Source organism: Nonomuraea sp. B19D2, from assembly GCF_040137845.1.
In the GTDB taxonomy this organism is placed as follows: domain Bacteria; phylum Actinomycetota; class Actinomycetes; order Streptosporangiales; family Streptosporangiaceae; genus Nonomuraea.
In genome coordinates this window covers 1-53,115 of the sequence record NZ_JBEFAK010000020.1, presented here as the reverse complement: position 1 = coordinate 53,115, position 53,115 = coordinate 1, and the positions used below count along the sequence as shown (strand labels likewise).

General features: G+C 69.6%; 64 protein-coding genes, 2 tRNA genes and 1 pseudogene (1 of these 67 only partly in view). 39 read left to right on the top strand and 28 right to left on the bottom strand.

Annotated elements, in window-relative coordinates:
* Positions 1-1,370 carry the 3' portion of an FAD-dependent monooxygenase gene (locus ABN273_RS32035; protein ID WP_349452805.1) on the top strand. It extends 58 nt beyond the left edge of the window, so 1,370 of the gene's 1,428 nt are visible here — the last part of the coding sequence; the start codon falls outside the window, past its left edge; the stop codon is at positions 1,368-1,370.
* Positions 1,371-1,426: 56 nt separating this feature from the next.
* Here the strand turns inward: ABN273_RS32035 and ABN273_RS32030 are convergent, their stop codons facing one another.
* A complete protein-coding gene (locus ABN273_RS32030) occupies positions 1,427-1,981 on the bottom strand; it encodes a DM13 domain-containing protein (protein ID WP_349452804.1) in 555 nt (184 codons plus the stop codon).
* Between the two features lie 150 nt (positions 1,982-2,131).
* A complete protein-coding gene (locus ABN273_RS32025) occupies positions 2,132-3,313 on the bottom strand; it encodes a cytochrome P450 (protein ID WP_349452803.1) in 1,182 nt (393 codons plus the stop codon).
* A gap of 95 nt (positions 3,314-3,408) precedes the next feature.
* On the opposite strand from ABN273_RS32025, the gene ABN273_RS32020 reads away from it, so the two are divergent.
* Complete coding sequence (locus tag ABN273_RS32020; protein WP_349452802.1) at positions 3,409-4,020, top strand: TetR/AcrR family transcriptional regulator; 612 nt, start codon at positions 3,409-3,411, stop codon at positions 4,018-4,020.
* A gap of 352 nt (positions 4,021-4,372) precedes the next feature.
* On the opposite strand, the gene ABN273_RS32015 is transcribed toward ABN273_RS32020, so the two are convergent.
* From ABN273_RS32015 to ABN273_RS32000, 4 genes are all read right to left on the bottom strand, one after another.
* Positions 4,373-5,422: a TerC family protein gene (locus tag ABN273_RS32015; protein ID WP_349452801.1), complete on the bottom strand. Its 1,050-nt coding sequence runs from the start codon at positions 5,420-5,422 to the stop codon at positions 4,373-4,375.
* Positions 5,423-5,653: 231 nt separating this feature from the next.
* Positions 5,654-5,875 carry a hypothetical protein gene (locus ABN273_RS32010; protein ID WP_349452800.1) on the bottom strand — a complete coding sequence of 74 codons (222 nt, stop codon included), beginning with the start codon at positions 5,873-5,875 and terminating at the stop codon, positions 5,654-5,656.
* 104 nt (positions 5,876-5,979) lie between these two features.
* A complete protein-coding gene (locus tag ABN273_RS32005; RefSeq protein WP_349452799.1) occupies positions 5,980-6,402 on the bottom strand; it encodes a YybH family protein in 423 nt (140 codons plus the stop codon).
* 176 nt (positions 6,403-6,578) lie between these two features.
* Positions 6,579-7,466, bottom strand: a complete 888-nt coding sequence (locus ABN273_RS32000; protein ID WP_349452798.1) for a LysR family transcriptional regulator — start codon at positions 7,464-7,466, stop codon at positions 6,579-6,581.
* 106 nt (positions 7,467-7,572) lie between these two features.
* Between ABN273_RS32000 and ABN273_RS31995 the strand changes: the two genes are divergently transcribed.
* Both ABN273_RS31995 and ABN273_RS31990 read left to right on the top strand, forming a co-directional pair.
* The gene (locus tag ABN273_RS31995) at positions 7,573-7,980 is read left to right on the top strand and encodes a hypothetical protein (protein WP_349452797.1); all 408 of its coding nucleotides are present in this window, start codon (positions 7,573-7,575) and stop codon (positions 7,978-7,980) included.
* A complete protein-coding gene (locus ABN273_RS31990; protein ID WP_349452796.1) occupies positions 7,973-9,562 on the top strand; it encodes a multicopper oxidase family protein in 1,590 nt (529 codons plus the stop codon). Before ABN273_RS31995 ends, ABN273_RS31990 begins: the two co-directional genes overlap by 8 nt.
* 186 nt (positions 9,563-9,748) lie before the next feature.
* On the opposite strand, the gene ABN273_RS31985 is transcribed toward ABN273_RS31990, so the two are convergent.
* Complete coding sequence (locus ABN273_RS31985) at positions 9,749-10,366, bottom strand: TetR/AcrR family transcriptional regulator (protein ID WP_349452795.1); 618 nt, start codon at positions 10,364-10,366, stop codon at positions 9,749-9,751.
* A gap of 83 nt (positions 10,367-10,449) precedes the next feature.
* Between ABN273_RS31985 and ABN273_RS31980 the strand changes: the two genes are divergently transcribed.
* From ABN273_RS31980 to ABN273_RS31970, 3 genes are read left to right on the top strand one after another with little or no spacing between them, the layout of a single operon-like run.
* The gene (locus ABN273_RS31980; protein ID WP_349452794.1) at positions 10,450-10,890 is read left to right on the top strand and encodes a VOC family protein; all 441 of its coding nucleotides are present in this window, start codon (positions 10,450-10,452) and stop codon (positions 10,888-10,890) included.
* Complete coding sequence (locus ABN273_RS31975) at positions 10,880-11,467, top strand: sugar O-acetyltransferase (RefSeq protein ID WP_349452793.1); 588 nt, start codon at positions 10,880-10,882, stop codon at positions 11,465-11,467. The genes ABN273_RS31980 and ABN273_RS31975 overlap by 11 nt, the downstream gene beginning before the upstream one ends.
* On the top strand, positions 11,464-12,039 hold the full coding sequence (locus tag ABN273_RS31970; RefSeq protein WP_349452792.1) for a TetR/AcrR family transcriptional regulator: 576 nt from the start codon (positions 11,464-11,466) through the stop codon (positions 12,037-12,039). Before ABN273_RS31975 ends, ABN273_RS31970 begins: the two co-directional genes overlap by 4 nt.
* A gap of 78 nt (positions 12,040-12,117) precedes the next feature.
* Here ABN273_RS31970 and ABN273_RS31965 read toward each other — a convergent pair whose 3' ends face one another.
* The 6 genes from ABN273_RS31965 to ABN273_RS31940 form a co-directional block, all read right to left on the bottom strand.
* A complete protein-coding gene (locus tag ABN273_RS31965; protein WP_349452791.1) occupies positions 12,118-13,311 on the bottom strand; it encodes a cytochrome P450 in 1,194 nt (397 codons plus the stop codon).
* Between the two features lie 151 nt (positions 13,312-13,462).
* On the bottom strand, positions 13,463-14,032 hold the full coding sequence (locus tag ABN273_RS31960; protein WP_349452790.1) for a serine hydrolase domain-containing protein: 570 nt from the start codon (positions 14,030-14,032) through the stop codon (positions 13,463-13,465).
* Positions 14,033-14,124: 92 nt separating this feature from the next.
* Positions 14,125-14,745, bottom strand: coding sequence for a hypothetical protein (locus ABN273_RS31955; RefSeq protein WP_349452789.1), 621 nt, complete (start codon positions 14,743-14,745; stop codon positions 14,125-14,127).
* A gap of 115 nt (positions 14,746-14,860) precedes the next feature.
* Positions 14,861-15,295 (bottom strand): VOC family protein, encoded by a 435-nt coding sequence (locus ABN273_RS31950; protein WP_349452788.1) that lies wholly within the window; start codon positions 15,293-15,295, stop codon positions 14,861-14,863.
* A gap of 119 nt (positions 15,296-15,414) precedes the next feature.
* On the bottom strand, positions 15,415-15,969 hold the full coding sequence (locus tag ABN273_RS31945; protein WP_349452787.1) for a YciI family protein: 555 nt from the start codon (positions 15,967-15,969) through the stop codon (positions 15,415-15,417).
* Positions 15,970-16,022: 53 nt separating this feature from the next.
* Positions 16,023-16,268 (bottom strand): MarR family winged helix-turn-helix transcriptional regulator, encoded by a 246-nt coding sequence (locus ABN273_RS31940; protein WP_349452786.1) that lies wholly within the window; start codon positions 16,266-16,268, stop codon positions 16,023-16,025.
* A 95-nt stretch (positions 16,269-16,363) separates the two neighbouring features.
* Between ABN273_RS31940 and ABN273_RS31935 the strand changes: the two genes are divergently transcribed.
* The gene (locus ABN273_RS31935; protein WP_349452785.1) at positions 16,364-16,942 is read left to right on the top strand and encodes a TetR/AcrR family transcriptional regulator; all 579 of its coding nucleotides are present in this window, start codon (positions 16,364-16,366) and stop codon (positions 16,940-16,942) included.
* Positions 16,943-17,038: 96 nt separating this feature from the next.
* Here ABN273_RS31935 and ABN273_RS31930 read toward each other — a convergent pair whose 3' ends face one another.
* On the bottom strand, positions 17,039-17,635 hold the full coding sequence (locus tag ABN273_RS31930) for a helix-turn-helix domain-containing protein (RefSeq protein ID WP_349452784.1): 597 nt from the start codon (positions 17,633-17,635) through the stop codon (positions 17,039-17,041).
* 93 nt (positions 17,636-17,728) lie between these two features.
* Here ABN273_RS31930 and ABN273_RS31925 point away from each other — a divergent pair, with 93 nt between their 5' ends.
* From ABN273_RS31925 to ABN273_RS31910, 4 genes are read left to right on the top strand one after another with little or no spacing between them, the layout of a single operon-like run.
* Positions 17,729-18,706, top strand: coding sequence for an NAD(P)/FAD-dependent oxidoreductase (locus tag ABN273_RS31925; protein WP_502911167.1), 978 nt, complete (start codon positions 17,729-17,731; stop codon positions 18,704-18,706).
* Between the two features lie 43 nt (positions 18,707-18,749).
* Entirely contained in the window at positions 18,750-18,908 is a 159-nt protein-coding gene (locus ABN273_RS31920) for a thioredoxin domain-containing protein (protein WP_349452782.1), read from the top strand.
* Entirely contained in the window at positions 18,905-19,177 is a 273-nt protein-coding gene (locus tag ABN273_RS31915) for a hypothetical protein (RefSeq protein WP_349452781.1), read from the top strand. The genes ABN273_RS31920 and ABN273_RS31915 overlap by 4 nt, the downstream gene beginning before the upstream one ends.
* Entirely contained in the window at positions 19,120-19,737 is a 618-nt protein-coding gene (locus ABN273_RS31910) for an MFS transporter (protein ID WP_502911166.1), read from the top strand. Before ABN273_RS31915 ends, ABN273_RS31910 begins: the two co-directional genes overlap by 58 nt.
* 19 nt (positions 19,738-19,756) lie before the next feature.
* Here ABN273_RS31910 and ABN273_RS31905 read toward each other — a convergent pair whose 3' ends face one another.
* From ABN273_RS31905 to ABN273_RS31890, 4 genes are all read right to left on the bottom strand, one after another.
* On the bottom strand, positions 19,757-19,912 hold the full coding sequence (locus ABN273_RS31905; protein ID WP_349452779.1) for a hypothetical protein: 156 nt from the start codon (positions 19,910-19,912) through the stop codon (positions 19,757-19,759).
* A gap of 204 nt (positions 19,913-20,116) precedes the next feature.
* Positions 20,117-21,499: a WD40 repeat domain-containing protein gene (locus ABN273_RS31900; RefSeq protein ID WP_349452778.1), complete on the bottom strand. Its 1,383-nt coding sequence runs from the start codon at positions 21,497-21,499 to the stop codon at positions 20,117-20,119.
* A gap of 115 nt (positions 21,500-21,614) precedes the next feature.
* Complete coding sequence (locus ABN273_RS31895) at positions 21,615-22,070, bottom strand: nuclear transport factor 2 family protein (RefSeq protein WP_349452777.1); 456 nt, start codon at positions 22,068-22,070, stop codon at positions 21,615-21,617.
* On the bottom strand, positions 22,067-22,261 hold the full coding sequence (locus tag ABN273_RS31890) for a nuclear transport factor 2 family protein (RefSeq protein WP_349452776.1): 195 nt from the start codon (positions 22,259-22,261) through the stop codon (positions 22,067-22,069). The genes ABN273_RS31895 and ABN273_RS31890 overlap by 4 nt, the downstream gene beginning before the upstream one ends.
* Positions 22,262-22,486: 225 nt before the next feature.
* Between ABN273_RS31890 and ABN273_RS31885 the strand changes: the two genes are divergently transcribed.
* Positions 22,487-24,004, top strand: a complete 1,518-nt coding sequence (locus ABN273_RS31885; protein WP_349452775.1) for an N-acyl homoserine lactonase family protein — start codon at positions 22,487-22,489, stop codon at positions 24,002-24,004.
* Positions 24,001-24,657: a TetR/AcrR family transcriptional regulator gene (locus ABN273_RS31880; RefSeq protein ID WP_349452774.1), complete on the top strand. Its 657-nt coding sequence runs from the start codon at positions 24,001-24,003 to the stop codon at positions 24,655-24,657. The genes ABN273_RS31885 and ABN273_RS31880 overlap by 4 nt, the downstream gene beginning before the upstream one ends.
* Before the next feature lie 90 nt (positions 24,658-24,747).
* Here ABN273_RS31880 and ABN273_RS31875 read toward each other — a convergent pair whose 3' ends face one another.
* On the bottom strand, positions 24,748-25,938 hold the full coding sequence (locus tag ABN273_RS31875; RefSeq protein WP_349452773.1) for an alpha/beta hydrolase family protein: 1,191 nt from the start codon (positions 25,936-25,938) through the stop codon (positions 24,748-24,750).
* 236 nt (positions 25,939-26,174) lie between these two features.
* Between ABN273_RS31875 and ABN273_RS31870 the strand changes: the two genes are divergently transcribed.
* Together ABN273_RS31870 and ABN273_RS31865 are read left to right on the top strand one after the other, a co-directional pair.
* Positions 26,175-26,657: an RICIN domain-containing protein gene (locus tag ABN273_RS31870; protein ID WP_349452772.1), complete on the top strand. Its 483-nt coding sequence runs from the start codon at positions 26,175-26,177 to the stop codon at positions 26,655-26,657.
* Positions 26,658-26,774: 117 nt separating this feature from the next.
* Positions 26,775-27,788 (top strand): ArsR/SmtB family transcription factor, encoded by a 1,014-nt coding sequence (locus tag ABN273_RS31865; RefSeq protein ID WP_349452771.1) that lies wholly within the window; start codon positions 26,775-26,777, stop codon positions 27,786-27,788.
* Positions 27,789-27,803: 15 nt separating this feature from the next.
* Here the strand turns inward: ABN273_RS31865 and ABN273_RS31860 are convergent, their stop codons facing one another.
* Positions 27,804-28,331 (bottom strand): ArsR/SmtB family transcription factor, encoded by a 528-nt coding sequence (locus tag ABN273_RS31860; RefSeq protein WP_349452770.1) that lies wholly within the window; start codon positions 28,329-28,331, stop codon positions 27,804-27,806.
* A 91-nt stretch (positions 28,332-28,422) separates the two neighbouring features.
* Between ABN273_RS31860 and ABN273_RS31855 the strand changes: the two genes are divergently transcribed.
* The gene (locus ABN273_RS31855; RefSeq protein ID WP_349452769.1) at positions 28,423-29,355 is read left to right on the top strand and encodes a DUF2218 domain-containing protein; all 933 of its coding nucleotides are present in this window, start codon (positions 28,423-28,425) and stop codon (positions 29,353-29,355) included.
* A 49-nt stretch (positions 29,356-29,404) separates the two neighbouring features.
* On the opposite strand, the gene ABN273_RS31850 is transcribed toward ABN273_RS31855, so the two are convergent.
* Both ABN273_RS31850 and ABN273_RS31845 read right to left on the bottom strand, forming a co-directional pair.
* Positions 29,405-30,337, bottom strand: a complete 933-nt coding sequence (locus ABN273_RS31850; RefSeq protein WP_349452768.1) for an aminoglycoside phosphotransferase family protein — start codon at positions 30,335-30,337, stop codon at positions 29,405-29,407.
* Between the two features lie 74 nt (positions 30,338-30,411).
* The gene (locus ABN273_RS31845) at positions 30,412-31,182 is read right to left on the bottom strand and encodes a sulfite exporter TauE/SafE family protein (RefSeq protein WP_349452767.1); all 771 of its coding nucleotides are present in this window, start codon (positions 31,180-31,182) and stop codon (positions 30,412-30,414) included.
* Positions 31,183-31,530: 348 nt separating this feature from the next.
* Between ABN273_RS31845 and ABN273_RS31840 the strand changes: the two genes are divergently transcribed.
* Both ABN273_RS31840 and ABN273_RS31835 read left to right on the top strand, forming a co-directional pair.
* Entirely contained in the window at positions 31,531-31,917 is a 387-nt protein-coding gene (locus tag ABN273_RS31840; RefSeq protein WP_349452766.1) for a hypothetical protein, read from the top strand.
* Positions 31,902-32,765 (top strand): HTTM domain-containing protein, encoded by an 864-nt coding sequence (locus ABN273_RS31835; RefSeq protein ID WP_349452765.1) that lies wholly within the window; start codon positions 31,902-31,904, stop codon positions 32,763-32,765. The genes ABN273_RS31840 and ABN273_RS31835 overlap by 16 nt, the downstream gene beginning before the upstream one ends.
* Here ABN273_RS31835 and ABN273_RS31830 read toward each other — a convergent pair.
* A complete protein-coding gene (locus ABN273_RS31830; RefSeq protein ID WP_349452764.1) occupies positions 32,661-33,044 on the bottom strand; it encodes a thiol-disulfide oxidoreductase DCC family protein in 384 nt (127 codons plus the stop codon). The two genes, ABN273_RS31835 and ABN273_RS31830, sit on opposite strands and share 105 nt — an antisense overlap.
* Before the next feature lie 173 nt (positions 33,045-33,217).
* Here ABN273_RS31830 and lepB point away from each other — a divergent pair, with 173 nt between their 5' ends.
* From lepB to ABN273_RS31800, 6 genes are all read left to right on the top strand, one after another.
* Entirely contained in the window at positions 33,218-33,673 is a 456-nt protein-coding gene (lepB, locus tag ABN273_RS31825) for a signal peptidase I (protein ID WP_349452763.1), read from the top strand.
* Between the two features lie 10 nt (positions 33,674-33,683).
* Positions 33,684-36,569, top strand: coding sequence for an AfsR/SARP family transcriptional regulator (locus ABN273_RS31820; RefSeq protein WP_349452762.1), 2,886 nt, complete (start codon positions 33,684-33,686; stop codon positions 36,567-36,569).
* Positions 36,570-36,643: 74 nt separating this feature from the next.
* Positions 36,644-36,838: a hypothetical protein gene (locus ABN273_RS31815; protein ID WP_349452761.1), complete on the top strand. Its 195-nt coding sequence runs from the start codon at positions 36,644-36,646 to the stop codon at positions 36,836-36,838.
* A gap of 67 nt (positions 36,839-36,905) precedes the next feature.
* Complete coding sequence (locus ABN273_RS31810; RefSeq protein ID WP_349452760.1) at positions 36,906-37,427, top strand: MauE/DoxX family redox-associated membrane protein; 522 nt, start codon at positions 36,906-36,908, stop codon at positions 37,425-37,427.
* Between the two features lie 14 nt (positions 37,428-37,441).
* On the top strand, positions 37,442-37,942 hold the full coding sequence (locus ABN273_RS31805) for a hypothetical protein (protein WP_349452759.1): 501 nt from the start codon (positions 37,442-37,444) through the stop codon (positions 37,940-37,942).
* Positions 37,939-39,852 (top strand): ABC transporter ATP-binding protein, encoded by a 1,914-nt coding sequence (locus ABN273_RS31800; RefSeq protein WP_349452758.1) that lies wholly within the window; start codon positions 37,939-37,941, stop codon positions 39,850-39,852. Before ABN273_RS31805 ends, ABN273_RS31800 begins: the two co-directional genes overlap by 4 nt.
* Here the strand turns inward: ABN273_RS31800 and ABN273_RS31795 are convergent.
* The 3 genes from ABN273_RS31795 to ABN273_RS31785 are packed head-to-tail and all read right to left on the bottom strand — an operon-like array spanning position 39,849 to position 42,030.
* Positions 39,849-40,352 (bottom strand): NUDIX hydrolase, encoded by a 504-nt coding sequence (locus ABN273_RS31795; RefSeq protein ID WP_349452757.1) that lies wholly within the window; start codon positions 40,350-40,352, stop codon positions 39,849-39,851. The two genes, ABN273_RS31800 and ABN273_RS31795, sit on opposite strands and share 4 nt — an antisense overlap.
* Positions 40,353-40,364: 12 nt before the next feature.
* The gene (locus tag ABN273_RS31790; protein ID WP_349452756.1) at positions 40,365-41,108 is read right to left on the bottom strand and encodes an ABC transporter permease; all 744 of its coding nucleotides are present in this window, start codon (positions 41,106-41,108) and stop codon (positions 40,365-40,367) included.
* Positions 41,089-42,030 carry an ATP-binding cassette domain-containing protein gene (locus tag ABN273_RS31785; RefSeq protein WP_349452755.1) on the bottom strand — a complete coding sequence of 314 codons (942 nt, stop codon included), beginning with the start codon at positions 42,028-42,030 and terminating at the stop codon, positions 41,089-41,091. Before ABN273_RS31785 ends, ABN273_RS31790 begins: the two co-directional genes overlap by 20 nt.
* Positions 42,031-42,048: 18 nt before the next feature.
* Between ABN273_RS31785 and ABN273_RS31780 the strand changes: the two genes are divergently transcribed.
* The 13 genes from ABN273_RS31780 (at position 42,049) to ABN273_RS31720 (ending at position 49,649) form a co-directional block, all read left to right on the top strand.
* Entirely contained in the window at positions 42,049-42,255 is a 207-nt protein-coding gene (locus ABN273_RS31780) for a hypothetical protein (protein ID WP_349452754.1), read from the top strand.
* A 14-nt stretch (positions 42,256-42,269) separates the two neighbouring features.
* The gene (locus ABN273_RS31775) at positions 42,270-42,812 is read left to right on the top strand and encodes a P-loop nucleotide/nucleoside kinase family protein (protein WP_349452753.1); all 543 of its coding nucleotides are present in this window, start codon (positions 42,270-42,272) and stop codon (positions 42,810-42,812) included.
* Positions 42,813-42,862: 50 nt separating this feature from the next.
* Positions 42,863-43,825 (top strand): GH25 family lysozyme, encoded by a 963-nt coding sequence (locus ABN273_RS31770; RefSeq protein ID WP_349452752.1) that lies wholly within the window; start codon positions 42,863-42,865, stop codon positions 43,823-43,825.
* 75 nt (positions 43,826-43,900) lie between these two features.
* A complete protein-coding gene (locus ABN273_RS31765; RefSeq protein WP_349452751.1) occupies positions 43,901-44,428 on the top strand; it encodes a C40 family peptidase in 528 nt (175 codons plus the stop codon).
* A gap of 72 nt (positions 44,429-44,500) precedes the next feature.
* Positions 44,501-44,731 (top strand): transposase, encoded by a 231-nt coding sequence (locus ABN273_RS31760; protein ID WP_349452750.1) that lies wholly within the window; start codon positions 44,501-44,503, stop codon positions 44,729-44,731.
* A gap of 39 nt (positions 44,732-44,770) precedes the next feature.
* Positions 44,771-44,843 (top strand) — tRNA-Thr (locus ABN273_RS31755).
* A 393-nt stretch (positions 44,844-45,236) separates the two neighbouring features.
* A tRNA-Met gene (locus ABN273_RS31750) sits at positions 45,237-45,310 on the top strand.
* 71 nt (positions 45,311-45,381) lie between these two features.
* Positions 45,382-45,546, top strand: a complete 165-nt coding sequence (gene rpmG / locus ABN273_RS31745; protein ID WP_019632658.1) for a 50S ribosomal protein L33 — start codon at positions 45,382-45,384, stop codon at positions 45,544-45,546.
* Between the two features lie 243 nt (positions 45,547-45,789).
* A complete protein-coding gene (locus tag ABN273_RS31740) occupies positions 45,790-46,239 on the top strand; it encodes a MaoC family dehydratase N-terminal domain-containing protein (RefSeq protein WP_349452749.1) in 450 nt (149 codons plus the stop codon).
* A 1-nt stretch (position 46,240) separates the two neighbouring features.
* Entirely contained in the window at positions 46,241-46,669 is a 429-nt protein-coding gene (locus tag ABN273_RS31735) for a MaoC family dehydratase (protein ID WP_349452748.1), read from the top strand.
* A 100-nt stretch (positions 46,670-46,769) separates the two neighbouring features.
* Positions 46,770-47,810, top strand: coding sequence for a hypothetical protein (locus ABN273_RS31730; protein ID WP_349452747.1), 1,041 nt, complete (start codon positions 46,770-46,772; stop codon positions 47,808-47,810).
* 11 nt (positions 47,811-47,821) lie between these two features.
* A complete protein-coding gene (locus ABN273_RS31725) occupies positions 47,822-48,859 on the top strand; it encodes a UDP-N-acetylmuramate dehydrogenase (protein ID WP_349452746.1) in 1,038 nt (345 codons plus the stop codon).
* Positions 48,860-49,082: 223 nt separating this feature from the next.
* Complete coding sequence (locus tag ABN273_RS31720) at positions 49,083-49,649, top strand: TMEM165/GDT1 family protein (protein ID WP_349452745.1); 567 nt, start codon at positions 49,083-49,085, stop codon at positions 49,647-49,649.
* A 27-nt stretch (positions 49,650-49,676) separates the two neighbouring features.
* Here the strand turns inward: ABN273_RS31720 and ABN273_RS31715 are convergent, their stop codons facing one another.
* Together ABN273_RS31715 and ABN273_RS31710 are read right to left on the bottom strand one after the other, a co-directional pair.
* Positions 49,677-52,529, bottom strand: coding sequence for an ATP-binding protein (locus ABN273_RS31715; protein WP_349452744.1), 2,853 nt, complete (start codon positions 52,527-52,529; stop codon positions 49,677-49,679).
* A gap of 115 nt (positions 52,530-52,644) precedes the next feature.
* Positions 52,645-52,791, bottom strand: a complete 147-nt coding sequence (locus ABN273_RS31710) for a hypothetical protein (RefSeq protein WP_349452743.1) — start codon at positions 52,789-52,791, stop codon at positions 52,645-52,647.
* A gap of 186 nt (positions 52,792-52,977) precedes the next feature.
* Between ABN273_RS31710 and ABN273_RS31705 the strand changes: the two are divergent.
* Positions 52,978-53,115, top strand: a pseudogene (locus ABN273_RS31705) (deoxyribose-phosphate aldolase); the annotation flags it as partial.

Genomic DNA, 53,115 nt, shown 5'->3' with positions numbered 1-53,115 from the left:
TGGCCGAGGCCGGGATCGCGGTCACCGTGCTGGAGCGCCGTGACGACAGGATCTCCAACCTCTCCCGCGCGTTCGGCGTGCACGCCCGCACCCTGGAACAACTGGACGCTCGCGGCCTGGCCGACCAGCTCGTGCCCATGGGCGCCGCGCTGCGCCGCGTGCGGCTGTTCGAGCGGGTGGAGGTCGATCTGGGCGCGCTGCCCAGCCGTTACCCGTACCTGCTGATCATCCCGCAGTACAACGTGGAGCATCTGCTCCTGGAGCGGGCGCTGAAGGCGGGCGTCGAGATCGTCTACGACGCCGAGGTGCTGGAGGTGGGCCAGGACGCCATCGGGGTCACGGTCACGACCGCGCACGGCGCCCACCGCGCCGCCTACGCCGTGGGCGCCGACGGCTTCCACAGCGCGGTACGGCGCGCCCTCGGCCAGCCCTTCCCCGGCAAGTCGGTGCTGAAGTCCATCATGCTCGCCGACGTGCGGGTCGCCGAGCAGCCCGCCGAGCTGCTGACCGTCAACGGGGTGGGCGACGCGTTCGCGTTCATCGCGCCCTTCGGCGACGGCTACCACCGGGTCTTCGCCTGGGACCGCCTCCATTCCGTCCCCGACGACGCGCCCCTAACCCTGGACGAGGTCCGCGACGTCGCCAGGCGCGCCCTGGGCACCGACTTCGGCATGCACGACGCCCGCTGGCTGTCGCGCTTCCACAGCGACGAGCGGCAGGTGCCCCACTACCGGGTCGGCCGGGTCTTCCTGGCCGGGGACGCCGCCCACGTCCACTCTCCCGCGGGCGGCCAGGGCATGAACACCGGGATCCAGGACGCTGCCAACCTGGCCTGGAAGCTCGCCGCCGTGCTGCGCGGCGCGCCCGACGCCCTGCTCGACACCTACCACACCGAGCGTCATCCGGTCGGCCGCTCGGTGCTGCGCAGCAGCGGCGCCATCATCCGGGCGGCCATGATCGAGTCGGCCGCCGGGCGGGCCGTCCGCGGCTTCGCCGCCCGCCGGGCGCTGTCCGTCCCCAAGGTGCGCGAGAAGGTGACGGGGCAGCTCAGCGGCATCGGCTACCACTACCCGGCGCCGCACGGCGCGCACGAACTGACCGGCGCCCGCGCCTCCGACGTCCCTCTCGCCGGCGGCGGCCGCCTGTACGAGGCGCTCCGCGACCGGCGCTTCGTCCTCATCGGCGACGCCGACGTCACCGGCCGGCAGGACCGGGTCAACGTGGTGGCCCCCGCCGTCCCCGGCGGTCCGCTGGTGCTCGTCCGCCCCGACGGGTACGTGGGCTGGGCGGGCACCGACACCACCGGGTTGCGTCAGGCCCTCGACACGTTGCTGGGCCCCGTCGGCTCGCATCAGACGGGCCGGCCCTGAGATTGAAAGCCGGCTCGGGCGGCGCCTGCACCGCTGCCTGGGGCTGCGGATGTGAGTCAGCTCAGCGCCGCGGCACCGAATGAGACGCTGAACCGCTTGCACCAGATGGTCACGCTCTTCAGCGTGCTCAGGTCGGCTTCGGCTGGGATGGAGTAGTTGGCGTTGCCCTGGTTGCCTTTGAGATGGCCCAGCTCAAGGTGACGTCCGTCGTCGAAGGCGAACCAGTCCTGGGTGACCGGCTGGTCGCTCAGCCAGACCCGCAGGTCAGGGCCGTCCGAGGTGTTCAGGTCCGCCAAACGCAGTACCCGCGATCCGTCCGGCAGCCTCAGCACTTCCGCCATGCCCGTGGTTTTGTGCTCGTGGGAGACGAACGTGCCCCGGGCGAGCTGCTCGGTCTGCTTGGCAAGTGCACTCGTCGGCTGTACGGGTGGGGTGGCAGAGAGGGAGGCACCTGCCTGATCGTGCGGAGCTGACGAAAGCATGGGCGGGGGCTCGTTCACCACGACGGTCGTGAACAGTCGCCACGGCTGGAACAGGTACATCGCGATGGCGAACAGCACGGCGCCCAAGCCGACCACAGCCAACGTGACCGGACGTCTGAACAGCTTCATGCTTCAAGGGCACCATGTCAGCGGCCGGTCAGCTCTTACGTAGCGATTACGGTGCGCCCCATCGCCGGTCCTGCCGGCTTCACCGTCCGCCTGCGCCTGCTCGCGCAGCCGCGGTTTCCGGCTCCACCGCCACCACCCGTGCCGCCTCGGTCACCAGGTGACGGGCAGCGAGGTCAGGCCGCCGGTCAGGACGTTGGGGTTGAAGGTCAGTTCCGCCACCGCGCAGCCCAGCTTCAGGGTGGGAAAGCGGGCGGCGAGCTGGGAGAAGACCGTCTGCAGCTCGATGCGGGCCAGCGGCGCGCCGATGCAGTACCGCGCGCCGTGGCCGAAGGTCAGATGCGGCATGGCCGGCCGATTGAGATCGAAGCGGTCAGGCTCGGTATACACGGCCGGATCATGGTTGGCCGCGCCGGTGTCCAGCAGCACCAGGTCCCCGGCCCGTACGTGAACGCCGGCTATCTCCAGATCGGTGCGGGCATAGCGGGGGATGCCGCCCCCGCCCAGGCCGGGCGCGCGCAGAATCTCCTCCACCGCAGCGTCGATCCGGGACGGGTCGTCCACGAGGGCCTGCCACTGGCCGGGCGTGGCCAGCATCCACAGCGCGCCCATGCCGATCGCCATGACCGTGGTCTCGTGCCCGGCGAAAAGCAGCGTCATGCCCATCGCGGCGGCCTCGTCGTCGCTGACCCCCTCTGTGGCGGCCAGGCGGGAGATCACGTCGGCGTCAGCTTCGCCGTCGGCGCGTTTGCCGGCCACGAGCCTCTGGCCGTAGGCGAACAGCTCGGCCAGGCCCTGCTCGGAGCGGGCGCGGTCGGTGATGTCGGCGGCGGCCTGGGTCCAGGCGCGGAACTGCGTGCGGTCTTCGTACGGCACGCCGAGCAGCTCGCAGATGACCGCGATCGGCAGCGGCAGCGCCAGCGCGGCGTGCAGGTCGGCGGGCGGTCCGGCGCTGGCCAGCTCATCGAGCAGGTTCGTGGTGAGGGTTTCGATGCGGCCGCGTAGCGCACGCATCCGCTTGGGCGAGAAGTGCGGCTGCAGCAGCGAGCGCATCCGCCGGTGGTCGGCCTGTTCGGTGTCGAAGTCGCCGAGCGGGCCGCCGAACAGCGCCGACTCGCCGGTACGGGAGGCACGCTCCGGCTCGCGGTGGGCGCGGCCGAGCCGGTCGTCATCCAGCAGGCGGCGCACCTCCTCGTATCCGGTCACCAGCCAGGCCGGATCTCCGACCGCGGTGCGGATGGCGTGGACGGGTCCTCGGGCCTGCAGCGTGCGCAGCAGCGGTGCGGGACGCATCGGGCTGGCCTGCTCGAACGGCAGCCGAATGGGATCGGACACAGCTCCTCCACCAGTAGGAGTAGACGAAGGTTTGTACACTCGAACGTAAATAAAGCTACTTGTATACTTCGAGTTCTACAAGTGGAGGAGTGCGGATGAGCAACCCCGACCCGGACAGCGCCCCGCCGGAGACCGCTGCGGCTCAGCAGGCGCCGGTGCGGCGGCTACGCCGCGCCGAGCGCCGCGAGCAGATCCTCGACGCGGCCACCCGCGCCTTCGCCCGCGCCGGCTATGCCGCCACCGGCCTGGACGACGTCGCCGCGGAAGCAAGCCTGACCCGGGCCATGCTGTACCGGCACTTCGAGTCCAAAGCCGACCTCTACCGGGCGGTGCTCGACCGGGCGTGCGTGCGGCTGGCCGAGGCCACTGGCACCGACGACTTCGACGAGAACACCATCCCGGCGCTGCTACGCGCCGCGACGGCCGACCCGGACGGCTTTCGCCTGCTGTTTCGCTACGCGGCCCGCGAGCCTGACTTCCACGAGCTGATCGACTCCATCACCGCTGCGTCCCGCGAGGTCGCTCGCCTCAACCTGGCCAGGAGGATTCCCGCGGGTCCGTGGCTGGACTGGGCCGCGAACCTGATTCCCACCTTCACCATTGAGGCCGTCATCGCTTGGCTGGACGCCGGCCGGCCCGATCCCGGCCAGGCCGCCGACCGCATCACCCAAGCCGTGCACGGCGTCATGGCTGCCGCCCAACCCTGAGCTCAGCACTAATACGCTCCATGGCCCCACGCTGCTCGGCCGCCTATGAGAGCACCTGACCACGGGCAGACTTCCGCACACTCGCGCCTGAAGCCCTCGAACAAGGCCGGCGTCGCCATCGCCTCCAACGAAAGTTTCGGCAAAGCGCACATGTTCGCGCGTGCTCGCGTCGAGCAGCGCCAAGTCCTCAGGATGCGTCAGCCCATGCGCCGCGGAACGGGCCTCTTGGCGGTGCTTGTTGTCCGGCCAACTGTCGACCAGCGGCAACACCGCGCCCCCCGCTCGACTAAGGGAAGGCGCACAAGCCGTATTCGAGGCAGGCTCGCCGCCGGTCGGCGAGCCTGCCTGCTGATCAGTGGCGCGCCTGGTCGGCGGGCTCGGACACGGACGGTTCGGACATGGACTGCTCGGCGGCCTGGCGTGTGTCGCGCCTGGACTTGATCACGCTGGCCACCGTCGTGACGGTGAGTACGGTGACGATGACGGCCAGCGAGATCCAGTTGTTGATCTCTGGGGCCCAGGTGACGTGCTCGCCGCCGTTGATGAACGGCAGTTCGTTCTCGTGCAGGGCGTGCAGGACGAGTTTCACGCCGATGAAGCCCAGGATGACCGCCAGGCCGTAGGTGAGGTAGACGAGTTTCTCCACCAGTCCGCCGAGCAGGAAGTACAGCTGTCTCAGCCCCATCAGCGCGAACGCGTTGGCCGCGAAGACCAGGTAGGCGTCCTGGGTGATGCCGAAGACGGCGGGGATCGAGTCGACCGCGAAGACCAGATCCGCGCCGCCGATGGCGACGATGACGATGGACATCGGGGTCAGCAGGCGGCGGCCGTCCTGTTTGATGGTCAGCTGTGCGCCGTGGTAGGTGTCGGTGACGGGGAACAGCCTGCGGACCAGCCGTACGACGCCGCCGTTGGGGTCGTACTCCTCGTCGTCGTTGTTGTTGAAGGCGAATTTCCACGCGGTGTAGATGAGGATGCCGCCGAAGAGCCAGAACACCCAGCTGAAGCGCTGTACGGCCTGCGCGCCCACGCCGATGAAGATCCCGCGCATGACCAGCGCCATCATGATCCCGATGAGCAGCACGCGGTGCTGGTGGATCGCGGGCACGGCGAAGTTCGCCATGATGAGCATGAAGATGAACAGGTTGTCGACGCTCAGCGTGTACTCGGTGATGTAGCCGGTGATGTAGGAGGCCGCGTGGTCATCGCCGCCGAAGATCCACACGCCTGCGCCGAAGACGACGGCACAGCCGATGTAGAAGGCGATCCACCGGGCCGACTCGGCAATCGTAACCTTGTGGGGTCTCCTGTTGACGATGATCAGGTCGAGGAGAATGAGCCCGAGCAGGGCGGCGATGGTGGCCGCCCACAGCCAGGCGGGCACGGACATAGGTGGGGGCATGAGCGCTCCTCCGACTTGGCGTTGACACGTCCGTCGGAGGTCTTCTCCGCCCGCGGCGTCGCGGACCGACCGCACCGGGCCCCGAGGCGGGTCCGTGATGACGACGCGGCCGCGAAGGAGTACTCCCCTCCACTTCGCCTGCGATCATACATACCGAATGCAGACGAGGGCCGGGCCTCCTCCGGGCTGGCGTCCGTGGTGAAGATGCCTGCACGGCCGGTCCGGAGGCGTTCAGCCGACAGGGGTGCGCAGGTCGTGGAAGGGACGCAGCCCGGAGCCGACGTTGGTGCGGGTGAAGGCGCAGCGGGCCGACGTCGGCGCCGAACGGGCTGTTCGCGGTGGAATATCAGGCCATCTTGTTCCCGACCCGCCGCTCTCCCGGACACGGAGTGCTTCGAGCTGACGCTGCCAGGTGCCGGCGTCCACGACGGGCGGTAGTGCGTTTGTGCTCATGGTCCCTCACTGATCATGTGCGCAGTGTGTAGGGGTAGACCCGGCCCGGTCGTCGAATTCATCCGTGGCCGCCGCCACATGGTCAGGGACCACGCGACAGCTCGTCAGGGCTCGAGGTCGGTCACTCCTTTGCCGCTCGGCATGTCGAGCGGCACGGAAACCTGGTCGTGCGCGATCAACCAATTGCCGTCGATCTTCCGGAAGCAGAAAGTGGCCCGGACCCACATACCGCTCGTCGCCGTGCCGTTCTTCAGCGTGCCGCTGAGCCGACCGAAGCAGTGCCCGAATGCCACATCATCGCCCACGGTGAGCGTCAGGTCGCGAACCTCATAAGCCAAATCCTCGAAGAACGCGAACGCGTTCGCCCAGTTCTTCAATTTCGCCTCTACCCCCACATGCTGCAGCGGCGGCTCGATGTCGAAGGAGACGACGTCCGTTGCGTAAAGCTGCTTCAGGCCCTCGAGATCCTTGGCCCGGAGTCCTTCGACAATCTTGTCGACGTGCTGCCGAATCTCGGCTTCGTCCACCTCGCGTTGCGTAGCCATCGCTACCCATCCCTTCCATTCCAAGTGGAATCTCGGCTTCTCGCTAGTACGACGACACAACCCGCCGGAATGTCAGGGGGACGGCAGCCTGGGTGCGATATCTCGTCGGACTGGCGCACTGCTCGCCCGCGATGGCCAACGCCCGCCCCATGAGCTCATCATGGTTCGGGGGTGATCCAGTTCCAACTGGTGATCGTGGTGCGCATCAGCCGGGCGGCGGTTGACAGGTGGCTGTCGGCCCCCCAATAGAGGGTGACCGCGCGACGGCAGTCGGGGCTGTCGACGGCGATCCAGGCGGCGGCGGTGCGCATGGAGCTACGCCGGGCGAAGGCGGGGACGAGGCCGATGCCCAGCCCCGCGCTGATCAGGTCGGCGATGGCGCTGGACTCGTCGACCTCGCAGACGATCTTCGGGGTGAGGCCTCGTGCGGCGAAGAGCCGATCGAGCAGCCTGCGTTGCCAGTGCCCCTTGCGGGCGCTCACGAAGGGCTGGCCGGCGAGTTCGTCGATGCTCACAGAGGTACGGCTCGCCAGCGGATGGCCGAGCGGCGTGGCCACCCCTACCGCGTCATCGAGCAGCTGAACCGCCGTCAAGCCCTCCGCGGAAATGGGCTGGGAGGCGACACACAGGTCGACCTCCTGGGCCCGCAGGTGGCGGGCCATGTCCTCGGCCGCCATCCAGCGGAGTTCGACCTCGATGTCGGGATGAGCGCGCTTGTAGGCCGCCAGTGGCCCGGTGAGGGTGAGGAAGGTTTCCGATGCCAGCCGTACGGTGCCCACACCTTCGCTGATGGCCTCGGCGACGGCCCGGCATCCCGCGTCGAGCTCCCCCAAGGAGCGTTCGACGTAACCGAGGAAGAGCTTGCCCGCGTCGTTCAGCCGGAGCCGGCCGCTCCGATCGAACAGCGGCGTGCCCAACTCGCTCTCCAACCGGGCGATGGTACGGCTCAGCGACGGCTGGGCGACGCGAAGCTCCTCAGCTGCGCGGCTGAGGTGCTCCAGCCGCGCCACGACCACGAACTGCCGGAGCGTGTTCAGATCCATCATGCCTCCCGTTACATGACAGTATAGCAATATTGATCTTCGACAAGATAACTGCTGAGTCATAGTGTCGGGCGTTGGTGAATCGAGAAATACGACAGGAGGCTCCTTCATGGTCACCAATGCCGCACATCTGACGACACCCGTGGGGTGGACCCTGCGGACCGTCGTCAGCGCGCACGTGGTGGCGATCGTCGGTCAGCCGGTGTTCGCCGGGGTGTATCTGACCGGTGATTACGACAGTCTGCGCTGGCACGCGGTCGGCGCCGACGTGGTCACCTCCATCGGTTACCTGCAGGTGATCGTGGCGATCATCGTCTGGGTTCGACTGCGTCAGGCCTGGCCGTTCCTGGCCACGACGGCGGTGGTGGCGGCCGAGACGGTGCAGTACTTCGCCGGTTTGGACGGCGCGTTGTGGCTGCACATCCCGCTGGGCGTGATGACGGTCGCCGCGCTCGTCGTGCAGTTCGTCGCGGTCTGGCGCCAGCCCCTCCTGCGAAGGGAGGCCCGCAATGCGTGAGCGTGGCATGACCAGGCGGCGGGTGCTGGGCATCGGCGGGGCGCTCGGGCTGATGGCGGCCACCGGGCTGTCGACCGCGGCCGCGCTGGCCCGCCGGCCGTCGATCACCGGTGCCGAGCTGCGCAGCGCCGTACCGCTACCGCCGCCGTTCCAGGTGCCGCTGCCGATTCCCTCCGTGCTGAAGCCGGTCAGCACAACAGGGGGCGCCGACCGTTACGAGATCACCCAGCGCGAAGCGAGTGCGGAGATCCTGCCCGGCGTCAAGACGCCGCTGTGGACGTATGAGGGCGCCTTCCCCGGGCCGACGATCGAGTCGCGCCGCGGCCGGCCGGTCACCGTGACGCACCGCAATGAGCTGCCCGTGCCGACTGTCGTGCACCTGCACGGCGGACGGACGCCGGCGGCCTCCGACGGGTACCCGACCGACCTCGTCCTGCCCGAAGGCCGGCACGACGCCACCACGCACACGGCGCACGGGATGCACGGCATGCACGATCCGCGCGCGGTGGTCACCAAGCTGACGCGGGACTACTCCTTCCCGCTGGACCAGCGGCCGACGCTGCTGTGGTACCACGACCACCGGATGGACTTCACCGCCCCCGCGATCTGGCGGGGCCTGGCCGGGATGCACATCGTGCGCGACGACGCCGAGGACGCGCTCGGCCTGCCCGCGGGCCCGCGCGAACTGCCCCTCATGATCGCTGACCGGGCATTCGCCGCCGACGGCGCCCTCGTCTACCCCGCACTCGACCCCACGCTGCGCGTACGGCCTGGTGTGCGGGAGCCGTACCTCGCCGGAGTCCTCGGCGACGTGATCCTGGTCAACGGCGCCCCGTGGCCCGTGCACGAGGTCGACGCGGCCCGCTACCGGCTGCGCATCCTGAACGCCTCCAACGCCCGGCACTACGAGCTCGAAGCGATCACCGACGACGGACGCCGGCTCGACCTCGTCCAGATCGGCGCCGACCAGGGACTCCTGGCGACCCCGGTCACCCGCCGGTCGCTGCCGATCGCGCCGGCCGAACGCTACGACGTGGTCGTCGACTTCTCCGGCGTCCCGGTCGGCAGCCTGGTCAGGCTGGTCAACCAGCTCGGCTCGGGCCGTGCCCGCGACGTGATGGCCTTCCGCGTCGCCCGCAAAGCCACCGACGACAGCCGTGTTCCGAGTACGCTCTCCACCGATCTGCCGGCCTGGCGACGGTCGGACGCCGTCAGGGTGCGCGACTTCGCCTTCCGCGCCGGACAGATGCACGGCGGGCACGGATGGCTGATCGGCGGGCTACCGTTCGACCCCGCCCGCTCCGACGTCACCGCCCGTCTCGATGACGTCGAAGTGTGGCGAGTGGTCGCCGACGTCCACCATCCCGTCCATCTGCATCTGGTCGGCTTCCGGGTGCTCTCGCGCGGCGGCAGGCCGCCGCTGCCGCACGACGCGGGACTCAAGGACACCGTCTCCCTGCGGCCGGGCGAATCGGTGGAGATCATCACCCGCTTCGACGGCTACCGCGGCCGTTACCTCTTCCACTGCCACAACGCCGAGCACGAGGACATGGGGATGATGGCCAACCTCGAGATCATCTAGGAGAACCTAGTGCCCAGGCGGCCAGTGACCCCCAGCAGGCCCACTCGTATTCGTCCAGTTCCTGGCGGGTGCTGATGTGCCCGTGGACGGGGCTGGCACAAGGCGCACTGCTTCCCGGCGGGTGGCAAGGCGACCATCGCCGCAGCAGGCTGTTCCGGCCGGTGCGTGGAGTGCGGTGTGCGGCGATCAATCCGTTGCCGCGGCCGGGTGGGTTGGCTTGAGGCGTAGTGCCTGGAGCAGCTGTGAGAGCGCAACCCAGGTGTCGGCCAGGTCGCTGGGGTTGGCTGACCTGGCCAGCCACAGTGCCGCCTCGTTCATGGCGCCGGACAGCAGGTGGGTGAGCGGTTCGACCGGCTGCGGCGTGATGACTCCTTCCTCGATGAGGGTGGTGAGTGCTTCGGCCAGGTGGCGGGCCGAGGCGGCCTCGTCCAGCGCGCGCCAGTCGCTCCACCCCAGCACGGCGGGGCCGTCGATGAGCATGATCTGTTGGACGTCCGGGTCGGTGCTCGCAGCGAGAAAGGCCCGGCATCCCGCCTTCAGCTGCTCCCAGGGGTCGTCCTCGGCGTCGGCGGTCGTGGCCACCTTCTGGGCGACCTCCTGCTGTACCTGTTCGAGGACCGCGCGGAACAGCTCGGCCTTGCCGGCGAAGTGGTGGTACAGGGCGCCCTTGGTGACCCCGGCGGTGTGCACGATCTCCGCCAGGCCGACCGCGGCGTAGCCATGGGTGGCGAACAGCCGCCGGCCCGCGCGCAGCAGAGTGCGCTTGGTCTGCTCGCGCTGGCGGGTCCTGACCCCTTCGGCCATGGCGGTTCCCTCTCCCGTTGACATACCGATGGTACGTCAATACTGTACCTTCGCATACCGCCGGTATGCGAAAGGGAGTTTCCATGACACTGACCAGCTTCTATCCGGTCATCGCCACTTCGCGGTTGACCGAGTCCCACGACTTCTACACCCGGCTGTTCGGCTTCCAGACGACCTTCGAGGCGGCCTGGTACGTCAGCCTGCGGCGGCCGGGGCCGCCGGCGTACGAGCTCGCACTGCTCGACTACACCCACCCGACCCTGCCCGAGGGATATCGCGCGCCGGTGCAGGGGTTGCTGCTCAACTTCGAGGTGGAGGACGTCGATGCCGAGTGGGAACGGCTCGTCGCCGGTGAAGGGCTGCGACCTGAGCTCGAACTGCGCAGCGAGGACTTCGGGCAGCGGCACTTCATCGTGGCCGATCCCAATGGCGTCCTGATCGATGTCATCACGCCCATCGCACCCACTGGGACTTACGCCGACCAGTACGTCAGTGATGTGTACCCTCGTACATATGGCGCCTGACCTCGATGGTCGCTCGATGCGTGAGCGGATGCTCGCCGGCGGCCTGTACATCGCTGATGACCCGGAGCTGGCCGAGCTCAACCTGCGGGCCATGGACCTGATGGACGCGTACAACGCGACATCGGCCCGTGATCCGCAGGAGCGGCGCCGGCTGCTCACCCAGTTGCTCGGTGCGATCGGTGAGGGCACGGAGATCCGGCCTCCGCTGCGGGTCGACTACGGCAGCCACATCCGCATCGGCGCCCGGTCGTTCGCCAACTTCGGTCTCGTCGCTTTGGATGTCGCGCCGATCACCATCGGCGACGACGTGCAGATCGGGTCGTACGTGCAGCTCATGACGCCGACGCACCCGGTCGATCCGGAGCTCCGCCGGGCGAAGTGGGAGGCCGCGAAACCGATCACCATCGGCGACAACGTGTGGCTGGGCAGCGGGGCGATCGTCCTGGCCGGGGTCACGATCGGGGACAACACCGTCGTCGGCGCCGGCGCGGTGGTCACGCGCGATCTCCCGGCGAACGTGGTAGCGGTGGGCAATCCCGCCCGCGTGATCCGTACGATCGAGCCGGGTACGGCATGAGCAGCCCCACCACCCCGCGGTCACCCGCTCCACGGCGGCCTCGCCGGCACGACCCCGGGCGGCGGGACCGGCTGATCGACGCCGCGCTGACCGTCATCGCCGAGCGTGGCGTCGCCGGGACGACGCACCGGGAGATCGCCCGCGCCGCGGACGTGCCGCTGGGCTCGATGACCTACCACTTCACGTCCCTGGACGAGGTGCTCACCGAGGCGTTCACCCGGCACGCCGACTCGGTGGCGCGCGTCTTCGACGAGCGGCTGAGCGCCGCCCAGGACCGCGACGCGGCGGTCGAGGCCGTCATCACGCTGGTGTCGGACGACGTGCTCGGCTCACAGCGCGACCTCGTCCTCACTGTGGAGCTGTACGTGGCCGCGGCGCGTAACCCGGCCCTGAGAGCCGTCACACAGGCATGGATGGCGCGCAGCCGCCAGGCGCTGGAACGCCACTTCGACGCCACCACCGCCCGGGAGCTGGACGCGCTCATCGAAGGCCTCACGCTGCACAGCGCCCTGTCGGCCGACCCGATGACGCCCGAGCAGATCCGCCACGCGATCCACCGGCACCTGCGCTGATCCCGCCAATTACGCGATCGGAAAGCCGATGCCCGCAGATCAAGGCCGACCCCGCCGGCACCAACCCCAACCGGCTGGCTACCAGGTCACCGGCAACCGGTGTACGCCGTAGACCAGCATGTCCGACCGCATGGGCACTTCCTCGGCAGGCACCGCCAGGCGCAGCCCCGGCAGTCGGTCGAGCAGTGCCGGCAGGGCGATGCGCATCTCGTTGCGGGCGAGCTGCTGGCCCAGGCACTGGTGGATGCCGTGTCCGAACGTCAGGTGGCCGGTCGCGTCCCGGGTGATGTCCATGATCCCGGGATCGGCGAACCGCAGCGGGTCCCGGTTGGCGGCGGGCAGGGAGACCGTCACCGTCTCACCCGCCTTGATCGTGTGACCGTCGAGCTCCACGTCCTCCAGCGCCGTCCGTACCATGAAGTCGACCACTGTGAGATAGCGCAGCAGTTCTTCCACCGCGCCCGGCACCAGTGCGGGGTCCCGGCGCAGCGCGGCGAGCTGGTCGGGGCTGCCGAGCAGGGTGAACGTGCCCAGGGCGAGCATGTTGGCCGTCGTCTCGTGCCCGGCCACGAGCAGCAGCATGGCCACGCCGGCCAGCTCCTCCTCGGTGAGCTCCCCGCCGGACGTCAGGCCGCTGATCAGGTCGTCGCCCGGTCGGGCCCGCTTGTCGGCCACCAGAGCGCGCACGTACGCGTTCAGCTCGTTCATCGCCTGCTGCTTCTGCTCAGTGCTGACATCTAACGCCACGAGCGTCGCCGACTGCCGCCGGAAGCTCTCGCGGTCGGCGTACGGGACGCCGAGCAGCTCGCAGATCACCAGGCCGGGGATCGGCAGCGCGAAGTCGCGCACCAGCTCGGCGGGCGGGCCGGTACGCAGCATCGCGTCGAGCGTGGAGGCCGTGATCTCGGCGATCCGCGGTTCCAGCACCTTCATGCGGCGCACAGTGAACTGGCCGGTCAGCAGCCTGCGGTAGCGGGTGTGCTCGGGCGGGTCCAGGCGTACGAAGAACGCGGGCGGCCGGCGCATGGCCAGGTGCCGCCCGATCTGCGGCGTCGTCGGATGGTGGAGCTCGGGCCTGGTGCTGAAGCGGCCGTCGCCCATCACGGCACGGGCCGCCGCGTAGCCGGTCACCAGCCAGCCGAGGTGGCCGTCGGCGTACCGCAACCTGCGGACCGGGGCCTCCGCACGCCACTTCTCCAGCTCTTGCGGCGGATCGAGGGGGCGCTGACGCCGGGTAGGCATGGTGACCGGAGGGGACGCGGCATCGCTCATGTCGAACTCCTCGTGGATCGCTTCTGGTCGCTGCCACTCGTCCCACCAACATCCATCACCGGAGGCGGCCCAGCAATGGCAACGGCCAGGGGAATGCCTCTGCTCGTGCCGCCGCCTTCCGGGCTGAGCCGGGCTGCTTGAGGTGTCGTGTTCAGCTGATTGCCTGGTAGGCGGTGGTCCAGAAGTCGCGGTGCAGGCGCGGTGTGTGGGCCGAGTCCATCGCGCTCTGGGTCAGCAGGATGCCTGTGAGGTCTTCGGCCGGGTCGGCGTAGGCGGTGGTGCCCAGCCCGCCGTCCCAGCCGAACTGTCCCGGCGAGGCTAGGTCGCGGCGGTGGGTACGGACCGCCATGCCGAAGCCGTACCCGCCGTGCCGGCCGAAGTGGTCGCCGAATGCGTCCTTGTCGATCTTCTGCCCCGGTGTCAGGTGGTCCGTCGTCATGAGTTCGACCGAGGGCCGGGACAGGATCCGCTCGCTGCCCAGGGTTCCCTTGTTGAGCAGCATCCGGTAGAACGCGTGGTAGTCGTCCACGGTCGAGGTCAGCCCGTCGCCGCCTGCCTGGAACAGCGGTGGCCTGCTGTACTTCCCGCCGGTGGCCTCGTCCCATACCACCAGTTCGCCGGTCTCGGGGTGGTGCGCGTAGCTGGTCGGCAGGCGGTGGATCTGGTCGGCGGGCACGTGGAAGCCGGTGCCCTTCATGTCCCAGCTGGTGACCTTCGACATGGCCCAACATCCTTTCGCGTATGACGTTCTCGCTATGCGAACACCGTACTCATAGCGGAACGATGTGCGCAACCGTTGGACTCTTACCGTGGTCAGCGCACCAGGAGAAGGGCCAGCAACCCCACCCCGAGCACCAGGTCCAACACCCCGCACCACTCGGCGAACGACCGCGCGACAATCTTGTTCGCCCGCCAATGCATGGCATCCCACGCAGCGTGACCCAGCAGCCCGATCGCCACGAGATAACCCGCAACCGTGGCGGGAACGGAGAGCACCACCAGGCCGAACGCCATGAAGGCGAGCGCGCCCGGGGACTGCAGCGCGTACAGGCGAGGCCTGCGTAACCGGTCGTTGAGCAGGCCCACCGCGGCGAGGGCGACCACGACGACGGCCAGCGCGGGCCACGGGTCGATGTCCAGCGTGCGCAGGACCACAACCGTCGCCATTGCCGCGACCGCGACCACCCACGTGATGCGCGGTCTGTCGACCACGGCGAGAAACAGGTAGCCCGTAGCGGGCAGGACGAACAGGATCATGTACTCCAGGCCGTCGCCGACGTCGGCAAGGCTGATGGCCGCGCAGGTGAGCGCCAGCCAGGTCGGCCAGCGCCGGCCTACCGCGAGCGCCGCACGTAGCCACCAGGGCTTTCCTGCGACGTCGCCGTCGCCCGTCGGGTCTGTGGCCGCGCCCGGGGCGCGGGAAGGTGGAATCATGGCCAAACTGTGAACCCCACCCGTTCGGCACACCATCATCGCGGCGCGACAGGTCCGAAATTGTGGGATCTCGGTCCTTCAGGCCTAGGTTGGGCGATGAGCCGGCCAAAGATCGCTAGAGGCTGCCGAAATCAGGAAGGGTGATCGAACCGTCCTTGGCGAGGGGGATCCCGGGGTTGTGCGCGATCTCCCAGGCGTGGCCGTCCGGATCGACGAAGGCGCCGGCGTAGAACCCGATGACGTTGATGGTCGCGGGCTTGGTGACGGTCCCACCAGCCCGCTCCACTGCCGCGAGCAGAGCGTCAACCTCCGCATCGGACCGGACGTTGTGTGCCAGGGCGATCCCGCCGAAACCGACCGCCGGGCCGGGCTCCAGGCCGCAGTCCTTCGCCAGCTTGTCGCGGCCCCACAGGATCAGCCCCAGGCTCCCGGCCTGGAAGAAGACGGTCTCCTCGACTTCTTGCCCCTGCCAGCCCAGGGCCTCGTAAAAGCCCTTGGCGCGAGCGAGATCGGAGACCCCCAGCGTTACCAGAGTAATTCGCTGTTCCATGCGATCACGCTACTCCGGGTGGTAATGGCCGACCATGCCGCTAACCGTGGGCGTCGCGGTCCTTTCGCCGCCAGATCGAGAAGCACGTCTGCGTCTTGAGTTCTGACGTCCTCAGGTCATCACCGCCGCCCGCCGAACTCCCAGGTGTGCACCTCGATGTCGGCGTACCGGTCCGGGGTCAGGATGGCACGTGCCGTGTCCGGGTCCGGCGCCCGGAGCAGCGCCGCCGTGCCAAGCCAGGTGGCGCCGTCGTCGGACGACAGTGGCCCGTAGGCGATCAGCCCGTCCGTGTCGGGCGGCACGGCGAGGTCGGCGGCCGGCCCCGTGCCGAGGCCGAGCACCAGGTACCGGTTGCCGCCGGTCCGGCCGCCGGGGAAATCCCACATGGTGCGCCCCAGCGTGTTGCGCCATCGTCGCAGCAGCACGTCCCGGTACACGCCGGCCTGGTAGTTAGGCTCGTCGAAGGCGAACGCACGGGCGGCGACGGGATCGGGTAGGTCGACGATGTGCACGCTGCCGGTGGGTGTCTCGCCGTCGCCGGCGAAGGTCGGACCCCGGGCGATCATCTCCTTGGCGTACCGGTCCATGTAGGACCAATGCTCCTCCAACAGCTCGTCGCGCAGCGGTACGGAGCCAGGCCGGTCGCGGTGGTAGCAGAAGAACTCCATGCCCATAGTCTCCACCCACCCCACCGAGACGTAGATCAGCGAGGGTCGCCGACGCCGGCCTACAGGAGTTTGGCGAGGATCGTGCTCAGCTGGCCGCGCTCGTCGTCGGTGAGAGCGTGGAAGGTGTCCTCGAGGAAGGCTGGGATCGAGGACTGGGCCGCGGCGAGGCGTTGCCGGCCTGAGTCGGTGATGGTGACGGCGTAGGAGCGGCGGTCGTGGGGGTTGCGCTCCCTGCGGACCTGGCCTGCCCCATCGGCACCGACTTCAAGCCCGCTCCCCGCATCCCGCGGGAGGAGGTCCTGCACTGGGACCGGTGGTGAGCGCCCCGCCCTGACCCTGGGCGGAGGCCCGGCAGGCAAGTATCGATACCACCAGTAGCGCAATAGGTTAATGTGTGGGCATGACCCGAGCGACCGCCTCCGCCAGACCGCCCGGTCGCCCGCGCTCCGGCGTCAACGCCGTGGTCTTCGCCGCGACGCTGAGTACGGTCCACGAGCTCGGGTATGCGCGTGCCACCGTCGACCGCATCGCCGCCGCGGCCGGCGTCGCGAAGACGACGATCTACCGTCGCTGGCCGTCGAAGGGCGCGCTGATCGTGGACTGCCTCCTTGACGCGTTCGGTCCGGTGCCGCTGGAGGGCGCCAGTCGGGCCGAGCTCATGTCCTCGGCCATCCACTGGATCGCGGCGAAGATCGGCGAGCCCGGGGTAGGCGACGCGTTCGCAGGCGTGTTCAGTGACGCCGTCAGCGATCCGACCCTGCGCGCGGTCCTGTCCACGCGGTTGCAGGACCCGTACCGGCTCGCGCTCCAGGATGCGCTCGGCGAGCCGGAGAACCGGGTCCTGCTCTTCATCGACGTCGTCGTCGGAACCTTGCTCCACCGGATGGGCATGACCGGCGAGCCGATGGTCGACGCCGACGTCGACGCGCTGGTCGAGATGGTTGTGTCGCGCTTCGGTGACGGCGCCGGTACGACCTAGACCTGTTGTCCATCTGGCGATCAGCTCCGGCGGCCAAGCTCGCGCGGTGCAAGCGGCTCCTCAGGTTGTGGGTCGGGGGCGTGATCGGTGTCCTGGTCAGGCGGATTCCTGCCGGGCGCGGGGCTTGGCGCGCACGTGCATGCGTTCGCCCTGGCGGCCGAAGAGGTTGAGGACCTCGACGGGAGTGTCGCCCGCGGGACCGAACCAGTGCGGCAGGCGGGTGTCGAACTCGGCGGCCTCGCCCGGTCCCATGATCAGGTCGTGGTCGGCCACGATGAGCCGCACGCGTCCGGACAGGACGTACATCCACTCGTAGCCCTCGTGCGTGATCGGCTGAGGCTGGTTCTGCTCGGCAGGGATGAACGACTTCCACGCCTGCAGGGGTCCCGGCTGGGTGGTCAAGGGAAGTACGGTCCGCCCGTTGCGGACGAGGGGCTTGCAGCGGATGCGCGGGTCGCCGACCTCCGGCGCGCCGACCAGCTCGTCCAGCGGCACCTGGTGCGCCTGCGCGATCGGCAGCAGGAGCTCCAGGCTGGGGCGGCGCTGGCCTGACTCCAGCCGCGAGAGCGTGCTCTTGGAGATGCCGGTGGCCTCGGCCAGTGCCGACAGGGTCACGCCACGCTGGGTGCGTATGCGCCTGAGGCGAGTGCCGACCTGAGCCAGCGTGGCGCTTATCGAGGATGGCTGCTCCATGGGTTCCATTCCACCCCCGCTGTTCCAGAAATGGCAACAGAAGTTGTCACCGGCTTCCGGCGGGACGCACCATCGGGGCCGGAGGTGATCGTCATGATCAAGGCGATGAACAGCCATGACGCCGACGCGCGGCCTGCGGTCGACGGGAGCCACGACGTGGTGGTGGTCGGCGCGGGAGCAGCCGGTCTGAACGCCGCCCTGCTTCTGGGGCGCGCGCGGCGCAAGGTGGTCGTCATCGACGCCGGGGAGCCGCGCAACGCCCCGGCCGCGCACATGCACGGCTTCCTGTCCCGCGACGGCCTACCACCGGCCACCCTGCTGGAGCTCGGACGGGCCGAGATCGCTAGGTACGGCGTGCGCCTGGTCCGGGGCCGCGTGGCGGAGATCGACCACGGCTTCTCCGTCCGCCTGGAGGGCGGCCCGGTGCTCGGCGCCCGCCGTGTTCTGGTCGCCACCGGCCTGCGCGACGAACTGCCCGACATCCCCGGGGTACGCGAGCGGTGGGGCAAGGACGTGCTGCACTGCCCCTACTGCCACGGCTACGAGGTCGGCGACCAGCCGCTCGCCGTACTCGGCACGCATCCGGGAGCCGTGCACCAGGCCCTGCTCCTGCGCCAGTGGAGCGACGACGTGGTCTTCCTCTCGCACACCCTCGACCTGACGGCGGAGGACCGGGAGCGCCTGGAGGGGCGCGGTCTGCGCATCGTCGAGGGAGAGATCGACCACCTCGTCGTCGAGAGAGGCCGGCTGCGCGGCATCGAGCTCGCCGGCGGCCGCGTGCTTCCCCGCACCGCCGCTTTCCTCTTCCCGCGCATGGTGCCGCACGACGAGCTGCTGACCCGCCTGGGCTGCGCCAAGGACGACAGCGGCTGGATCGCCGCCGACCGCACGGGCCGTACCAGCGTCCCGGGGGTCTGGGCGGCCGGGAACGTCATAGACCCGCGTGCCCAGGTCGTCACCGCCGCCGGGATGGGATCGGCCGCCGCTTTCGCCGTCAACGCCGACCTGGTGGACGAGGACGTCCGCCACGCCGTCGAGCAGCGCCGCGCCTCAGCCGCCGCGAGCAGGTAGCCGGCCGGCAGCACACCATCTCACTCGCAAAGGAGACTCACTCATGCCCACGCACGCTCCGGGCTCGCTGGACAGCGTCGCCGAGCAGACCTTCGCCGAGCGCGTCATCCAGGGGAAACGGCCCGTTCAGAGCCGGTTCTGGGCCGCCTGGTGCCGTCCGTGTCCGACCCTCATGCCGCGTGACGGGGGTGTGGACCGGTGAGCGCCGAGGCCGCGACCAGGCAGGCACCGGTGGCCCGAGGCAGGCTGCCTCTGGGGGTCTACCTGCTGTCCTTCAGTCTGTTCTCGATGGGCAGCGCGGAGTTCCTGCTCGCCGGGGTCCTGCCGGCCGTCGCCGAAGACCTGGGGATCGCGCTGTCCTCCGCCGGAGCGCTGATCTCGGCGTTCGCCGCCGGCGTCGTCGTCGGCGGGCGCTGCCCGCCACGAGCGCGCGCGGCGAGCCGAGCGTGCGGAGCGAGCTTCACACGATAAGGCGGCCCCAGCTGTGGGTGGTCTACGCCGTCACCGTGCTGAGCACCGCCGCCTACATGATCTCGTTCAACTACCTGGCGGCGTTCCTGACCGACGTCACCCGCATACCCGGGGTCTGGGTTCCGGCGATCCTGACCCTGTTCGGCGTCGGCGCCTTCATCGGCCTGTCCATCGGAGGCAGGATCGCCGACAGGTTGCCCGCCCACGCGCTGCTGGCCGGGGCGCTCGGGATCGCGGCCTGTTCCGTCCTGCTGGCCGTACTCGCCCGGCACGCGTCGGCCGTCGTCCCACTGGTCCTGCTTCTCGGCGTCGCCGGATTCGTGCTGAACCCGGCCGTCTACGGGCGCGTGTTCGCCATCGCGTCCCAGGCGCCCACGCTCGCCGGGGCCACCACCGTCTCCGCCTTCCAGCTCGGCATCAGCCTGGTTCCCGTGCTGGCCGGCGCCGCGCTCGATGCCGGAGCAGAGATCACCGCCATCCCGTGGCTCGGTGCGGGCCTGGCCGCGGCCACGACTGTGCCCGTCCTGCTCGACTGGATGTTGTCGCGTCGGCGGGATTGAGAGCATCGAAGCAGGAAGCTCATGGGGCGGTGGCGCGGATGAACGCCTCGGCGAATGCCCGCGTGACGGCACTGCCATCGGGCCGATCATGAGCTGGATGAGGAGCGGCAGGGTTGAGCATCCGGGCGGCCGTGCCGTCGGGGCGGGTGAACAGGTCGCCGAAGACGGCGTTCATGCTGGTCGGCGAGCAGTGCGCGGCCACCGCGACGGCTTCCAGCGTGACCGTGGCGAGCCGGTCGCGGGCGAACAGCGTGGCCGCGGACTCTATGGCCCGCTCCCGGACCGGCGGGCGCCCGCCGGGGTCGATCCCGGCGTGCCGGACCGTTCGTCCAGCCGGGTCCGTGACCCGCCGAGCCTTCTGATCGCTTTCCCGGTACGGCTACTCGACCGCGAAGGGAGGCTGGCTCGGGCCCATACGGTAGACCATGAGCTGCGACCTGCCGCTGAACGACCGGCCCTCCGCGGTGGGCTCCACGGTGACCGCGAGCCACCGGCCGTCCGGTGACCAGGCCATGGCCTCGACCCAGGTCGTGAGCTGCCGGCCCATGATGATCTTCATGTCGGAGGTCCGCCACACGCAGAGCTCGTGCGGCCGTCTGTCGTCGTGGAGGCCCAGGTAGGGCAGCTTGCGGCTGAAGCTGCCGACCGCCAGATAGGCGCCCTCCGGGCTGGCGGCGAGCTGGAAGAGGCGTTTGGATGCCTTCATGACCTTGTCCACGACCTGACCGGTCGCCGGGTCGAGGACGTAGAGGTTCTCCTGCGCCCCGAGGAACAGGCGGCTGCCGTCACCCGCGAAGGACTCGCACTGGATCGGGTCCCAGCTGCCGCCCGCGACCGAGGACGGGATGGGCGGACGGCCGGGAGCGCAGATGTCGGACCCGCCGTCGCTGTTGCCGTAGTTGCCGGTCCAGTAGCCGCCGTCGCGTGAGCGTACGCGGCCGGGCTGGAACGGGGCTTCGACCTCGGCGCGGGCGTCCACGTCGTAGGCCCACTGCGTCCGGTCGTCGTCGTCCGGTTCCGAGCAGTAGTTCTTGAGAGTGATGACGGGTTCGCCGGGCACCCACGCCATCAGGGGCACGAGCCACTCCTCCTCCGTCGAGAGGTGGACGACCTGCGACCAGTCGGCGGTGTCGTACACCCAGACCCGGCCCTTGTCGCTGCACACCCCCAGGTACCGGCCGTCGTCGGAGAACTCCGCCCCGTTGACGTGGTCGTACTCGACGTCTCCGGTCGTCACGTCGAACGGGCTCACCGTGACGACCGGATCGCTGAGGTCCGGGATGTGCGGCGCGTCCTCGGCGGTCCACATGTCCGCGTTGTACGGGTACGCCGTCGTCCCCCAGGCTTCGCCCTCGCGGAACGACTCGATCCAGCGCCGGTCGGTGACGTACACGTCGTAGTCGAACTGGACCAGCAGGTCCTCGTCCTGCCAGGCGCCGCCACGCTCGTAGTAGAAGTCGTGCAGGTCCTTCCACTGCTCCGGGGCGGGGGGATGGTTGCGGGTGGCGAGACGTTCGACGCGTGAGACGAAGCGCCGGGTGTTGGCGTCGGCCCACGCGCCGTCGAGGCGCGTTTTGACGTCGATCAGGTCATGGAGGGGTCCGCGCTCCCAGAGGAGGGAGAAGAAGAAGCTGGGATCGTCCGGTTCGGGACCGTACGTCTGGCTGGCGGTGTCGTAGTAGACGACGAAGATCCGGAACCTGATCCGGAGCTCGTCGGGATCGACGGCCAGGACGCGCGCGCCATAGATATCGGTCGACATCGTTGTCTTCCTCGGGGGAGCTTGATCGGCAGAACGCGTCAGATGATCGCACAGGCCGAGGACATTTCCCCGGGAATCGGTCAGGGGCCCGCCGTCACCGCAAAGGTGATCTTGTTCATGCGTACTCCAAAGTGGCTCTGGTGATCAATCCGTCGGTGATGTCGAAGTGGTAGTTGGCGCGGAAGTCGCCCACGCCGCCGGGCTGGAAGCGGACCAGCATGGTGACCCCGCCCGCGCGAGGCGTGTGGTCCAGCAGGGTGTAGACGCCGCCGATCACCTCGCCCGCGGCCCACTGCCGGATGGCGTCCCGGCCGCGGATCTCGCGGCCGACGTCGATGACCAGGCCGTCCGGGGCGAAGGCGGCGGCCAGTGCGTCGGCGTCCTCGGCCGCCACCGCGTTCAGGTAGCGCTGGGCGGCCGGGTCCAGAGGACCGCGCGAGGCAGTCGGCGAGGGCAGGGGCTGGACGGCGTCGGTGGCGACCGCGCGCAGGAAGTCGCTGCCGCCCAGGGCGATCCCACCACCGATGACCAGTACGGCTGCCGCGGCGCCGACGATGGCGAGCGTCCTCATCGGGTGCCGTCACTCCAGACGGCGGTCAGCGCCATGCCGCTGATCCGCCTCCCGGCAGCGGTCCTGGTCAGGTCGGAGCGGTAGGCGCCGCCCAGCGTCCACAAGGTGTCGTCGGCCTTGCGGCGGTGGGTGGCCTGGAAGGAGGCGGTGCACACCGCGGTGTCACCGTCGAGGGTGTCGAATCGGTTCATACGCTCAGCATGTCCGCGCCGGCCGTGGGCGCGGGAGACGGAGAGGTTGCATACCGAGGTGCAGGAACCTGCACCCGGGGCCCACAGCCGGCCGCGCCCTTTTGCCGGAAGCGCGGCCTGGGAGCGGGTGGCGGCGATCGCCGTCACCCCCGGTCGAGCAGGCGCCTCCGCGCTCGCTCTATTATGTAAACGCATCCGTTAGCGTTTACGAAATGAGGTGGCCGGGTGCTGAAGATCCTCGGCAAGATCGGGTTACTCGTTCCCCCGCTCGCGGTGGGCGCTGCCTGGTTGGTTGTCCTGCGGTTGAAGGACGTGCCGGTGCCGCTGTTGGTGGCCTATGGGCTGCTGCTGGCCGGATCGGTGGTCGGGCTGCTGTGGCCTGGTGTGCTCGGCCGGCGAGCCACACGGCGCCGGGTGCTGGCGTTCCTCGGGGTTCCGGTCGGCCTGGGCACGCTGGGGCTCTACCTCGGGGTCGTCTACTACGTCACGGACCTGCCGGTGCTGCTCGCGCTGGCTGCCGCGGCATGCCTGGCGTGGACGGTTGCCGTCCTCCTGCGTGGACGCCGGGCGGCGGGCGGCGGTGCCTGGCAGACCAGACGAGCCTTCCTGGCGGGCGGCGCGGGCCTGGCGCTGGGCGTACTGAGCGGACTCTCCGTCGACCAGGTCGAACGGCGACGCCGCGAGGTGCTGGCGCGCGGCGAGCAGCAGCGGCAAGCGGCCGTGCGCGCTCCGGGCGGGCGGCGGCGGATCGCCGACGGCGCCGTGCGGGTGTTCCCGATCCACACCGGCGACACCGTTGTCACCTACGGCCAGTTCTACGGCGGTCTGGACGGCTGGGAAGGGCTGAACGGCTACGTACGCACCCTCGTCGGCAAGGCGCAGATCGCGGTGCCGGTCCACGCCTACCTCATCGACCACCCCCGGCACGGCCTCATGCTGGTCGACACCGGCGTCAACTGGGAACAGGCCCACGATCACGACGGGTACTACGACATGACCTCCCGCCTGCTGACCGAGCGCGACGAGTACCGGATGAGCCCTGGACAGGATCTGCGAGTCCACCTGGCCCGGCTCGGCTACGACGCCAAGGAGATCAGCACCGTGTTCCTCACCCACGTCCACGACGACCACGCGGGCGGGCTGCGCTACCTGCCCCAGGCGACTGTGGTGATGGACCGCCGCGACTGGGAGCATGGCGTGTCCTACCCGCACTCCTTCGCCCTGGTCAAGGACAATTTCTCCTTCCCGGCCTTCGACTCCGGTGCCTTCGGCGCCTTCCCTGCCAGCCAGGACCACTTCGGTGATGGCAGCGTCATCCTGCTGCCCACCCCCGGCCACTCGCCCGGCCACATGTGTGTGCTGCTGCGCCTGGACGCCGGAAGCGTGCTGTTCCTGGGCGACACCCTCTACACGCTGCCCCACCTGGCCGTCGACCAGGTACGCCAGATGACCATCGGCGGCGCCGACACGATCCACCAGATCGAGGCTGCCCGGCGCGTCCAGAACCTCCTGGCCTCCGACCCGCGCACCGTGCCGCTGTTCGCCCACGACAACACCCGCTACCATTCCGACCTGGTCGCCTCCGCGTTCGCCCAGGGGGTGCTCGGGGAGGACGGGGTGCGGGAGCTGCGTACACACATGGAGGCCGTCCTCACCCCCGACTGGCGGCTGCGGCCCGGGCACACCCCCCGCTTCGTTCCGCCTGCGTCCGGCACGAGATTGGGTTCGGTGGACTTCCGATGACCTCGACACGACGCACCCGAGGCAGACCGCGCGACCCCGAGGCCGACGAGACGATCATGAAGGCGGCGCTGGAGCTGTTCGTGGAGCGCGGCCTGGAGGGCGCGAACATCGAGCAGATCGCCAAGCGCGCCGGCGTGGCCAAGGTGACCGTCTACCGGCGCTGGTCCTCGAAGGAGGAGCTCCTCACCCAGGCGATCGAGCAGGCCCGCACCCTCGTCCCCGAGGCCGACATCTGGGCCACCACCGACGCCACGGCGCAGCCGGTCGACGAGCGGCTCATGCACTCCTGGATCGACACCCTCGGCGACGCCCGGTTCCGGGCGATCCTCGCCCAGCTCATCGGCTCCAGCGTCACCCAGCCGTCGCTGCTGGCCACCTACCGCGAGCAGTACATCCGGCCCCGACGCGAGGTGATCCACGCCGCGCTGGAACGCGCCCGCCGCGACGGCCGGCTGGCCGCCGACGCCGACCTCGACACCGTGATCGACATGGTCGTGGGCGCGGCGATGTACCGCATGCTCATCGGGCCGGCCGACCCCGCCGCCACACGCCAGTACCTGGAAGCCGTCCTCCACCAGGCCGACCGCCTGCTGCGCCCTGACGCGCACCACCGACCCGAAGACCACCAGGAAGAGGGACACGGACCCGCATGACCGGATACATCGACGTCCGGCAGCACATGATCCCCGCCGGGCTACGCGCGGATGTCAAATTAGAAGTGTGTCGAATCAGTGTGCACCTGCCTAGGGATTCTGGAAGGCCACCTCCGGATTGGCGGTGGACGGACCGTTCAGCAGCGGCTGATGCTTGCCGCGTAGGTGCTGGTCGAAGAAGGCGCCCACATAGGCCGTGGTGATCTCGCCCGATCGCTTTCCTGAGAGCGGGGCGGAGGGGTCGGTCATTCCAGCCTGTCCGCCTAGGATCGGCAGGTCGATGAAGGTGAAGTGACCGGCGTCGGCGACTGTCAGCCAGCGCTTCCAGCCGTCCAGGCGCTGCCAGGCCAGCGGCCAGCTCGCGTCGGTGGAGTCAGGCGAGTGCTGAGCCTTGGTGCCGAGCATGAGGAAGGGCCGCTTGCCGAGCCCGGACTGTGGTACCGGTGCGAAGAACGTGCCATCGAGGTTCACACCGGCACGGACGCGACGGTCGGCCGCCATGACGCCGGCGGCGGCGTTGCCGCCCAGAGAGTGGCCGGCGGCGCCGATCCGGCTCGGGTCGATCATCTTCCAGTGCTTCCAGCTGGGCGAGTGGCCGGCGGCGTGGGTCAGCTCGTCCACCACGAAGGAGATGTCGGCTCCGCGGCCGGCCGCGGCCCTGCCCATCAGTTTCTTCTCCGCCGCATCTGACGGGGCTTTCTCGATCGTGTCGCAGGCGACGCAGGTCAGCGTACGGCCGCCGGGGAAGGTGGTGCCGAACGACTCGTACGCGTGATCCACGAGTGCGACGACGTAGCCCTTCGAGGCCAGTTCCTCGGCGAGCGTCGTCAGCGTGGCGCGGTTGAGCGTGAAGCCGGGCGAGAGCACCACGAGGGGATGCTTGCCGCCGATGGGGCGGGAGCCGACGCGGGCGTTCACGCGGACGCCGGAAAGCTGCTCGGCTTTGAACCTGCTGTCGAGCTTCACCCCTTTGAGGAGGAGCCGGGCCTCGTCGACGGTCATGTATGCGGCGGCCCGGCCGCCGGTTGCCGCTGGGTAGTACATCGACACCATCAGCTCTCGCCCGCCCGCGGCCGGCACCCACGGGTCGCGGCGCGTCTTGTCGATGAGGTGCAGGGTGTCGCGCCCCACCGCGTACTGCCCGGTGGGGCGGGGGATCGAAGGCTCCTGGTCAGCGCCTTCCGCAAAGGCTGGAAGCGAGGTCGAGGCTGTCGTCGCGCCCCATAGAGGCAGTGTCAGAGCAAGAAGGGCGGCCGCGACTCCACGGCGAGATCTGGTCATGGGCAGGAGCGTAAGGAGGAGCTCACTGTGGCCGACACTCTCGAAAGACCCGTTCGCCTCCTTACTTTCGTAAGGGCCGCCCGGATCGCAACGCGATCAACGTTCAATCGACGGGGGCCGGGTCGCGTGGCTGTGAGCTGGGTGTTTCGGGTTCGGCCGAAACACGGTGACCGGCGGGAACGGCGTGTTGTGAACTGGCCTGGACTGATCGCCGACACCAAGGAAGGCATCCTTCGATGATCGAACATGGCAGGCGCATCGCCATCGCCGCGGTGGCGGCCGGACTCGCCCTGGCCGCGGGCTCCGCCACCGCCGGTGCCACTCCGTCCTCGGCAGCCGCGACCGTGAAATTCCGCAATCAGGGCAGCAACCACTGTCTCGACAGCAACTCCGGCGGAGACGTCTACTCCATCGCGTGCAACGCCGGCGACTACCAGCGATGGATCATCGAGCCTGGCATCAAACCAGGCTGGTATTTCCTGAGGAACAAGAAGACCGGCCGTTACCTGGAAAAGCGAGGTCTCGGCCCCAACGAAGTAGTGACCAGGCCCAAGAGCCCGAAGTTCGTCAACCAGAACTGGCTGATAGAAAACAATACGATTCGCAGCGCGACGAACAAGAACCCCACGCTCTACGACGAGAAGGGGACGAAGGACATTCGTGTGACCCGTGGTTCTGTGAACCCGCCGGCGTACGGGAAGTGGTCTCAAATCGGCTGACGGATCATCGGCACAGGTGGGTGGACCCGCGCGCGGAGCCACCCACCCGAACGACAAGCCAAGCACGCACAACATCGTGTTGACCTATCTGCTAACCGGCTGGGTGAGTCTGTCCCCATGGCCATGGGGACCTTGAAGATCGTGTTCACTGCCGAGGATCTCGCCCGCGTCCGGATCGCCCCCCGCCCTGACCCGATGTGGGAGATGGTGCTGAGCCTGCACCTCCTCCAAGCCCGAGGTAGCAGCACCGCGATGACCGCCTGGCGCCGGCAGGTCCGCGACAACCTCGCCGAGATCGGCCTGCTCGCCCAGGTGCGGAACGTGCTGATCCCCCTTGCCCCGTCGGGGCCCTACTTCCCGGACTTCCTCACTCCCGCCGAAGCCCAAATGGGCCTCGAGCAGGGCGTCGATGCCCTTGCCACGACTCCGCGGCGGCGGATCCGCCACGAGCTGAACCTCGTACAGACTTACTACGGCCTGCCGCCCGGGCTGGACGGCCTCGCCCGCGGCGACCCGCGCGCCATCCGCGACCTCGGCCGGTTGGCGGCCGGCTACTGCCAGGCGGCGTTCGCCCCCCACATGCAGCAAATGGAACACGCCCTGGGCCAGGAGCGCTCCGCCCTGGCCCGGTACCTCGCCGACGACGGCGTGGAGCAGATGCTCGACCATCTGCCCCCGATGATGCGCTGGAGGCCGCCGATCCTGGAGGCCGACTATCCCTCGCGGGCCGCGCAGAACTCCCGGGAGATCCACCTTCGCGGACGGGGTCTGACGCTCATCCCCTCTTACTTCTGCCGGACCACGCCTGTCGCGCTGGTCGACCAGGGGCTCCCTCCCGTCCTGGTCTATCCCGCCCGGCGATGGAGCCCGTCGCCGACCACCGTCAAAGAACCCCTGGTGGAGTTGCTCGGCCGGACCCGTGCTGAGCTGTTCCGCTGCATCGTGGCCACGCCGGACTGCACCACGACGGAACTCGCCCGGCGGACCGGGGCGTCCCTGGCCAGCGCCAGCAAGCATGCCCAGGTGCTGCGGCAGGCGGGGCTGATCGCCAGCACTCGCCAGGCCAACCTGATGCTGCATCAGGTGACCCCGCTCGGCATTGAGCTCCTTCGCGCGCAATCGTCACGTTAAGGGGGAACGGCGCGATCAGGCCCTGCCAGTGGGTTGATCGGGGAGTGTCGGGATGTCTGCCCGATACAGGCTGAGCAGCAAGCCGTACGGCATCGCCGCCGGTTGTCTCTGGGGCCGTTCCGCCAGGATCTCCTTCAGCCGCTCCACCAGCGCGCCGGCCTGATCCGGGGTGAGCCAGAGGTGGTGCAGCGAAGTGGACTCGACCTCCCCGTCGCGTGGCGGCGTCATCTCCGCCAGCGCGGCGTTCATCAGGAACTCCGGCCATTCTGTGGAGTCGGACTCCGGCTTGAAAGCGCCGCTGACCAGGCCGAAGTATTGCTGAGTGCCGCCGCGGACGTGCCGGGTGTCCACCACGCGCACCAGGCCCGCGTCCTGGAGCACCTTGACGTGGTACGCGATCGTGCCCTTGACCGCGCCCATCACCTCGGCCAGCTCCGCCAGCGTGGCCGGCCGCTGGCGCAGCACGTTGACCATCCGGTGCCTGACCGGGTGGCCGAGCGCCTTGAAATGGGCAGGGGTGCTGAGTACGAAAGCGTCTCCCACGAAGCCAAGTGTCTAGAATTTTCAACACTTTGACAAACGGCGCTGCCGTACGAGAAAGTGTCGACGCTACTCGACACTTAAGGCGGTTGGCATGGCAATCTCTGCGGCACTGGTGACGACGGCCCGCGGACCTCGCTACATCAAGCAGCTGGTCTCCCACATGGGCCACAAGGTCACGACAGAGCTGGACGACTCGGGGCGCGGGACCATCACGCTGGGCCACGGCCAGTGCGTCCTCACCCCCGAAGCCGGATATTTCACGATGACGGCCACAGCCGACACCCCGGAACAGCTCGAGCACGTACAGGACGTCGTCACCCGCCACCTGCTCCGCTTCGCCACCCAGGAGGAGCTCGAGGTGGTGTGGTCGCCCCTGGCGGACCTCGTGCACCCGGCCGTCGCCGGCTACACGCTCACCCACACCACGCCGGCTGATGCCATGCTCCGCGAGCTCGCCGCCGAGACCAACGAGGCCACCGGCGGCGCGGCCCTCATGCAGATCACCCACGACGAGGGCGCGCTGCTGACCATGCTCGCCCAGCTCACCGGCGCCCGGCGCGCCATCGAGGTCGGCGTCTTCACCGGGTACTCCTCGATCTGCATCGCCCGTGGGCTGCCCGCTGACGGACACCTCCTGGCCCTGGACGTCAGCGACGAATGGACCGCCATCGCGGTCCGCTACTGGAACAAGGCAGGGGTGTCCGATCGGATCGAGCTGCGGCTGGGTCCCGCCCTGGACAGCCTCCGCGCCCTCCCCGCCACAGCCGACTACGACTTCGCCTTCATCGACGCCGACAAGGAGAACTACGCCGCGTACTACGAGGAGATCCTCCTCCGCCTGCGCCCCGGCGGCGTCATCGTGCTTGACAACGTCCTGCAGGGCGGGCGTGTCCTGGACCCGGTCCACCAGGAGCCGCGCCACGTGATCATGCGCGGGCTCAACGACCTCGTGGCCGGTGACGACCGGGTGGACGCCGTGATGCTGCCGCTCCGCGACGGCGTCACGATCATCCGCAAGCGCTGACCCACCTTCCAGAGGCACGGCCAAGGAGCCGGCGGAGTCGCGCGGAAGCCTACGGGTGTTCCGTGAGCAGCTCCGCCAGGCGGTCTGCGAATTCGGTGAGCCAGTCCAATCGTGGTCCACTGCGGGCAATACGGAATCCGTGGCGGCGACCCCAGAACGTAGCCCGGACGGCATGGAACTGGGCCCAACGCTGCGCGCGTTCGCGATCGAGTTCCGCGGCCTCGGCGAAGACGTCGAGCGTACGGTGGAGGGCCTTGCGCAGGTCGTCCGCTTCGAGGAGGGTCAGCGCCCGCGACTTGAGCAGCGTGCCGCCGTCGTACGCGGGGTCGCCCACATGCCCCTTGGGATCGACGGCCAGCCACGGCTCGCGGTCGGCGCGCAGGATGTTCCCGGCGTGGAGGTCGCCGTGGATGAGGGTGTCCGGCTGGACGCGCCCCAGCTCGCGGACGGTCGCCACGGCGGCGTCCACCACATGACGCGACAGCGTGTGCGTCAACTCCTCGGCATCCTTGCGCAACCGCTCCTCCCAGGCGTCGGCCTGCTCCCGCAGCCGGGGCAGGCCAGGCGGTGCGGGGACGGCCAGCCGGAGACTGATCCGCCCGGCGACCGTCAGAACCTCGTCGCCGTCTTCGACCTTCGCCAGGGTCGACGTCCGGACGCGCTCCAGCAGCATGGCGAAACGCTCGTCGTCGCGCTCGTACAGCAGAACGGCTCCGCGCCCACCCCACGCCGCGAATGCGTCAGGTTCATGGACGTTGCCGGGGTGCGGAAACGACACCTTCAGCACAGCCGTACCCTCGGCCCGCCGTCGCACTGGGACGATGACGCCCACGCCCCCGTGCCCGACCTCGCCGTCCGGCACGCACTCCCAGCGCTCCAGCAGCTCTTCCACGATCCCGGGCAGTTCCGCGATCCACGCCGCTCCTGGCTCGCCTTCGCGTTCGATGGTGCTCCGCGCGAACGCCTCTGGTATCCGGATCATTCCGGCGCCTTACGCGCCGGCCGCACGCTCATGTGGCCGGGAGGCGAAACCTGCCGGTCCAGGTGTGGGCCGGCTCAGCGGACGAGCAGATGAATGATGGCGAGGCCGCCGACCGTCACGATGAGGGCGCGTAGGGCCGCGGGACTGAAGCGACGGCCGAGCGCGGCTCCGGCATGGCCGCCCAGGGCGGAGCCGGCCGCGATGAGCGCGACGGCGGTCCAGTCGTAGTGCGCGACGAACAGGAAGAAGATCGCGGCGACGGCGTTGACCACGGCGGCGAGGACGTTCTTGATCGCATTGAGGCGTTGCAGGGTCTCGTCGAGGAGAAGGCCCATCAGGGACACGTAGATGATCCCTTGAGCGGCGGCGAAGTAGCCGCCGTAGACGCTGGCGAGCATGAGGCCGGCAAAGAGCAGGGGGCCGCCGTCGTGGCGGGCCGGACCGCTGGTCGTGTCGCGGCGGCGGTCACGCAGCTTCCTGCTGAGGAGCGGTTGCAGGAGCACCAGGACGAGGGCGAGGCCCACCAGGGCGGGCACGATCTTGTCGAACGCATTGGCAGGCAGCGTCACCAGGAGCACGGCGCCCGCGAGGCCGCCGATCAGGGCGGCGAGGCCCAGTCTCAGGATGAGCCGGCGCTGGCCACGGAGTTCTCGCCGGTAGCCGATGGCGCCGCTGATGGAGCCGGGAATGACGCCGAGGGCGTTGGAGACCACGGCGGTCACCGGTGGGAGGCCGACGGCGAGCAGAACGGGGAAGGTGATGAGGGTGCCGGAGCCGACAACGGTGTTGACGGCGCCCGCGCCGACGCCCGCCGCGAAGACGGCCAGCATCTCCCACACTGTCACGTTCGCCCCTTCCTCCCGAATCGGGCCAGTGCCCCGACAAGTTCTACAGCACCCCCAACGACAAGGGCGGGGTGCCCCAGGGCCGACGCTAGACGGGAAATACTTCGACGCTCAACGAAGGATCGTGTCTCGAGCGGCGCCGGCGCGGCCGTGGAATATGCGCCTTCTTGGGATTAATGTTCTTTGATTGCGGTTTGTCCGCTTATGGAGCGGATAGGCCATAGGCCCCTCTATGGTGATATATACGGATTGGCGGCAATCAGGGCTTTCGTTCTGCTAGCTTTGCGGCGCATGGGGGCAACACTTTCAAGGGGAAGTAAGGCGGGGCGGTTAATCGCGGCGGGAACTGTGCTCGTCGCGCTCGGCTACGGAACGGTCGCAGGCGATGACGATCTGTTCCCATTTGGGCCTATGGTGCAATATGCCTTCAGTATTCCGCCTGATGGGGAGATCAAATCGCTCTTCATGGAGGCGGAGACCGCGGCGGGCGCGAGGTTCGAGGTTCCCATCGAGCCGTCATACGTCGGCATCCGCCGCGCCGAACTAGAGGGCCAGCTGACCCGATATATCAACAATCCGGCGCTACTTCAGGAAATGGCCGAGGCATATGCCCGGCTCCACCCGAAGGCTCCGCGTCTGACGAAACTTCATGTCATCACCAAGGTGATCACGCTGAGGGACCGGCGCCCGGCGTGGACCCGCAACGTTGTGAGGGTGTCATGGTCGGTGCGCTGAAGCGTTGGTGGTTTCCCCCGATCCCCCTGCGGCGGATCGACGTCCTCCGGGTCATCGTCTATCTGTTCCTGCCCCTGGACATGCTGTTGTTCACCGGCAGCGTGTGGGGGCACACGCAGGCCACGTCCGTCTATCAGCCGGTCCTCCTGGCGCGTCTGCTCCACTTACCGGGGGCGACCCAGGCGCTGGTCTACCCGCTGTTCGCGATCGTCGTCGTCGCGGCACTGATCGCGGCGACCGGCCGGCTGCCCCGCGCGGCGGGGTTCGTGGCGGCGCTCGGCTATCTGCAGTGGGCCATGCTCGCCATGTCGTACGGCAAGGTCGACCACGACCACCTCGCACTGATCGTGGCCCTCTTCGTGCTGCCCACGGTGGGCCGGACCAGCGAGGAGGCGGCAGGGTGGGCGGTGCGCTGCGTGCAGATCGCGGTCGTGGCCACCTATTTCCTGTCCGCGTACGCGAAGATCCGCCACGGCGGATGGGAGTGGCCGAACGGCGCCACCTTCCAATGGGCGATCGCCCGCCGTGGCACGTTCTTCGGTCACTTCGTGGCGGACATCCCAGGCGCGCTCCTCATCGGCCAGTGGCTCGTCCTGCTTGCCGAGACGGTCTCGCCGGTCGTGTTGTTCGTGCGTGGCCGCGCGCTGTACACGGGTGTGGCCTTCTTCCTCGGCTTCCACCTGATGACGTGGGCGGTGATCACGATCCACTTCCTGCCGCACGTGATCTGCCTGGCCGCGTTCCTACCGCTGGAGCGTCTGCCCATCGCTGGGAAGCGCGCACGCCGGGGTGCCGCCGGGCAGGCGGCTCCGGTTGTTCGCGGTGAGCCGGTAGAGCCCGTGCCCTAGCCAGCGCATCGGCGGCAGCCGCAGGACCAGTCCCAGCGGGCTCCACGGCAACCCGGCGTCGATCAGCAGCTTGGCCACCGCCTGGGCGCCGCCGTACACGCCGCGTTCGGAGATCCACAGCAGCTCGTACTGGGCGCGCTCACGCGTCACGCCGAGTTCGGCGAGGTCGGCGAACTGCCAGGCCGTGATCCGCGCCCGGGTCCGCATACGCCGCTGGATGAACCGGACGCACATCGTGCAGAATCCACAGTCTCCGTCGAAGACGAGTACGGGTCCCATGGGACAGACTGTACGCGCTGCCTCCCGGCGGGCACTCAACTCAGGTACCGCGTCACGATCGTGACGATTGAGGCCATTCCCTACGACCGAGCTTGGTTGACAGCCGCGAGAGCCAGCGGAGATCTTTACCTGTTAAAGATCACCTTCCCTGGGGGTCGGCGGTGGAAGAGCGGATGAAGCTGATCAGCATGGGGTTGCTCGCCGGTGTCGTCGTGGCGGCGGCCGGCGCCTTGGTGGCCCGTCGGCGCTACGTGGTGGTCACCGTGGAGGGAATGAGCATGGCCCCGACACTCAACGACGGCGACCGGGTGCTCGTCCGGCGGCGCCAGATCGACCAGGTGTCCAGAGGCGATGTCGTGGTGCTCGAGCCGCCGCTGGATCCCGCCGGGCAGTTCATGCCCGGACCGCCCGGGGCGGACGGCCGGCACTGGAACATCAAGCGGGCCGTCGCCCTGCCGGGAGACCCGGTGCCGCCGGGGATCGACGCAGATGGGGACCGCGTGCCCGCGGGTGCGCTGGTGGTCTACGGCGACAACCCCGACAGTGTCGACTCGCGGCAGCGCGGCTTCTTCGAGGCCGATCGCCTGCTCGGGGTCGCGCTGCGACGGTTGGGCGGGTCGGCCCTGTAGGCGGCGCGACATGAAGTTCCGGCTTCTCGGGCCGCTGCGGGTCGAGGACGGCGGCTCGCCGGCGCCGATCACAGCGCCCAAGCAACGAACCGTGCTCGCCATGCTGCTCGCCCGGGCAGGCCACGTCGTCCCGATCCGGTCACTGGTGGCGGAGGTCTGGGACGACCAGCCGCCCCGCTCCGCCGTGGCGAACTTGCGTACCTACCTCATGCGGCTGCGCAAGCTGGTGCCCCCCGCCGCGGACCCGGCCGTCGAGCGCCTGGTCACTTCGGACGCCGGTTACCTGTTGCGGGTCGAGCCCGAGGAGTTCGATCTCTTCCAGTTCGAGGCGCTGTCCGCGCACGGTCGCCAGGCGCTGGCCAGGCGCGATCTCAGTGCCGCTCTGGACGCCTACACCCGGGCTCTCGCGCTGTGGCAGGGGATGCCGGCCGAGGACGTGCCGCTGGGGCCGACCCTGCGGGAGGTGGTCGCCCGCCTCAGCGACCACTACCTGAGCGTGGTGGAGGAGCACGCGGAGATCCAGCTCGCCCTCGGCAGGTACGCGACCGTGGCCTCCCGGCTGCGCGAGGTGATCGGGCAGTACCCGCTGCGCGAGCGGCTGTACGGCCAGCTCATGGTGGCCCTGTACCAGAGCGGCGACGTGGTCGGCGCGCTGGACGCGTTCGGGGCGGCCCGCCGTGTCCTCGCCGACGAGCTGGGCATCGACCCGGGCCCCGACCTGCGTAGATTGCAGCAGTCGATCCTGCGCAGGGACTCCACCCTCCTGTCGGAGGAACCCGTCGACGACGGGCGGCCCCGGCCACGTCAGCTTCCACGGGCGCCGACCGTGTTCGTGGGCCGCTCGGCCGAACTCGCCCGGATCCACACCGTGCTGAACGCCGATGCGGGGCCGCCCGTGCTGGCACTGCACGGCCCCGGCGGGGTCGGCAAGTCGACGCTCGCCTTGAAGGCGGCCTACCGGGTGGCCGACCGGTACCCCGACGGCCACCTCTACGTCGACCTGCAGGGGTCGACGCCGGGCCTGTCGCCGTTGCGCTCCGCCGAGGTGCTCGGCCGATTCCTGCGCGCTCTCGGGGTGCCTCCAGGCGAGGTTCCCGCGGCGCCGGCGGAGGCGGCCGCCCTCTACCAGTCGCTGCTGGCGGACCGGCGCGTCCTGGTGGTACTCGACAACGCCGTCGGCGCCGCCCAGGTGGCCCCCTTGCTGCCGGCGGGCGGCGGCTGCGCGGCGCTGGTCACCAGCCGGACGGCGCTCACCACGCTGGACGCCGTACCGATCGCCGTGGAGCTGCTCGACGAGGAGCAGTCGGTGCGGATGCTGGCGTTGCTGGCCGGGCAGGGGCGAGTGGCCGCCGAGGCGGAGGCGGCGGCCGAGATCGCGCGCTGGTGCTGCCGCCATCCGCTTGCGTTACGCATCGCCGGCGCCCGCCTCGCGGGCCGGCCGGACTGGTCGCTCGCGAGCTTCAACGAGCGCCTGGGCAACCAGCAGCGGCGGCTGGACGAGCTGCAGGCGGCCGACCTGCGCCTCCGCTCCTGCTTCGAGGTCGGCTACGCGACCCTGACGAGCACCGCGAGGACCGCCTTCCGCCTGTTCGGCGTGCTGGAGGTGCCGGAGGTGGGCGTCGAGCTGACCGCAGCGCTGGTCGACGCCGACCAGAAGGCCGCAGAGGCGGCGCTCGACGAGCTGGTCGAGGCGCGCCTGATCGAGCCGGTCGGCAAGAGCCGGTTCCGCATGCACGACCTGCTGCGGCTCTTCGCGGCGGAGCTGGCCGCCGCCCATGATCCGCCGAAGGAACTGGCCCTGGCCGTGGGGCGGGCCCTGGACTGGTACCTCGGCCTCTGCCGTCAGATGCGCGATCTGCTGCAGCCGCACCTGAGACCCGGCGGCGAGAACAGGCAGAGCCGGCGCGACCCCGGCCTGGTCCTGCGCGACCCCGCCGCGGCGGTGCGATGGCTGGATGTGGAGCTGCGGTGCCTGGTCGCGGCCGCCGTCCAGGCCGCGCGCGGTGAACCTGACGTGGCGCGCTTCGCCATCGAGCTGATGACCCTGGTCAAGGCCATGGCGATGAAGAGCGGCTACTGGCGCGAGCTCGAGACCATCGCGCGGCTCGCCATCGAGGTGGCGCGGCGCGACGGCGACCGCGCCGCGGAGGCGGCCACGCTCGCGACACTGGGGCTCCTGGAATGGCGGGCCGGCCAGGTCCAGGAGGCCGACAGCCTGCTGCGGCGGGCTCCCGAGCTCTGGCGCGACCTGGGCGACCGCGAGGAGGAAGGCATGGCGCTGCACAACCTCGGCTGGCTGCGCATGCAGACCGGCGATCTCAGCGCGGCACTCGGCCATATCAGCGCGAGCCTGCGGCTGCTCAAGGCGCACGGGTCGAAACGCGTCGGACTGGTCAGCCACAACCTGGGCGAGGTCCTGCTCCAGCTGGGCAGGTACACCGAGGCGGCCGATCGCTTCGAACGGTGCCTGACGGTCCGCAAGGCCGATCGCGACCTGGCCGGCGAGAGCATCACACTGGCGGCACTCGGCCGTGCCTACTGCCTGCTCGACCACCGGGACAAGGCGCTGGCCGCGCTGGATGAGGCGCTGGCCCGCTGCGAGCAGACCGGCAACAGGGAGGACGAGTGGGAGGTGCTGCTCAGCAGGTCCGAGATCCGGCTGCGGTGCGGTGTCCCCGCCGCGGCCGAAGCCGACCTGGCCAGGGCCATGGAGCTGACCGCCCAGATCGGTGACGCGTACGGCTACGCCGCCTGCACCCGCCAGCTCGCCAGGGCCCGCGCGGCGTCGGGCGATCCGCGTGCCGCGGAGGACGCCCGAAGGGCCGAGGAGCTCTTCGCGGATCCGGCGATGCGGCGGGATCCGGTGCTGGAGAGGCTGCTCACCGCCCAGGTATAGAGCGGCTGTATCGGCCGCTGTATCTCCCCCGAATAGCGTTTCGGCCTGACCGCATCGCTACACAAGGAGCGAACATGACTGCTGTCTTGGGCAAGCTCGGCGACAGGATTCTCGACCGGCTGGTGCCGAAGGCGTCCGCCAAGGCGGCCGCCGAGTGGTACGTGCACTGCTACTGCAGGGAGCGTTCCGACTTCAGGAAGATCTGCACGACCGCCGGCGGCACGACCCGCTGCGGGTCCTGCTACGCGTTCAGAATCTGCGGTGGCTAGGTAGCACACGCGAGCCGGCGGCGGGCGTCCACCGCCGCCGCCGGCCCCCGAACACGAGGGTGACGACGTGCTGTATCTCATGATCACGTGCCGGGCGCTGCTGGCCGCCGTCTTCGCGGTCGCGATCGCGGGGAAGGTCCGCGGCCGGTCGGCGTACGACGAGTACGTGTCCTCGATCGTGGTCCTCGGGATCCTGCCGCGAACCGTGTCCGCCATGGCCGCGCACGCCCTGGTGGCGGCGGAGGCCGCGGCGGTCGTCCTGCTGGCGCTCCCGTGGACCGCACCGCTGGGGTTCGCGGCCGCCGTGGGGACGCTCGCCGTACTGACCGGCGGCATCCTCGCCGCCCTGCGCCGGGGGCGGCAGGCGCCATGCCGGTGCTTCGGCGCGTCCGTCACGCCGCTCGGCCGGCCACACGTGATCCGCAATCTCGTCCTGTTGACGGCCGGCGGCATCGGGCTCGCCGCCTGGGCCGTAGCTGGTGCGTCCCCGGCGCATCCGGCCGGTGTCGCGCTCGCGCTCGTCGCCGCCGCCGTGGGCGCTCTGCTCGTGGTGCGCCTCGACGACCTGTTGGAGCTGTTCACCGCCTGAATAGGGGTTGTCCGATGCCTTTTCTGATCGCCGCTGTCGTGCTGGTCGGCATGCTGTGCCTGTTCGACCTGGTGCTCACGCTGGCCGTGCTGCGCCGGCTCCGTGAGCACACAGCCGAGCTGCAGCGCCTCGCGGGGACGTCGACGACGCTCATGCCGTACGATCCCGGCGTGCTGGTCGGGCGCACGCTCCCGCAGGACATGGCCGGGCCGCGGCTCGTGGGGTTCTTCGACGTCAGCTGCGACACCTGTCACGAACGCGCGCCGCAGTTCGCGGTGGAGGCCAAGGACCAGACCGCCCTGGCGGTCATCGCCGGCGACGCAGATGAGGCCGGCGACCTGATCGAAGTGCTGGGCGGCGTGGCGGGCGTCGTCACGGGCGATGACGCGCTCCGCATCGTGCACGCTCTCGGCATCCAGGCGTTCCCGACGTTCCTGAGGGCCGACCAGGACGGCAGGATCGTGGCCGCCGACACGGATCTGGACGACCTCGCCGCCGTGGTGCCGGCGACGTGACCGAGCCCCCGGACGCCGAGCGCGGCCCGCTGCGGCGCGCCGCGACCCTGGCGCTGCTGTGCTGGCAGGCCGGGCCGGTGCTGGCGGCGTCCCAGCTGGGGGCCACGGTTCTGTCCGGCCTGCTGCCCACGGGCACCGTGTGGGCGACCAAGATGCTGGTCGACGGGCTGACGACGGGCCAGCCGGAACGCGTGCTGCCGCCGGTCGCAGGACTCGTCGTGCTGGGGCTGGTCGCGGGGGTGCTGCCGCACCTGACCGGCTACCTGCGGGCCGAGTCGGACCGCCGGCTGGACCTGTTGCTGCAGGAACGCCTGTACGCGCGGGTGAACGAGTTCCACGGCCTGTCCCGGTTCGAGAACCCGGTGTTCCTCGACGAACTGCGCATGGCCGCGCAGGCGACGGGCAACGCGATGGGGCCGATCACCTCGGGCCTGTTCGACCTCGGACGCAACGTCATCTCCCTCGCCGGGCTCCTCGTCGCCCTCGCCGTGCTGAGCCCGCTCATGGCGGGCCTGGTGGCGCTCGCGGCGCTGCCCATCCTCGCGGCGCGGATGTCCCTGGAGAAGCGGCGGATCAAGATGATCGCCGGGCAGTCCGCAGCGGCTCGGCGGCAGATCTTCTACTCCTCCCTGATCACCGATGTGGAGGCCGCCAAGGAGGTCCGGCTCTTCGGGCTCGGCGACTTCCTCAAGCGCCGGATACTCGGCGAGCTGGCCGTCGTGCAGGCAGGAGAGCGGCGGCTGGACCGGCGGGAGGCGTTCACGCAGTCGGCGCTCGCGGCGCTCTCCGCCGCGGTCAGCGGCGCCGGGCTGCTCTGGGCGGTGTACTCAGCCCTGGCCGGCCGGCTCACTCTCGGCGACGTGACCGCTTTCGCCGCCGCCGTGGCCGGGACACAGTCCGCGCTGGTCGCCACCGTGGACAACGCCGCGAACGCACGCCAGGCGCTGCTCCTCTTCGCCCACCACGAACGGGTGATGGCACTGCCCGGCGACCTGCCGACGCCCGGGGAGCCGGCGGCGCTGCCCGCGCTGCGCCGCGGCATCGAGCTCCGCGACGTGTGGTTCAGGTACGACGAGAGCCATCCCTGGGTGCTGCGAGGGGTGGACCTGACGATCCCCCACGGCGCCTCCGTCGCGCTGGTGGGACTCAACGGAGCCGGCAAGAGCACGCTGATCAAGCTGCTGTGCCGCTTCTACGATCCGTCCCGCGGCGCGATCCTCTGGGACGGCATCGACATCCGCGACGTGCCACCCGCCGAGCTGCGCGCCAGGATGGGCGTGCTGTTCCAGGACTACATGAGCTACGACCTGACCGCGGCGGAGAACATCGGCGTGGGCGAGATCGAGGCTATGTCCGACCGCGCCAGGATCCAGGCCGCCGCCGAGATGGCGGGCGCGCACGAAACCGTCAAGGCACTGCCCCGGGGCTACGACACCATGCTCAGCCGCATCTTCTTCGGCCCCGAGGACGACGACCCGCAGGCCGGCGTGATGCTCTCCGGAGGCCAGTGGCAACGCCTGGCCCTGGCCCGCGCGCTGGTGCGCGAGCGCCGCGACCTGCTCATCCTCGACGAGCCCAGCTCCGGCCTGGACGCGCAGGCCGAGTACGAGATCCATCGGCGGCTGCGGGAGCACCGCGCGGGCCGCACCAGCCTGCTGGTCTCCCACCGGCTCGGGGCGGTCCGCGACGCGGACCTGATCGTGGTGCTCGGCGACGGCCGGATCGTCGAGCAGGGGACACACCAGGAGCTCATCTCCATGGGCAACCGGTACGCCCACCTGTTCGACACCCAGGCCAGCGGCTACCGGGAGGGCGCCGATGCCGCCCAGCCCGCCTCCTGCCACGGCCACCACGTAGGCCGGTTCGCGCACGGTGAGCTCGGCGGTGAGCAGGTGGGCGGCGGGTTCTAGAGCGGGCCCGCTCCGTCCAGGAGGGACAGCCAGGTGCGGTCGGGGCAGAGCCGGTTGATCTCGGACGGCGGCAGCCAGGCCGCGCTGCTGCTCTCCGAGCCCGCCGGTGGCCGGGTCGGCGGGCCCGGGTGGGGGAGACGGACCCTGAACATCGCCATGTACGTCAGAGGCGGGTAACGGTAGTCGGCGGGGGCGGCGTCCAGGAGCTCGATGCGCTGCCAGGCGAAGTGGGACAGGGCGGAAACGGGCAGGCGCAGGCCGGTCTCTTCATACAGCTCCCGGGCCGCGGCTTCGCTCGCCGTTTCGCCGGGTTCGAGGTGGCCGCCGGGGATGTCCCAGCCGCGGCCCTCCTTGTCCACGCAGGTCATGAGGGTTCTGCCGGTCTGGTCCGAGACGAAGGCGAACGCCGACGTGGTCTTGTCCAGGGGCGGGAGCTTCTGGGAGCGGACCACGTCGAGCCGGTGCCGTACGGGGATCCAGGGGACCGTCAGATGAGTCACCCCTCAAGGGTCTCAGACGCCCTGGCGCATGGCGCGGTTGCCCAGATACAGGCCGATCGCGGCTATCGCGCAGGCGGCGACGGTGCCGTAGAGGATCGAGGGGCTTGTCAGGTTGCCGGCGAAGAGTGCTCTCTGGGCGTCGACGACGTACGTGACCGGGTTGACGTACCCGAGCCCGCGTAGCCAGGCCGGGGCCGTCTCCATGGGGAGCAGCACCCCGGACAGGAGCAGCAGCGGGAAGAGGACCGACTGGCTGACGATGTAGAAGAGCGTGCCGCTGGGCGCCGACTTGATGGCCAGGACGAACGAGAACGCGCCCAGGCCGACGCTGAAGACGATCAGCTGGGCCAGGCCGGCCAGGACGCCGGCCACATGCAGGTCGAAGCCCAGGGGGAGGGCCAGAAGCACGATCAGCACGGCTTGCGCCAGGAGCACGACCATGGCCTTCATGGTGCGGCCCACCAGCATCGCCGTGCGGTTGAGCGGGGTGACCAGCATGCGTTCCATCGAGCCGCCGATCAGCTCGACCAGCAGCGTGTAGCCGGCGCCCATGGGGCCCGTCAGGCACATCATGACCAGGATCCCCGGCACGAACCACTGCCACGACGACCCGACGGCCCCATCGAGCTGCGACCCGAACAGGAACAGGAACAGCAGCGGCTGCCCCATCTCGAAGAGCAGGCCGACGGGCTCGCGCACGACCGGCCTGAACTCGCGGCTGAAGACGGTGGCGGTGTCACGCAGGAATGTCGTCATCGGTGAGGCTTCTCCCGGTAAGAGCGAGGAACACGTCGTCGAGGGTCGGACGGGCGGTCTCAGCGGTGATGACCTTGATGCCGGAGCCGTCCAGGGTTCTGAGGTGGTCGGGGAGGGCCGCGGCCGCGTTGGGGACCCGTAGGCGCACGGTCGTGCCCTCCGCGCTGCCTCCGCCGATCCCGGCGGCCCTGCGCGCCTCCTCCTCCGTGCTGGTGGTGATCGTGATGTGGTCGCCGGCCAGGTCGTTCTTGAGCTGCTCGGCGGTGCCGTCCGCGATGATCCGGCCGTTGTCGATGATCACCACGCGTTCGGCCATGTTGTCGGCTTCCTCCAGGTAGTGGGTGGTCAGAACCAGAGTCGTCCCGTACGCCTTCCGCAGCCGGAGGATGTGCTGCCAGATGTCCGCACGGCTCTTCGGATCGAGGCCGGTCGAGGGCTCGTCCAGGAACAGCAGGTCGGGCCGGTGGATGAGGCCGAGCGCGATGTCCAGGCGGCGGCGCTGGCCGCCCGAGAGCGTGCCTGGCGCCCGCCGGGCCAGCGGCGTGAGATCGAGCAGGTCGAGCAGCTCGTCGGCACGAGTTGCGGCCTGCTTGGCGGTGAGGCCGTAGCAGCGGCCCTGGGTGACGAGCTCGTCGCGGACGCGGAAGCTCTCTCCCGCACTGTTGCGCTGGCCCACGTAGCCGATACGGGCGCGCACGCCCGCCGGGTGCTTGGCCACGTCGTGACCCGCCACCGTGGCGGTGCCCGAGGTGGGCGGCAGGAGGGTGGTGAGCATGCGCAGCGTGGTGGACTTGCCCGCGCCGTTCGGGCCGAGGAAGGCGACCAGCTGGCCTTCCTCCACGTCCAGGTCGATGCCGCGTACGGCTTCCACCCGCTCCTTTTTGACTTTGAACACTCGGGTCAGTCCCCGGGCATGGATCATGGTCGCCCTCCTCCGGGCATGGCGAAGAAACCCCTGGTCGGGGGCGCGATTGAGGATCGAACCAAGTTTGCGCAGCCCAAATCCGCTTTGGCAAACGCGAACATGACGTTCATAAACCGCCACTACCTGCGAAAACGCCGTCTCGCGCCGTTGCCGCTGACGGCGAATTTCAGGGGGCTGAGGTGCGGTTTTCCGGTTGCCTGGAAGATTTTCGGCCGCTTCTGACACCATGCTGGGCCATGTGCCGATTGGTGGTGCTGGTGAACGGGTTGCCCGGGGCGGGCAAGACCACGCTCGCGCGGGAACTGGGACGGGCGCTCGGCCTGCCGGTCTTCAGCAAGGACGACCTCAAGGAGACGCTGGCCGACATGCTCGAACGGCCTCCCGGGGTGGCGGAGCGGGAGTGGAGCAGGCGGCTGGGCACCGCCGCCGGGGAGAGTCTGTGGACGCTGCTTGCGAGCGCCGGGCGTGGCGCGGTGCTGGAAAGCCCGTGGCTGGCGCCGCTGCGGCCGGTGGTGCTCGCCGGGCTGGAGCGGGCCGGCGTCCAGGCGGCGACGGAGGTGCGCGAGGTCTGGTGCGAGGTGCCGCCCGAGCTGGCCAGGCGCCGGTACGAGCGGCGGGTGCGGCACGCGATACACGGCGACGCCGAGCTCGGCGACGAGCGGTGGCATGAGTGGGTGGCAGGGGCACGGCCGTTGGGCCTCGGGGCGGTCTATTGCGTCGATACGTCGAAAGCAGTGGATATTTCGGGACTTGCGGCGCTGTGTGCGGCTCCGCAATGATCTGCCGCGTGAAACGTCTTTGGTTATTCGCGGTAATTGCCGCCTTAGGGATGGGCGGGGTCGCCGAGGCGGCCGATGGCGTTCCCGGGGTCGACGTCAGTAACTGGACGGGCGACGTCGACTGGGAAAGCGTGGCCTCACGGGGCGGGAAGTTCGCGTTCGTCCAGGCCACCGAGGGAACGAACTACCGGAACCCGCGTTTTGACGCGCAGTACGGCGGCGCCGCGAACGCGGGGCTGGTCCGGGGGGCATATCACTTTGCGCAGCCGCACGAATCCGACGGGGCAGCCCAGGCCGACTATTTCCTCCAGAACGGCGGCAACTGGACCAGCGACGGCCAAACACTCCCGGGAGTGCTCGATATCGAGGACAACCCGTACAAGGACAAGAACGGCAAGAACAACTGCTATGACCTGTCCACCGAGGACATGGTCACCTGGATCAAGGACTTCACCAAGAAGTACCGTGAGGCGACCGGCCGCCACGCGATCATCTACACCACCACGAGCTGGTGGCAGACCTGCACGGGCAACTCCGGCAAGCTCAAGTCCAACCCCCTCTGGATCGCCCGCTGGGGCGACGATCCCGGCGGGCTGCCGAAGAGCTGGAAGAGGCACACGTTCTGGCAGTCGGCCGACAAGGGCACGCTGGCCGGCGGCCAGAACTCGTTCAACGGCTCCGAGTCCCGGCTGAAGGAGTTGGCCAACCCGCCGGCCGAGGTCACGGTCTCAGGGGCGGCCAGGAACAGGAAGTCGTACACGGTGACCGTCTCGAACACGGGCCCGCACCCCGTCAAGGACGTGAAGGTGTCGGGGCGGACGTTCGGCGGGCAGCGCGTGGTGAAGGCGCCCGGGTGCAAGTTCAGCGGTACGGCGGTGCTGTGCCGGGTCGGGGAGCTGGCGCGGGGGCAGAAGGTGACGTTCACGATCACCACCAAGCCGTCCAGGTCGAAGGGCACGGTCGGGATGTACGTCACGGTGGGGTCGGTGAAGCTCACCCTCAAGGCCGGATGAAACCCCCAAATCGGCATAAATCGGCATAAGGCATGATGGATTCCTGGGAGCCGTGGAGAGCTGTCGGGGGTCGGGATGAGGCGGTGGCGATCGGCGGCCGTGGTGGCGGTGCTGGTCCTGGCGGGCGCCACGGCCTCCGTGCCACTCGGGCGGCACGTGCCGGCGAAGATCGTGCGGATCGCGTACCAGATCGAGCAGCGCGGGATCGTGTACTCGTGGGGCGGCGGCCATGGCGCGGAGCCGGGGCCGTCGACCGGGACCTGCGAGGGTTATCGGGGGAAGATCAGGCCCTGCTCGGCCGCGCGGACGCGCGGGCTCGACTGCTCGGGGTTCGCGCGGTGGGTGTACGCGCTGGCGCACGGGTCGGATGTGCTGGGGCCGGGGAACACCAATGATCACGTACGGCGGATGCGCAGGGTCTCGGCGGCCATGCCCGGGGATCTGGTCTTCTTCGGGAAAATGACCAAAAGGGGAGTTAAAACGCACCATGTAGGCATCTATCTCGGTGGCGGGAAGATGATGGACGCCCCCGAGACCGGTGCCGTGGTGCGCGTCGACGACATCGCGTGGAAGAAGGACTTCGCGGGCTTCTATCGGCTCTGAACCGATTTGGTATGCCGGTAACGCGTGTGGCGTGGCAAAAATTGAGAGACCCGGCGGATACTCTGTGCCGCTATGGAAAGGCGATGGGTCGGCCTCGACGGATACGAGGTCGTGGGCTTGGTGCATGGCGGGCGGCAGGTGCTGCGGGTGCGCCGGCACGGGTGGGTGGTCGCCGACTGCACCTCTGTCGCGGAGGTCGCCGGGCACGTCGATCTGGCGGATCTGTGCGAGGTCATCGAGTTGCCGGTGCGGCGCCGGGCGGAGGAGTGCGCGGAGGCCAGAACGAGTTCGCATCATCGGTGAGTGCCGTGTATGGTTACACCTGTCCGCAGCGCCGGACAGGCCCCTATAGCTCAGTCGGCAGAGCGTCTCCATGGTAAGGAGAAGGTCAACGGTTCGATTCCGTTTGGGGGCTCGCATACTGATCAGGATGAACGCCCGACCCGCAGGAGCGCGGAGTCGGGCGTTTCCCGTTTCTGTGACTTCTCCGCGATGGCTCGCTCATCGAAGAGTGGCGCCGTAGTCATGGCCGGGATCACAGCACGCTCCTGGTGCGGGTGCCCTGTGATCTCCCGCGTGTGCGGGCGCTTGGGGTTTCGCGCCCCTCGCCGCTCGCTGCTACGCTGACCTTCGCCATGGCTTGAGGTGATCCGGGCCGTTCGGGGGTGGACGGCGCCGGCTGTTAATGGATTTCGGTTGTCGGGGGTTCCTGAGGCATACTGGGAGCACCCCACCCGTTCGGGCGAGTTACGAATGTGCTCGCCGCGTCGGGTATCCTCTACGGGGCTGGGATCCTTACCGGCCCAAAGGCGGAGTAGCTCAGTCAGGCAGAGCAAACGGCTCATAATCGTTGTGTCGCCGGTTCAAGTCCGGCCTCCGCTACTGCCCATCCCCAGGTCGACCGACCTGGGTACGGGCGTGTCCATGTCCCGAACGTAGAAAGGCACTCCCAAGTGGCTGCCACCGACGTTAGGCCGAAGATCACGCTGGCCTGCCAGGAGTGCAAGCACCGCAACTACATCACGCGGAAGAACCGGCGTAACGACCCGGATCGGCTTGAGCTGAAGAAGTACTGCCCCAACTGCCGCTGCCACCGCGCGCACCGCGAGACCCGCTAGGTCTCCGGGCAGGGCTTCCGCCCGGCTTGCCTCCCATATCGCACAACCGGCGTCCTGCCACGGGGCGCCGGTTTGTCGTGTCTGCATGTGGGTCCCGCCGCCTCACGACCCGGCCGCACTGCGGGGGTGATCGGGTGGGGCGAGAAGATCGGCAAAATCAAGATAATCAGCGGCGACAGCCGAACCTTGTTCTGTTACCGTCGGCCTCAGCAGCGCTCGTGGGAGACATACGAGGGAGCACTGATGGCCTTGAACCGTGACTTCGTGGGCAGGACCTATCCGCCCAGCGCCCCGTACGAGGTCTGCCGGGTGAAGATCAAGGAATTCGCGGCGGCGATCGGTGACAACAACCCGCTCTACCGGGACAAGGAGGCCGCCCAGGCCGCCGGGTACCCCGATGTGATCGCGCCGCCCACGTTCCCCATCGTGTTCAGCCTGCAGAGCGGCGGCGAGGCGCTGGTCGATCCCGACCTCGGGCTGAACCTCGCCATGGTCGTCCACGGCGAGCAGCGCTTCGAGTACGTGCGGCCGGTGTGCGCCGGGGACGAGCTCGTCATGACCGCGACGATCACCGACATCCGCACAGCCGGGCGCAACGAGCTGCTGACGATCAGGAGCGACGTGACGACCGTCGGTGGCGAGCCGGTCTGCGTGACCTACAACACGATCGTCGAGCGTGGAGGGGCCGGTTGAGATGACTGCCACGGTGAAGTACGACCAGGTGGAGGTCGGGCAGGAGATCCCGGCCGTGGACTACAACGTGCGCCGGCTCAACCTGGTGATGTATGCCGGGGCCTCGGGCGACTTCAACCAGATCCACTGGAACGAGCGGTTCGCCAAGATGGTGGGGCTGCCCGACGTGATCGCGCATGGGATGTACACGATGGCGCAGGCCGGGCGGTTCGTCACGGATTGGGTCGGGGATCCTGGGGCGGTCGTGGACTTCGGGGTGCGGTTCTCGTCCATGGTGGTCGTACCCGATGACGACCAGGGGGCGACCGTCACGGTGAGCGGGGTGGTGGAGGAGAAGCTCGAGGACAAGCAGGTGGTCATCGGGCTCACCGCCAAGTCGGGCGACGCGGAGGTGTTGTCCAAGGCCCGGGCGGTGGTCCAGCTGTCCTGACCGGGATGATATTCCGGGCGGGTATCGGGTAGCGCGTTTGCTTATGAAGGAAGCTGCGCGACAGGTCTGGCCCACGGTTCGATCGATTCCGGTCTCCGCCGTGACCGATGCCAAGCCGCCCGCGCACCTGCGGCCCCTGCGGGCCGGGCAGGTGGCGGGGAGCTCCGGCACCGGGCGGGACACGGCGGGCGGCGCGAGCGCCGGGACCGGGGCCGGAGAGAACACTGGGGCGACCGGGGTCGGGACGGCGGGGGTGCGGCCCAGAGGTGCCCATGCTCGGCTCAATCCCGCCGCCGAGCTGGGCTTCTCCGGGGACCCCAGCCAACAGGGCGACACGGGTGAGGCCATGGTGCACGCCCAGCGCACCTGGGACGGCACGCTGGCCACCAACCGTCTCGACGCGCTCGGCATCGACCTGGAACGTCAGCGCATGGAGACCAAGGACGTCACCGTCAGCGTGAGCCTGCTCGTCGACGGCTGGCCCGTGGACGTCAGGAAGAGCGTGCAGTCGGTCATCGACCACACGAACGCGCGGGTGCTCGCTCTCGACCTGGGCGACATCGAGGGCTCCGGCGGCGTGCTGGACGAGCTGGCCGACCGGTATCCGGACCGGATCGCCGTGTGGCACGTCACTGAGCTGCCGCACTGGCGAGGGGGCACGGCGACCTGGGGCGAGTGCCGTACCAAGCTGCTGCGGCTCGACGAGGCGGAAGTCCACGTGCTGATGGACACGGACATCGTGCTGCGCGGCGACGCGCTGACCCCGCTGGTCGCGGCCGTCGCGGAGGGCGCTGTGGCGGCCGGGTGGCGGGGCGTGGAGCTCGCCGAGGGCGCCCGGCGGGGCGTGGAGCTCGCGGAGGGCGCCCGGCGGCAGGCGGCGGAGCCGGGCAGGGCGCGGGCGCTCACCGGGGAGCTCATGGCCGTACGCCGGTCCGCGGCGCTGGGGGTGTTGCCCGAGGACGCCAACTACGGCAGGAACGCCGATCTGGAGCTCTCGCTCGCCCTCCACGGAGAGCTGGTCGTCCCCGAGGAGCCCCTGCCGGTGGCGCGCCTGGGAGCACACGACGTCGACGCCGACTACGAGGAACGGGAGTCCCGGCGCAACTACGACGCCGTGCTTCACATAATGGGCACCTCATAAGCTAGTTGCCCATGGAGATGCTTGCGCCGTACACCACGCTGCGCCTTGGCGGCCCCGCCCGCGACTTCGCCGAAGCGGATACGGCGGAACGCCTCGTGTCCCTGGTGGCCGAGGCGGACATGAACGCGGTGCCCACCCTGGTGCTCGGCGGGGGCAGCAACGTCGTGGTGTCCGACGAGGGGTTCGACGGGCTGGTCATCAAGGTCTCGACCCAGGGCGTGGCCGTCTCGCGCGACGGCGAGCAGGTGCTGATCACGGTCGAGGCGGGGGAGAACTGGGACCCGCTGGTCGCCCGCGCCGTGGCCGAGGGCTGGTCGGGCATCGAGTGCATGTCGGGGATCCCCGGGCTGGTCGGCTCGGCACCCATCCAGAACGTCGGCGCGTACGGCCAGGAAGTGTCCCAGACCGTCCGGTGCGTTCGTGCTTATGATCGCCGCACCCGGCAGGTGGTGGATCTGGAGGCGCGGCAGTGCCAGTTCTCCTACCGTGACAGCGCCTTCAAGCGCGACCTGGCGCGGTATGTGGTGCTGGCGGTGACGTACGCGCTGGAGATTTCGGAGAGGTCCGGCCCGGTGGCGTACGAGGAGCTGGCAAAGAGGCTGTCCACGGAGGTCGGCGGCCGGGTGCCGCTCGCGCAGGCCCGAGAGGCCGTGCTCGCGCTGCGGCGCGGCAAGGGCATGGTGCTCGACCCGGACGATCCCGACACGCGCAGCGCCGGCTCGTTCTTCACCAACCCCATCCTGCCGCCCGAGGAGGCGGAGGAGCTGGCGGCCCGCGCTCCTGGGCATCCGCGCTGGGAGCTGCCGGACGGGTCGGTCAAGGTGCCCGCCGCGTGGCTGATCGAGCAGGCGGGCTACCCGAAGGGGTACGAACGCGGGCCGGTACGCATCTCCACCAAGCACACCCTGGCGCTGACCAACCCCGACGGCGTCGCCACCACCGGTGACCTGCTCGCGCTGGCGAGGGAGGTCAGGGACGGGGTGCGGGAGAAGTTCGGGGTCACGCTGGTCAACGAGCCCGTGCTGGTCGGGTGCTCCCTGGCGGAATAGGCGCCCGACACGGGCTGTTATGGTTGGTTGGAATTACCGAGGGGGAGTAGTCCCAATCGCGTGATCGACACACTGGCGCTTCCCCGCGCCCGGTCACGCGGGCCTTCACGGGCGGACGAGACCTTCGGCCTGGTAGCCATCTGACAAGACGCTGCCGGGCCGAAGTCGTGCCCGAAAACTCCCCGGGTCCCGCTTCCGGCCCCGGCCGCGCGGAAGGGGATCGTTGGAAGCCTTCTGGATCAGTCTCGCCGCCATTTTCGTGGCCGAGCTGGGCGACAAGAGCCAGCTCATGGCGATGACGTTCGCAACCCGTTTCAAGATCTGGCCCGTGCTCGCGGGCATCACGATCGCCACGACCGTCGTGCACCTTCTCAGCGTCGCCGTGGGCGGCCTCATCGGGGACGCGTTGCCGACGACGGCCATCTCGGTGGTGGCGGGGCTGGCCTTTCTCGGGTTCGCCGGGTGGACGTTGCGCGGTGACGAGCTGACCGAGGACGAGGCGAAGAAGGCCCAGCGCACCACCAGGAACGCCCTGGTCGCGGTGACCGTGGCGTTCTTCCTGAGCGAGCTGGGCGACAAGACCATGCTGGCCACCATCACGCTGGCGACGCAGCACGGCTGGGTCGGCACCTGGATCGGCTCGACCGTCGGCATGGTGGCGGCGGACGCGCTGGCCATCCTGGTGGGACGGCTGCTGGGCAAGCACCTGCCGGAGAAGATCATCCGGTACGGGGCCGCCGCGGCGTTCGCGGTGTTCGGCGTCGTGCTGCTCGCCGAGGCGCTCGTCTGAGCCGGGTCGCCGGCTGAGGCGCGCGCCCTAAGAGGACAGCAGGGACAGCCGGTGGGCTGCGGCGGCGGCCTCGCCCCGGGTGGTGACGCCGAGCTTGCCCAGGATGTTGGACACGTGCACGCTCACTGTCTTCGCCGAGATGAACAGCTCGGCCGCGATGTCCCGGTTGGTCCTGCCCTGCGTCACCAGCCGCAGCACCTCGAGCTCGCGCGGCGTCAGGAGCTCGGAGGGCTCCTGTGCCGGCTGGACCCCGCCCACCCGGCGCGACAGGGCCTCGATCTCCTCGATCAGCGGGGTCGCGCGCAGGGCCTGGGCCAGCGGGAGCGCCACTTTCAGCCGGGCCGCCGCCCCCTCGCGGTCGCCCCCGCGGGCGCTCGCGGCGGCCGCCCGCAGCAGGGCCTTGGACTGGTTGTGCGGGCGGTTGAGCCGCTCCCAGGCCGCCGCCGCGGCGTCGAAGTCGCCGCTGTAGGACAGCCGGTACGCCTCTGCGACCGGCCCGATGACCGACAGCTCGGCCGCCACCTCGGCGGCGTGCTCGCGTACCGTCGCCGCCCTGTCGGGCTCGATGGCCTCGGTGGCGTCGCAGACCACGCGGAGCAGGGCGAGCAGCCGCCAGCTCAGCATGGCCTTGCTCGACTGCGGGTGGGCCAGCACCCGCTCGGCCACGGCCAGCGCCGCCCCCGGCTCGCCCCGGAGCAGGTGCCAGCCGATGTGCAGGCGGGCGTTGCTGATGATGTCCTGGACGAACTCCTCCGGGCGGTCCTTCAGCACGCCGACTTCGGACAGGATGCCCTCGACGAGCTGCACCTCACCCCTGGCCAGCGCGATGTCGGCGCGCGTGCGCAGCATGGTGTATCTGTTGCGCAGGACGGGGCCGTGGCTGAGCGCGCCTTCGATGATCTCGATGGCCTCGTCCCAGCGGCCGAGCGACTCCAGCACCTCGGCCCAGTTGTTCTTGATGAACAGGCCGCTGCCGCGCAGCCTGCCGTATTTCTTGGCCAGCTTCCAGCCGTGCTGGGCCAGGCGCAGCGCCTCCTCGTGGCGGCCCATGTCGATCAGCGCGTCGATGTTGTTGCCGATCGCCCTCGTGATCAGGCGGCCCGAGCCCTCCGCCGTGCCGATCGCCAGCGCCTGCTCGTTGAGGGCGATGGTGGACTCGATCTCGCCGTTGAGCGAGTGGCCGAGCGCCCGGTTCATCAGCAGGTCGGCTTCGAGACAACGGTCGCCGTGCTCCCTTACCAGGTGCAGGCCCTCGGCGATCAGCTCGTTCGCCTCCGCGATCTCGCCTCTCAGCATGAGATGGCGGCTCAGCACCGTGACGACGTCGCCCCGGTCGAGGCCGTCCTCGGGCACGAGCCGCAGCGCGTGCCTGAGGTCCTCGATGACGCCGAGCTGGCCCTTGGAGTTCTTGAACGCGGCCCGCCGCACGATGAGCTGCGCGACGCGGACCGGCTCCTTCGACTCGTCCAGCTGCGACAGGGCGGCCTTGACGAACTTCGCGCCTTTGTCCACGTCGCCGCCGGAGTTCGCGGCCTCGGAGGCCCGTTCCAGCACGGCGGTGTGGTCGGCCCCGATGAGCTCAGGCGCGTCGGGCACCCGGTCCCAGAGCATGAGCACGCGTTCGAGTAGCGGGACGGCCTCGGTGTAGGCGAACGCCTTGAACGACTTCTGCGCCGCCTCCCACGCGGAGATCAGCGCCCAGGTGTCGTTGCGGGCGCCGTACCAGTGGTGTGCCAGCTCGACGGCGGCGCGGCCGGGCGGGACGAGCCCGCGGTCCTTGGAGATCTCCTCGGCGAACCTGGCGTGCAGGCGCTGGTGCTCGCCGGGCAGCAGCTCGTCGTGCACGGCCTCGCGGATGAGGGAGTGCCTGAAGACGTACGCGCGGTTGTCGGCGATCTGCAGGACGTTGCCCGCGATGGCGGGGCGCAGCGCGGTCTCCAGCTCGACGTCGGACAGGCCGCTCACGGCGGCCAGCAGCTTGTGGCTGACCCGGATGCCGCCGGCGGCGGCGACGCGCAGCACGCGCTGGGTCTCCTCGGGCAGCCGCTCGACGGAGTTGAGAATGAGGTCCTGCAGGGACTCGGGGAACGTGCAGTCCTCGCCGCCCTCCAGCATGGCCTCCACGAACAGCGGGATGCCCTCGCTGCTCTCGTAGACCTTCTGGACCTTGGCGTATTCAGGCACCACGCCGAGGATGCCGGCCATCTGCTGGGCGACCTCGTCCCTCGACAGGCGGGGCAGGTCGAGCCGGTGCACGCCGTTGACCCTGCCCAGCTCGGCGAGGACCGGCCTGAGCGGGTGCTGGCGGTGCAGGTCGTCGGAGCGGTAGGTCATGAGGATCAGCACCTGCGGGGCGTGCAGGTTGCGGCTGAGGAAGGCGATGAGGTCGCGGCTGGACCGGTCGGCCCAGTGGATGTCCTCGATGACGAGGACGGTGGGACGGACGGCGGCGAGGCGCTCGAGGAGGGTGAGGAACTGTTCGAAGAGCCGGGCGCGACCGGTGTCGGTCTCACCGTCGCCGCTCGGCTCGCCGAACTCGGGCAGCAGCCGGGCCAGATCGCGCTCGGCCCCGTCCGGCAGCAGCCCGGCGACGGCGGCCGGTCCCTGCTCCCTGACGAGCTGCCGGAGCGCGGCGGTGAACGGCGCGTAGGCCAGGCCCTCCGTGGACAGCTCCACGCACCCGCCGAACAGCACGTGCGCGCCGCCGGCCTGGCACTGCTCGGCGAAACGCTGGACGAGCCTGGTCTTGCCGACCCCGGCCTCGCCGCCGAGCAGGACGGACGTCACCGTGCCTTTTCGTGCCTCGTCGAAGCTTTCAGACAGAGCCGCCAGCTCCTCTTCCCGCCCGACGAAGACAGGACTGACAGAACGTCCCCGCATGTCATCCAGCATGTCATGCCCGTTCGATTACTTTCGACGCTTTTATGGGACTGCCTTTAAGGAGGCATCGAGGCCCGGCCACAAGGGAGGTGGCGGCCGGGCTCTCGTGGGGTGGTCATGAGGAACGACGCTTGCCGAAGACCGAGCGGCGCTCGGCCTTGTTGGCCTGCTCCGCCTCGCGTACGAGCCGGTGCTCGGCGGCGGCCTTGCGCAGCTCTCGCATGGTGCTCTTCATGAGCTCGTACTCAAGCTCGTGGTGCATGGGGTGTCTCCTGAAATTTCGTGCTTCTTGCTGACACCTTTAAGACTCGGGCTAAGGCCCCGCCTCCCACATCGGGTGGATGCCTTATCTCCGGCGCGGAGCCGCGTACGCCATGCCCTAGGCATGGGCGCCAGGGGTCTAAGGCGGTCCGGTTTGGAGCTCTAGGGCGTGGTCGGCGATGCTGTGATGGTGTCAACTGTGACTACCTCGCTCGCGGACGTGACGTCTTCGGAGACGGCGTTGCGAGCTTTCCTGCATGGCCTGCCCGGGGTTGACCGGGTGGGCGCGGACCAGCGGGCGGCGATGCTGGGCACCCGTTCGATC

Coding starts and splice junctions, on each gene's coding strand:
- ABN273_RS32030 (WP_349452804.1), bottom strand. CDS start 1,981: ATGAAGCTGTTCAGACGTCCGGTCACGTTGGCTGTGGTCGGCTTGGGC.
- ABN273_RS32020 (WP_349452802.1), top strand. CDS start 3,409: ATGAGCAACCCCGACCCGGACAGCGCCCCGCCGGAGACCGCTGCGGCT.
- ABN273_RS32015 (WP_349452801.1), bottom strand. CDS start 5,422: ATGCCCCCACCTATGTCCGTGCCCGCCTGGCTGTGGGCGGCCACCATC.
- ABN273_RS32010 (WP_349452800.1), bottom strand. CDS start 5,875: ATGAGCACAAACGCACTACCGCCCGTCGTGGACGCCGGCACCTGGCAG.
- ABN273_RS32000 (WP_349452798.1), bottom strand. CDS start 7,466: ATGATGGATCTGAACACGCTCCGGCAGTTCGTGGTCGTGGCGCGGCTG.
- ABN273_RS31995 (WP_349452797.1), top strand. CDS start 7,573: ATGGTCACCAATGCCGCACATCTGACGACACCCGTGGGGTGGACCCTG.
- ABN273_RS31990 (WP_349452796.1), top strand. CDS start 7,973: ATGCGTGAGCGTGGCATGACCAGGCGGCGGGTGCTGGGCATCGGCGGG.
- ABN273_RS31985 (WP_349452795.1), bottom strand. CDS start 10,366: ATGGCCGAAGGGGTCAGGACCCGCCAGCGCGAGCAGACCAAGCGCACT.
- ABN273_RS31980 (WP_349452794.1), top strand. CDS start 10,450: ATGACACTGACCAGCTTCTATCCGGTCATCGCCACTTCGCGGTTGACC.
- ABN273_RS31975 (WP_349452793.1), top strand. CDS start 10,880: ATGGCGCCTGACCTCGATGGTCGCTCGATGCGTGAGCGGATGCTCGCC.
- ABN273_RS31970 (WP_349452792.1), top strand. CDS start 11,464: ATGAGCAGCCCCACCACCCCGCGGTCACCCGCTCCACGGCGGCCTCGC.
- ABN273_RS31965 (WP_349452791.1), bottom strand. CDS start 13,311: ATGAGCGATGCCGCGTCCCCTCCGGTCACCATGCCTACCCGGCGTCAG.
- ABN273_RS31960 (WP_349452790.1), bottom strand. CDS start 14,032: ATGTCGAAGGTCACCAGCTGGGACATGAAGGGCACCGGCTTCCACGTG.
- ABN273_RS31955 (WP_349452789.1), bottom strand. CDS start 14,745: ATGATTCCACCTTCCCGCGCCCCGGGCGCGGCCACAGACCCGACGGGC.
- ABN273_RS31950 (WP_349452788.1), bottom strand. CDS start 15,295: ATGGAACAGCGAATTACTCTGGTAACGCTGGGGGTCTCCGATCTCGCT.
- ABN273_RS31945 (WP_349452787.1), bottom strand. CDS start 15,969: ATGGGCATGGAGTTCTTCTGCTACCACCGCGACCGGCCTGGCTCCGTA.
- ABN273_RS31935 (WP_349452785.1), top strand. CDS start 16,364: ATGACCCGAGCGACCGCCTCCGCCAGACCGCCCGGTCGCCCGCGCTCC.
- ABN273_RS31930 (WP_349452784.1), bottom strand. CDS start 17,635: ATGGAGCAGCCATCCTCGATAAGCGCCACGCTGGCTCAGGTCGGCACT.
- ABN273_RS31925 (WP_502911167.1), top strand. CDS start 17,729: ATGATCAAGGCGATGAACAGCCATGACGCCGACGCGCGGCCTGCGGTC.
- ABN273_RS31920 (WP_349452782.1), top strand. CDS start 18,750: ATGCCCACGCACGCTCCGGGCTCGCTGGACAGCGTCGCCGAGCAGACC.
- ABN273_RS31905 (WP_349452779.1), bottom strand. CDS start 19,912: ATGAACGCCGTCTTCGGCGACCTGTTCACCCGCCCCGACGGCACGGCC.
- ABN273_RS31900 (WP_349452778.1), bottom strand. CDS start 21,499: ATGTCGACCGATATCTATGGCGCGCGCGTCCTGGCCGTCGATCCCGAC.
- ABN273_RS31895 (WP_349452777.1), bottom strand. CDS start 22,070: ATGAGGACGCTCGCCATCGTCGGCGCCGCGGCAGCCGTACTGGTCATC.
- ABN273_RS31890 (WP_349452776.1), bottom strand. CDS start 22,261: ATGAACCGATTCGACACCCTCGACGGTGACACCGCGGTGTGCACCGCC.
- ABN273_RS31880 (WP_349452774.1), top strand. CDS start 24,001: ATGACCTCGACACGACGCACCCGAGGCAGACCGCGCGACCCCGAGGCC.
- ABN273_RS31875 (WP_349452773.1), bottom strand. CDS start 25,938: ATGACCAGATCTCGCCGTGGAGTCGCGGCCGCCCTTCTTGCTCTGACA.
- ABN273_RS31870 (WP_349452772.1), top strand. CDS start 26,175: ATGATCGAACATGGCAGGCGCATCGCCATCGCCGCGGTGGCGGCCGGA.
- ABN273_RS31865 (WP_349452771.1), top strand. CDS start 26,775: ATGGCCATGGGGACCTTGAAGATCGTGTTCACTGCCGAGGATCTCGCC.
- ABN273_RS31855 (WP_349452769.1), top strand. CDS start 28,423: ATGGCAATCTCTGCGGCACTGGTGACGACGGCCCGCGGACCTCGCTAC.
- ABN273_RS31850 (WP_349452768.1), bottom strand. CDS start 30,337: ATGATCCGGATACCAGAGGCGTTCGCGCGGAGCACCATCGAACGCGAA.
- ABN273_RS31835 (WP_349452765.1), top strand. CDS start 31,902: ATGGTCGGTGCGCTGAAGCGTTGGTGGTTTCCCCCGATCCCCCTGCGG.
- ABN273_RS31830 (WP_349452764.1), bottom strand. CDS start 33,044: ATGGGACCCGTACTCGTCTTCGACGGAGACTGTGGATTCTGCACGATG.
- lepB (WP_349452763.1), top strand. CDS start 33,218: ATGAAGCTGATCAGCATGGGGTTGCTCGCCGGTGTCGTCGTGGCGGCG.
- ABN273_RS31820 (WP_349452762.1), top strand. CDS start 33,684: ATGAAGTTCCGGCTTCTCGGGCCGCTGCGGGTCGAGGACGGCGGCTCG.
- ABN273_RS31815 (WP_349452761.1), top strand. CDS start 36,644: ATGACTGCTGTCTTGGGCAAGCTCGGCGACAGGATTCTCGACCGGCTG.
- ABN273_RS31805 (WP_349452759.1), top strand. CDS start 37,442: ATGCCTTTTCTGATCGCCGCTGTCGTGCTGGTCGGCATGCTGTGCCTG.
- ABN273_RS31790 (WP_349452756.1), bottom strand. CDS start 41,108: ATGACGACATTCCTGCGTGACACCGCCACCGTCTTCAGCCGCGAGTTC.
- ABN273_RS31785 (WP_349452755.1), bottom strand. CDS start 42,030: ATGATCCATGCCCGGGGACTGACCCGAGTGTTCAAAGTCAAAAAGGAG.
- ABN273_RS31780 (WP_349452754.1), top strand. CDS start 42,049: ATGGCGAAGAAACCCCTGGTCGGGGGCGCGATTGAGGATCGAACCAAG.
- ABN273_RS31775 (WP_349452753.1), top strand. CDS start 42,270: ATGTGCCGATTGGTGGTGCTGGTGAACGGGTTGCCCGGGGCGGGCAAG.
- ABN273_RS31770 (WP_349452752.1), top strand. CDS start 42,863: ATGGGCGGGGTCGCCGAGGCGGCCGATGGCGTTCCCGGGGTCGACGTC.
- ABN273_RS31765 (WP_349452751.1), top strand. CDS start 43,901: ATGAGGCGGTGGCGATCGGCGGCCGTGGTGGCGGTGCTGGTCCTGGCG.
- ABN273_RS31760 (WP_349452750.1), top strand. CDS start 44,501: ATGGAAAGGCGATGGGTCGGCCTCGACGGATACGAGGTCGTGGGCTTG.
- ABN273_RS31740 (WP_349452749.1), top strand. CDS start 45,790: ATGGCCTTGAACCGTGACTTCGTGGGCAGGACCTATCCGCCCAGCGCC.
- ABN273_RS31735 (WP_349452748.1), top strand. CDS start 46,241: ATGACTGCCACGGTGAAGTACGACCAGGTGGAGGTCGGGCAGGAGATC.
- ABN273_RS31725 (WP_349452746.1), top strand. CDS start 47,822: ATGGAGATGCTTGCGCCGTACACCACGCTGCGCCTTGGCGGCCCCGCC.
- ABN273_RS31715 (WP_349452744.1), bottom strand. CDS start 52,529: ATGCGGGGACGTTCTGTCAGTCCTGTCTTCGTCGGGCGGGAAGAGGAG.
- ABN273_RS31710 (WP_349452743.1), bottom strand. CDS start 52,791: ATGCACCACGAGCTTGAGTACGAGCTCATGAAGAGCACCATGCGAGAG.